At 57.3% G+C, this 57671-nt stretch carries 55 protein-coding genes, 3 tRNA genes and 1 riboswitch (2 of these 59 running past the window's edge); of the genes, 36 read left to right on the top strand and 22 right to left on the bottom strand.

The window, feature by feature from the left end; translation table 11 throughout:
* On the top strand, positions 1-201 hold the final stretch of the coding sequence (locus HDF12_RS22385) for a type II secretion system protein (protein ID WP_257025664.1). Its footprint begins 390 nt before the window's first position; the window shows 201 of its 591 coding nt (coding positions 391-591); its start codon lies beyond the left edge, outside the window; the stop codon is at positions 199-201.
* 82 nt (positions 202-283) lie between these two features.
* On the opposite strand, the gene HDF12_RS13810 is transcribed toward HDF12_RS22385, so the two are convergent.
* Positions 284-439: a hypothetical protein gene (locus HDF12_RS13810; protein WP_179584273.1), complete on the bottom strand. Its 156-nt coding sequence runs from the start codon at positions 437-439 to the stop codon at positions 284-286.
* A 78-nt stretch (positions 440-517) separates the two neighbouring features.
* On the opposite strand from HDF12_RS13810, the gene HDF12_RS13805 reads away from it, so the two are divergent.
* From HDF12_RS13805 to HDF12_RS13795, 3 genes are all read left to right on the top strand, one after another.
* Positions 518-1180 (top strand): leucine-rich repeat domain-containing protein, encoded by a 663-nt coding sequence (locus HDF12_RS13805; RefSeq protein ID WP_179584271.1) that lies wholly within the window; start codon positions 518-520, stop codon positions 1178-1180.
* A 95-nt stretch (positions 1181-1275) separates the two neighbouring features.
* On the top strand, positions 1276-2532 hold the full coding sequence (locus tag HDF12_RS13800) for a M48 family metallopeptidase (RefSeq protein ID WP_179584269.1): 1257 nt from the start codon (positions 1276-1278) through the stop codon (positions 2530-2532).
* Positions 2533-2750: 218 nt separating this feature from the next.
* Positions 2751-3311: a carbonic anhydrase gene (locus HDF12_RS13795; protein ID WP_179584267.1), complete on the top strand. Its 561-nt coding sequence runs from the start codon at positions 2751-2753 to the stop codon at positions 3309-3311.
* A 113-nt stretch (positions 3312-3424) separates the two neighbouring features.
* Here the strand turns inward: HDF12_RS13795 and HDF12_RS13790 are convergent, their stop codons facing one another.
* Positions 3425-4483: an SDR family NAD(P)-dependent oxidoreductase gene (locus tag HDF12_RS13790; RefSeq protein ID WP_218892460.1), complete on the bottom strand. Its 1059-nt coding sequence runs from the start codon at positions 4481-4483 to the stop codon at positions 3425-3427.
* Positions 4484-4701: 218 nt separating this feature from the next.
* Here HDF12_RS13790 and HDF12_RS13785 point away from each other — a divergent pair, with 218 nt between their 5' ends.
* Entirely contained in the window at positions 4702-5322 is a 621-nt protein-coding gene (locus tag HDF12_RS13785) for a hypothetical protein (RefSeq protein WP_179584265.1), read from the top strand.
* A 77-nt stretch (positions 5323-5399) separates the two neighbouring features.
* Here HDF12_RS13785 and HDF12_RS13780 read toward each other — a convergent pair whose 3' ends face one another.
* Genes HDF12_RS13780 through HDF12_RS13765 form a run of 4 tightly spaced genes read right to left on the bottom strand, consistent with a single transcriptional unit; the run spans position 5400 to position 8123 of the window.
* A complete protein-coding gene (locus tag HDF12_RS13780) occupies positions 5400-6656 on the bottom strand; it encodes a carboxypeptidase-like regulatory domain-containing protein (RefSeq protein ID WP_179584263.1) in 1257 nt (418 codons plus the stop codon).
* A gap of 18 nt (positions 6657-6674) precedes the next feature.
* A complete protein-coding gene (locus HDF12_RS13775) occupies positions 6675-7127 on the bottom strand; it encodes a vWA domain-containing protein (RefSeq protein WP_179584261.1) in 453 nt (150 codons plus the stop codon).
* A 52-nt stretch (positions 7128-7179) separates the two neighbouring features.
* On the bottom strand, positions 7180-7890 hold the full coding sequence (locus HDF12_RS13770; RefSeq protein WP_179584260.1) for a CbtA family protein: 711 nt from the start codon (positions 7888-7890) through the stop codon (positions 7180-7182).
* A 14-nt stretch (positions 7891-7904) separates the two neighbouring features.
* The gene (locus HDF12_RS13765) at positions 7905-8123 is read right to left on the bottom strand and encodes a CbtB domain-containing protein (protein WP_179584258.1); all 219 of its coding nucleotides are present in this window, start codon (positions 8121-8123) and stop codon (positions 7905-7907) included.
* 357 nt (positions 8124-8480) lie between these two features.
* Here HDF12_RS13765 and HDF12_RS13760 point away from each other — a divergent pair, with 357 nt between their 5' ends.
* From HDF12_RS13760 to HDF12_RS13735, 6 genes are all read left to right on the top strand, one after another.
* Entirely contained in the window at positions 8481-8723 is a 243-nt protein-coding gene (locus HDF12_RS13760) for a hypothetical protein (protein ID WP_179584256.1), read from the top strand.
* A gap of 59 nt (positions 8724-8782) precedes the next feature.
* Entirely contained in the window at positions 8783-9415 is a 633-nt protein-coding gene (locus HDF12_RS13755; RefSeq protein ID WP_179584254.1) for a histidine phosphatase family protein, read from the top strand.
* A gap of 9 nt (positions 9416-9424) precedes the next feature.
* Positions 9425-9859: a preQ(1) synthase gene (gene queF, locus HDF12_RS13750; protein WP_179584252.1), complete on the top strand. Its 435-nt coding sequence runs from the start codon at positions 9425-9427 to the stop codon at positions 9857-9859.
* 243 nt (positions 9860-10102) lie between these two features.
* A complete protein-coding gene (locus tag HDF12_RS13745) occupies positions 10103-11374 on the top strand; it encodes a spinster family MFS transporter (protein WP_179584250.1) in 1272 nt (423 codons plus the stop codon).
* A gap of 246 nt (positions 11375-11620) precedes the next feature.
* Positions 11621-12811, top strand: coding sequence for a glycosyltransferase family 2 protein (locus HDF12_RS13740; protein ID WP_179584249.1), 1191 nt, complete (start codon positions 11621-11623; stop codon positions 12809-12811).
* A gap of 130 nt (positions 12812-12941) precedes the next feature.
* Entirely contained in the window at positions 12942-13598 is a 657-nt protein-coding gene (locus HDF12_RS13735; protein WP_179584248.1) for a hypothetical protein, read from the top strand.
* A gap of 381 nt (positions 13599-13979) precedes the next feature.
* Here HDF12_RS13735 and ispG read toward each other — a convergent pair whose 3' ends face one another.
* Positions 13980-15212 carry a flavodoxin-dependent (E)-4-hydroxy-3-methylbut-2-enyl-diphosphate synthase gene (ispG, locus tag HDF12_RS13730; protein WP_179584247.1) on the bottom strand — a complete coding sequence of 411 codons (1233 nt, stop codon included), beginning with the start codon at positions 15210-15212 and terminating at the stop codon, positions 13980-13982.
* 65 nt (positions 15213-15277) lie between these two features.
* Here ispG and HDF12_RS13725 point away from each other — a divergent pair.
* The 9 genes from HDF12_RS13725 to cobF all read left to right on the top strand — a co-directional run bounded on the left by HDF12_RS13725 (position 15278) and on the right by cobF (position 23443).
* Positions 15278-15354, top strand: a tRNA-Arg gene (locus HDF12_RS13725).
* Positions 15355-15609: 255 nt separating this feature from the next.
* Positions 15610-15804, top strand: a riboswitch (cobalamin riboswitch).
* A 55-nt stretch (positions 15805-15859) separates the two neighbouring features.
* Positions 15860-17197, top strand: a complete 1338-nt coding sequence (gene cobG / locus HDF12_RS13720) for a precorrin-3B synthase (protein ID WP_306458024.1) — start codon at positions 15860-15862, stop codon at positions 17195-17197.
* Positions 17198-17199: 2 nt separating this feature from the next.
* Positions 17200-17823 (top strand): precorrin-8X methylmutase, encoded by a 624-nt coding sequence (locus tag HDF12_RS13715; RefSeq protein WP_179584245.1) that lies wholly within the window; start codon positions 17200-17202, stop codon positions 17821-17823.
* 11 nt (positions 17824-17834) lie between these two features.
* Entirely contained in the window at positions 17835-19331 is a 1497-nt protein-coding gene (locus tag HDF12_RS13710; RefSeq protein ID WP_257025663.1) for a precorrin-2 C(20)-methyltransferase, read from the top strand.
* 6 nt (positions 19332-19337) lie between these two features.
* Positions 19338-20588, top strand: a complete 1251-nt coding sequence (gene cbiE, locus HDF12_RS13705; protein WP_179584241.1) for a precorrin-6y C5,15-methyltransferase (decarboxylating) subunit CbiE — start codon at positions 19338-19340, stop codon at positions 20586-20588.
* A complete protein-coding gene (locus HDF12_RS13700; protein WP_179584239.1) occupies positions 20585-20950 on the top strand; it encodes a cobalamin biosynthesis protein in 366 nt (121 codons plus the stop codon). The genes cbiE and HDF12_RS13700 overlap by 4 nt, the downstream gene beginning before the upstream one ends.
* Positions 20947-21756, top strand: a complete 810-nt coding sequence (cobM, locus tag HDF12_RS13695) for a precorrin-4 C(11)-methyltransferase (protein ID WP_179584237.1) — start codon at positions 20947-20949, stop codon at positions 21754-21756. The genes HDF12_RS13700 and cobM overlap by 4 nt, the downstream gene beginning before the upstream one ends.
* 10 nt (positions 21757-21766) lie before the next feature.
* Positions 21767-22576, top strand: coding sequence for a cobalt-precorrin-6A reductase (locus HDF12_RS13690; protein ID WP_257025662.1), 810 nt, complete (start codon positions 21767-21769; stop codon positions 22574-22576).
* Between the two features lie 96 nt (positions 22577-22672).
* A complete protein-coding gene (cobF, locus tag HDF12_RS13685) occupies positions 22673-23443 on the top strand; it encodes a precorrin-6A synthase (deacetylating) (protein WP_179584233.1) in 771 nt (256 codons plus the stop codon).
* Between the two features lie 233 nt (positions 23444-23676).
* Here cobF and HDF12_RS13680 read toward each other — a convergent pair whose 3' ends face one another.
* Together HDF12_RS13680 and HDF12_RS13675 are read right to left on the bottom strand one after the other, a co-directional pair.
* On the bottom strand, positions 23677-24387 hold the full coding sequence (locus tag HDF12_RS13680) for a hypothetical protein (RefSeq protein WP_373563929.1): 711 nt from the start codon (positions 24385-24387) through the stop codon (positions 23677-23679).
* A gap of 121 nt (positions 24388-24508) precedes the next feature.
* Positions 24509-25855 (bottom strand): multicopper oxidase family protein, encoded by a 1347-nt coding sequence (locus HDF12_RS13675; protein ID WP_257025661.1) that lies wholly within the window; start codon positions 25853-25855, stop codon positions 24509-24511.
* A 367-nt stretch (positions 25856-26222) separates the two neighbouring features.
* Here HDF12_RS13675 and HDF12_RS22380 point away from each other — a divergent pair, with 367 nt between their 5' ends.
* The 3 genes from HDF12_RS22380 to HDF12_RS13665 all read left to right on the top strand — a co-directional run bounded on the left by HDF12_RS22380 (position 26223) and on the right by HDF12_RS13665 (position 28935).
* On the top strand, positions 26223-26345 hold the full coding sequence (locus tag HDF12_RS22380; RefSeq protein WP_257025660.1) for a hypothetical protein: 123 nt from the start codon (positions 26223-26225) through the stop codon (positions 26343-26345).
* A gap of 485 nt (positions 26346-26830) precedes the next feature.
* Positions 26831-27049 carry a hypothetical protein gene (locus tag HDF12_RS22020; RefSeq protein WP_218892459.1) on the top strand — a complete coding sequence of 73 codons (219 nt, stop codon included), beginning with the start codon at positions 26831-26833 and terminating at the stop codon, positions 27047-27049.
* A 719-nt stretch (positions 27050-27768) separates the two neighbouring features.
* Entirely contained in the window at positions 27769-28935 is a 1167-nt protein-coding gene (locus HDF12_RS13665; protein ID WP_179584228.1) for a Fic family protein, read from the top strand.
* Here HDF12_RS13665 and HDF12_RS13660 read toward each other — a convergent pair.
* The gene (locus HDF12_RS13660; RefSeq protein ID WP_179584226.1) at positions 28905-29609 is read right to left on the bottom strand and encodes a hypothetical protein; all 705 of its coding nucleotides are present in this window, start codon (positions 29607-29609) and stop codon (positions 28905-28907) included. The genes HDF12_RS13665 and HDF12_RS13660 overlap by 31 nt on opposite strands.
* 95 nt (positions 29610-29704) lie before the next feature.
* Between HDF12_RS13660 and HDF12_RS13655 the strand changes: the two genes are divergently transcribed.
* From HDF12_RS13655 to HDF12_RS13635, 5 genes are read left to right on the top strand one after another with little or no spacing between them, the layout of a single operon-like run.
* On the top strand, positions 29705-31408 hold the full coding sequence (locus HDF12_RS13655; RefSeq protein WP_179584224.1) for a type IV secretory system conjugative DNA transfer family protein: 1704 nt from the start codon (positions 29705-29707) through the stop codon (positions 31406-31408).
* An 8-nt stretch (positions 31409-31416) separates the two neighbouring features.
* A complete protein-coding gene (locus tag HDF12_RS13650; RefSeq protein ID WP_179584222.1) occupies positions 31417-32169 on the top strand; it encodes a hypothetical protein in 753 nt (250 codons plus the stop codon).
* Positions 32170-32196: 27 nt separating this feature from the next.
* Entirely contained in the window at positions 32197-32811 is a 615-nt protein-coding gene (locus HDF12_RS13645) for a hypothetical protein (protein WP_179584220.1), read from the top strand.
* Between the two features lie 36 nt (positions 32812-32847).
* On the top strand, positions 32848-33066 hold the full coding sequence (locus HDF12_RS13640) for a hypothetical protein (RefSeq protein WP_179584218.1): 219 nt from the start codon (positions 32848-32850) through the stop codon (positions 33064-33066).
* Positions 33067-33075: 9 nt separating this feature from the next.
* On the top strand, positions 33076-34251 hold the full coding sequence (locus HDF12_RS13635; protein ID WP_179584216.1) for a tyrosine-type recombinase/integrase: 1176 nt from the start codon (positions 33076-33078) through the stop codon (positions 34249-34251).
* Positions 34252-34315: 64 nt separating this feature from the next.
* On the opposite strand, the gene HDF12_RS13630 is transcribed toward HDF12_RS13635, so the two are convergent.
* From HDF12_RS13630 to HDF12_RS13615, 4 genes are all read right to left on the bottom strand, one after another.
* Positions 34316-34392 (bottom strand) — tRNA-Asp (locus HDF12_RS13630).
* Positions 34393-34576: 184 nt separating this feature from the next.
* The gene (locus tag HDF12_RS13625) at positions 34577-34945 is read right to left on the bottom strand and encodes a metal-sensitive transcriptional regulator (protein WP_179584214.1); all 369 of its coding nucleotides are present in this window, start codon (positions 34943-34945) and stop codon (positions 34577-34579) included.
* A 9-nt stretch (positions 34946-34954) separates the two neighbouring features.
* On the bottom strand, positions 34955-37390 hold the full coding sequence (locus tag HDF12_RS13620; protein WP_179584212.1) for a heavy metal translocating P-type ATPase: 2436 nt from the start codon (positions 37388-37390) through the stop codon (positions 34955-34957).
* Between the two features lie 14 nt (positions 37391-37404).
* Entirely contained in the window at positions 37405-37617 is a 213-nt protein-coding gene (locus HDF12_RS13615; RefSeq protein ID WP_179584210.1) for a heavy-metal-associated domain-containing protein, read from the bottom strand.
* 154 nt (positions 37618-37771) lie between these two features.
* Between HDF12_RS13615 and HDF12_RS13610 the strand changes: the two genes are divergently transcribed.
* Positions 37772-37848 (top strand) — tRNA-Val (locus tag HDF12_RS13610).
* A 474-nt stretch (positions 37849-38322) separates the two neighbouring features.
* On the opposite strand, the gene HDF12_RS13605 is transcribed toward HDF12_RS13610, so the two are convergent.
* From HDF12_RS13605 to HDF12_RS13595, 3 genes are all read right to left on the bottom strand, one after another.
* A complete protein-coding gene (locus tag HDF12_RS13605; RefSeq protein ID WP_179584208.1) occupies positions 38323-39069 on the bottom strand; it encodes a copper homeostasis protein CutC in 747 nt (248 codons plus the stop codon).
* Between the two features lie 202 nt (positions 39070-39271).
* Positions 39272-40207, bottom strand: a complete 936-nt coding sequence (locus HDF12_RS13600; protein WP_179584206.1) for an N-acetylglucosamine kinase — start codon at positions 40205-40207, stop codon at positions 39272-39274.
* Positions 40208-40449: 242 nt separating this feature from the next.
* Positions 40450-43902, bottom strand: a complete 3453-nt coding sequence (locus HDF12_RS13595; protein ID WP_179584204.1) for a TonB-dependent receptor — start codon at positions 43900-43902, stop codon at positions 40450-40452.
* Positions 43903-44156: 254 nt separating this feature from the next.
* On the opposite strand from HDF12_RS13595, the gene HDF12_RS13590 reads away from it, so the two are divergent.
* The 3 genes from HDF12_RS13590 to HDF12_RS13580 all read left to right on the top strand — a co-directional run bounded on the left by HDF12_RS13590 (position 44157) and on the right by HDF12_RS13580 (position 46442).
* Positions 44157-44942: a DeoR/GlpR family DNA-binding transcription regulator gene (locus HDF12_RS13590; RefSeq protein ID WP_179584202.1), complete on the top strand. Its 786-nt coding sequence runs from the start codon at positions 44157-44159 to the stop codon at positions 44940-44942.
* Between the two features lie 67 nt (positions 44943-45009).
* Positions 45010-45342 carry an energy transducer TonB gene (locus HDF12_RS13585; RefSeq protein WP_179584200.1) on the top strand — a complete coding sequence of 111 codons (333 nt, stop codon included), beginning with the start codon at positions 45010-45012 and terminating at the stop codon, positions 45340-45342.
* A 125-nt stretch (positions 45343-45467) separates the two neighbouring features.
* A complete protein-coding gene (locus HDF12_RS13580; protein WP_179584198.1) occupies positions 45468-46442 on the top strand; it encodes a glycosyltransferase family 2 protein in 975 nt (324 codons plus the stop codon).
* A gap of 20 nt (positions 46443-46462) precedes the next feature.
* Here the strand turns inward: HDF12_RS13580 and HDF12_RS13575 are convergent, their stop codons facing one another.
* From HDF12_RS13575 to HDF12_RS13555, 5 genes are all read right to left on the bottom strand, one after another.
* Positions 46463-46768 carry a hypothetical protein gene (locus HDF12_RS13575; protein ID WP_179584196.1) on the bottom strand — a complete coding sequence of 102 codons (306 nt, stop codon included), beginning with the start codon at positions 46766-46768 and terminating at the stop codon, positions 46463-46465.
* Between the two features lie 373 nt (positions 46769-47141).
* A complete protein-coding gene (bla, locus tag HDF12_RS13570) occupies positions 47142-47999 on the bottom strand; it encodes a subclass B3 metallo-beta-lactamase (RefSeq protein ID WP_179584194.1) in 858 nt (285 codons plus the stop codon).
* Positions 48000-48131: 132 nt separating this feature from the next.
* Complete coding sequence (locus HDF12_RS13565) at positions 48132-49169, bottom strand: LLM class flavin-dependent oxidoreductase (protein ID WP_179584192.1); 1038 nt, start codon at positions 49167-49169, stop codon at positions 48132-48134.
* Complete coding sequence (locus HDF12_RS13560) at positions 49169-50185, bottom strand: ATP-grasp domain-containing protein (protein ID WP_179584190.1); 1017 nt, start codon at positions 50183-50185, stop codon at positions 49169-49171. Before HDF12_RS13560 ends, HDF12_RS13565 begins: the two co-directional genes overlap by 1 nt.
* A gap of 184 nt (positions 50186-50369) precedes the next feature.
* Positions 50370-50672: a hypothetical protein gene (locus HDF12_RS13555; RefSeq protein ID WP_179584188.1), complete on the bottom strand. Its 303-nt coding sequence runs from the start codon at positions 50670-50672 to the stop codon at positions 50370-50372.
* Positions 50673-50873: 201 nt separating this feature from the next.
* Between HDF12_RS13555 and HDF12_RS13550 the strand changes: the two genes are divergently transcribed.
* The 4 genes from HDF12_RS13550 to HDF12_RS13535 form a co-directional block, all read left to right on the top strand.
* The gene (locus tag HDF12_RS13550) at positions 50874-51842 is read left to right on the top strand and encodes a quinone oxidoreductase family protein (RefSeq protein WP_179584186.1); all 969 of its coding nucleotides are present in this window, start codon (positions 50874-50876) and stop codon (positions 51840-51842) included.
* A gap of 123 nt (positions 51843-51965) precedes the next feature.
* The gene (locus HDF12_RS13545; protein ID WP_179584184.1) at positions 51966-54374 is read left to right on the top strand and encodes a TonB-dependent receptor; all 2409 of its coding nucleotides are present in this window, start codon (positions 51966-51968) and stop codon (positions 54372-54374) included.
* Positions 54375-54705: 331 nt separating this feature from the next.
* Entirely contained in the window at positions 54706-55668 is a 963-nt protein-coding gene (locus HDF12_RS13540) for a vWA domain-containing protein (protein WP_179584182.1), read from the top strand.
* Between the two features lie 192 nt (positions 55669-55860).
* Positions 55861-57671, top strand: the 5' portion of a protein-coding gene (locus HDF12_RS13535; protein WP_179584180.1) for a PAS domain-containing sensor histidine kinase. 169 nt of this gene lie beyond the right edge of the window; the window shows 1811 of its 1980 coding nt (coding positions 1-1811); it begins with the start codon at positions 55861-55863; its stop codon lies off the right edge, out of view.

Below are 57671 nucleotides of genomic sequence, written 5' to 3'. Positions count from 1 at the left end.
CCCCAATCCCTCGACGACCTCGTCCAGGCCGGCTACCTCAAGTCCATGCCCGTCGACCCCTTCACCCACCGCTCCGACACCTGGCTCCCCGTCCAGGAGGACACCAACATCAGTCTCGACCAGACCGAAACCGGCATCGACGACGTCCACAGCGGAGCCCAGCAGACCGCCTCCGACGGCACCTCCTACAACACCTGGTAACCGCGCCGGGCTCTCGAACCCGCTCAGAGATCAAAACGTCTTCCCGCGCGTCTGCTTACGCTCTGTCGTTTATCTTCCAGTGTCAGCCCGCACCGAAGCGAAGAACCCCATACTTCAGCTTGCTTCTGTCGTTGCCTGTCCTCTTGTTGTCCCATACTTCGCCTTTGCTTCTGTCGTTGTCTGTCCTCTTGTTGTCATTCCGCAGCGTAGCGGAGGAATCTGCTGTTGCACCGACCATTTTCGGTCTCTGAAATCCACCCAGCTTCTAGAAGAATCAGTCGTCGCGGCATGACGAAGCGCGAGCTATCATTCCCTCGTGCCAAACTCTTCCGCGCCAAGTCTTAATCTCTGGAAAAAACACCTCGGCTCCGTGCCCGAGCACGTCTGGGAACAAATCAACTTGGAAACCCTCATCCTCGCCGACAACGATCTTGCCGAAGTCTCCGACAAAATCGGCAACCTGAAGCACCTCCGCACCCTCGACCTCGGTCACAATCACCTGACCAGCCTGCCCGACACACTGGGAGACATCGACGGCCTCACCGGCTTCCTCTATCTTCACGACAACCGCCTGACCTCCTTGCCCGCCTCGCTCGCAACACTAACCAGACTCCGCTATCTCAATCTCAGCGCAAATCCCCTCGCCCACCTCCCAGACTGCGTCTCCCATCTCTCCGGCCTCATCGAGCTAAGAGCGACCGACAACGCCCTGTCCGAACTCCCCGACTCCATCGGCCATCTCTCCCGTCTCCGCGAACTCCATCTCCGGAACAACCGCCTCACCACGCTGCCGTCCTCGATCGGCCAGCTTCGCGAACTACGCCAGCTGGATCTTCGAGGCAATCCGCTCAAAAGCCTCCCCGAGTCCATAGCCCGGCTCCCTCGACTGGAAAAACTCGACCTCCGCTGGGTCACAACCCTCGACGCGCCCGCGTGGCTGGACGACCTGGAAGCCCGAGGCTGTCTGATCTACCTTTGACCCTCGCCTCCGCTCACCAAAAGGCGCATACTATGGTCTAAGACTCGTCGAGCTGCGTCCGGTCAGCAGGGAAGCGGCCCACCAGGAGACCCCACATGCGTTCCGTCACGCAAATTGGCCTAACCGCCTTCCTCACCCTCTCCGTTGCGGCGTACGCTCAGACTCAGACGACCACCCCCGCCAGCCAGGCTCCCTCCACTCCATCGCCCCAGACTGCACCCCAGACCACACCCGACACCACATCCACCCCTCCCGTCACCGCCACCATCCCCTCCGACGTCCCCGTCGAAAAGCCCATCCCCGGCCACCCCACCGCCACGCCGAAAGAGAGCAAGGACGCTGCAGCCGCCGTCAAAGCCGCAAACAAGACCGACCGCCTTCCATCCCCCGGCGAGGACATGAAGACCAACATCAAGCCCGGCAGCGAAGACGACGTCAACGCTGTAGGCACCCGCAACATCGGCGGCCGCGGCCTCGCCAACTGGTACTCCACCGACTGGGAGATCCGCACCGGCAAGCAGTACTCCATGGAGATCGAAAAATCCGCTCACATGGTCAACGACCCCGTCATCGTCGAGTACGTCAACCGCGTCGGCCAGAACATCGTCAAAAACTCCGACTGCAAAGTCCCCTTCACCATCAAGGTCATCGACTCCGACGAGATCAACGCCATGGCCCTTCCCGGCGGCTTCTTCTACGTCAACTCCGGCCTCATCCTCGCCGCCGATGAAGAGGCTGAGCTCGCCGGCGTCATGGCCCACGAGACCGCCCACGTCTGCGCCCATCACGCCGCTCGTCAGATGACCAAGATGAACTACGCGCAGATCGGTTCCATCCCGCTCATCATCTTCACCCAGGGCAGTTGGACCGGCTACGGCATCTACGAGGCCGTCCAGCTCGCCATCCCCCTCAGCTTCCTCCAGTTCTCCCGCATGGACGAGGCCGAAGCCGACTGGCTCGGCGTCCAGTACATGTACAAGTCCGGCTACGATCCCCAGGCCTTCGTCCAGTTCTTCGAGAAACTCGACGCCCTCGAGAAGCACAAACCCGGCACGCTCGCCAAGGTCTTCGCCGACCACCCCCAGACCCCCGATCGCATCGGCCACTCTGAAGAAGAGATCGCCACCATCCTCCCCGCGCGTCCCGACTACATGGTCACCACCTCCGAGTTCGATGACGTGAAAGCCCGTCTAGCCCGTCTCGAGAACAAGCGCAAGATCAACGACGGCAAAGGCGGCAACAAGCCCACGCTCCGCCGCACTGCCAGCGGCAACGGCAACAACGACCCCAACAACCCCAACAATCCAGCCAGCAGCACCGACGACCGCCCAACCCTGGGCCGCCGCAACTAGGCCATCACCCGACCAACGGGAGGACCACCGCACCTGGCCCCCCAAAGACCGGTACACAAGTCACGAAGTGACCGCTCCGCGCGTAGCGGGCCCGTCCGGCAGGACTCTCTTTCGCTTATGCAAAGAGCATGAATCCCCCGCGCTCGACAGCGACTCTAAGTTTCAACTCTGACCATTCGGAATCAACGATCGCTCAACCGCTCTCATGGAGAATGAACATGAGTAGTCTAGACAGCCTGTTAGAACGCAACCAAACTTTTGCTGCTCAACAGTCTGCTTCCGGCACACTGATGCCCTCACTTCTTGCCGCCACTGGAACCTTAAAAGCTACGATCATCGGTTGCGCCGATATGCGCGTCGACCCGGTTCATATCCTGGGAATCAAACTGGGTGAAGCCCTCGTGATCCGTAACATTGGTGGCCGAATCACCCCAGTCTTGCTCGAGGAACTGGGTCTACTTGGACGGATCGGTCAGGTCTTGGGAGGAGCTCCTGCCGGCGGCGGAGAGTTTCACCTCATCGTGCTTCACCACACCGACTGCGGCATCACTCGCCTCGCAGGCGACCCCGATAAGCTGGCGCATTATTTTCAAATACCCGAGAGTGAACTCAAAGCAAAAGCCGTCACCGACCCATACGCCGCGGTCGCCGCCGACGTCGCTCTGCTACGTGCAGTTCCCGCACTGCCCGCCAAATGGCTCCTCTCCGGCCTTGTCTATGACGTAGCGACCGGCCTGGTTAAGACCGTCGTACCACCAGCGCCGATTCGAACAATTTAATTCCATCCCCGCCAATATCCCTGGCGCGGAACATCTAGAATTGGCGAGGCGATCAGTGAACCGTTTCTGGGTGACTAAGCGCAGGAGGCCCGTCCGGCAGAACAAACCCGGCCTCAGCTCTGATTATTGGCGTTATCCCCACCCGTCACATCATAAGTAGCGCCCGTCACCATGGCCGCCAGGTCTGAAGCCAGAAACACCGCCGCAGGCGCCAGGTCCTCCGGCTTTAACCACCCCACCTTCAGCGGCACATGCGGAGCCCGCGTTTCATAAGCCTCCTTCTCCGTGGGATTCTTCGGCGGATTCTCATTCGCCGTCACCTCCCCTATCAGCGCACTCCACCGCGCCTCGTTATGCGTCAGCGGAGTATCCACCAGCCCCGGAATCAGCGCATTCACCGTAATCTTGTCCTTCCCCAGTTCCAGCGCCGCCGACTTCATCAGCCCGATAATCCCCCACTTCGAAGCCGAGTACGAAGCCATATTCTTCGACCCATGTTTCCCCTGCATCGACGACAGCACAATAATCCGCCCCCCGCCATTCTTCACCAGCATCGGCGCAAACGCCCGAATCGTATTTGCCGTCCCATTCAAATTATTGTTGATCACATCGTTCCACTCCCAGTCCTCCATCTCGATCAAAGGCTTGAAGCGCTGCGTCGCCGCATTCGCCACCACAATGTCGATGTGCCCAAACCTCTGCTGCACCTGATCCGCCGTCGCCCGCAGAAACGCAATCTCCCGCACATCCCCCACCACCTCCATAAACTGCCGCCCATGCTGCTTCACCAGCCTGCCCGTCTCCGCCAGATCCTCCCTCGTCGCGACCGCGTAGGCCTGCTCCGGCGTAATCTTCGCGCAGATATCCAGCCCCACAACATCCGCGCCGTTCGCCGCCATATCCACGGCAATCGACCGCCCAATCCCACGCGCAGCCCCCGTAATCACCGCTACCTTGCCCTTCAGCAATCCATCCCCAAACGTCCGTCCCGGCCACGTCTGCTTCTCCGCCAACGCATCGGCCGGCTGCTGCCCCAGCGCCTGTCCGCCCATCGCCATCCCGCCCACAATTGCTCCTCCCGAAGCCAGCAACTCTCTCCGCGACATCAGCGATCCCTGCCGCCCAACCATCTCCTCAGCCCTGCCCTCTGCACTCTGCCCGACGCTATTCAAGGTGATCTCCTCCGGCAATTCAGCCGTCCTCGTTAGGATGTGCCTTCTCTTCGAAAGTCTGCCTTTACGGTCCCCATCACGTTTCCCCTACCAAGCAGACCTTTTCACTGACACAAAACGGACACCTCGTAACTTGACCACGGCTGCGACTTGGCGCATAATGCCGGCAACTGGGCCTAGTACGAAGCTGCGATGAGTCCCTTCGAAAGGACCTACCCATGAAAATCTCCAGTCTCTCCTTGAGCGCTGCGATGCTGGCCATCGCGGTTGTCCTGTTCACCATTCCAGCGTCCGCCCACGCCGACACCTACACCGTCTACAATCTCGGCGACGCAAACTCAACCAACATCTACGGAATCACCACTTCAGGCGAAGTCGTCACTTACAACAGTGGTTGCGGGCTACCAGGATTCCCCTGTTACACCGACTACATCGACGGCGCGAAGGTAGGCACGTCCACAACCGCTCCTGTATTCACCTATGATGACGGAACGAGTTGCGCCGTGCCGTCAGGTTTTGCCTTCGCTGGCGCCGCCACGCCGGTATGCAATAACGGACGCATCGGATTTGGTTCCCGATTAAACCCAAACGGAGACGCAAGCGGAATCTATACGGGCCCCACCGGCGATCTAAGCCTCATACAACCCTTTGGTTCAACAGACAAGCTTGCACTCAACAGTTCCGGCGACTTCGCATGGACAGACGGTATCGACGAGTACATCTACGAAGCCGTCGACACCACAACAGCCATAACTCCTGAACCAACCAGCATTCTATTAGTCGGATCAGGAATGCTCTCGTTGATGGAATTGGCACGCAGAAGACTGCGGCAGATCTAAAAGGGAAGAGAAATATAATCTGCTCTCGAGGTCTCTTAGGACCAGACGATCTAAGAGGCCTCTCCCGGCCCAGAATGTCATTCGTCAGAAAACAGATTCTTCTTCACGGTCTTCGTGGGAACAAGTTCCAAACTCCGCCCCGTCACATCGCTATCGGTCACCACCACCGCCTGCTTCCCATCCTCATAGCTGCGCAAGACGGTCTCCGAGTTCATCTTGGTCGGGTCCGACGGCTTCTCATTCGCAGGCTCCGTATCCCCCGCGTATTGCACCACCAGACTGTAGGATCCTGGAGGAACGAACGTCACCGTAAAGTCTCCGTTGGCATCGACATTGGTCGAACGGAAAAACTCTTTGTCCTGTGCGTCCTCGATCCTCACAGTCGCTTCGTTGATGCCGTGATGATCCTCGCTCGAACTGACTCGCCCACTCACGGCATACAAGCCTTTAAGATTAATCGTCATCTCGACATCGTCGCGCTCCTCCGCTCTATGCACGGTAATAGCCTTCGCATCGGCCTGATGAAATGCAGCAGGCGCAAAGACCACCAGAGGCGAGTCTGATCTCCCATTAAAGCCGTTTGCCCCACCCTTCATGTCTGTTCGTGACTTCGTTGTAAGGTCACCTCTCACAAAGTAGTCACCGTGCGCCAGCCCACTAATCCGGAAGTGTCCCCGATCGTCGCTGAAGGACATCTGCTCCATTCCATCGGCCCCCGACAGCATCGAGAATTCGATCGGCACTTCTTTTTTGCCCTTTGCGGCGATCACTGTGACCATCAAACGCGCCGCCGGGCTGCCATCGTCCCACATCACCTTGCCTGCGATAGCTGCCCCGCGCTCCACCGTCAGATCCACCTGCGCACTCCGCTCCGATACCACATGTACCGCCGGAATCCCCGAAATCGGGTAGTGCAGATCCGACCCCGCCTCATATGCTGCAAGAACCATTTGGCTCGGACGCACATACCCCGACACCGAAGCAAAGGCATAGTAGTCACCCGGAGCCACTCCGTGTAGCGCGAAGCCTCCCTCCAGATCCGTCTGGGCGTCTATCATGTTCAGGGCGTCTATTGCCTTCTTGTAATAGACGACCACGCCGCCCTTCACCCCGGGCTTTGGCGGAGGCGTAATCTCCGCAGGCACCCCGAACAGAATCACCTTCGCGAACCGCGCAGGCCGCTGCGTATCCCCGCAGATCACATGCCCTGTCACCGTGCCCCCGGCCACCACCGGCGCGCTCTGCCACGCATAGGAGAACGACGAAAAACCAGCCAGCCCCAAAGCCGCAATCCGACCCAAACACCCAGCCCCGAAGATCCTCAGAGCATGCATGGCAACAGGATCAACTCCCTAGTGAAGTCCCACATAATATCCCTGGCCCGTAATAATCTTCAAACCCGGACGATCAACCTTGATCCCAACCTCGCGATACTCCTTCGCCCGCAAATCAATCGGTTCGTCAAACGTAATCTCATACCTCGGAAACAGCTTCAATAACTCATCGCGACCACCAGATCGCAAAGCAGCCTCACGAATCACTCCATATCCCTCATTCGTTCTCTTGCGTCCAGTGACCATCACGAACGCTCTGATCGGACGAATCAAGTTGTCGTCGAATACCGTGAAGTCCTGCTGTTGAAGATCGGTGACCGGCCGTCCCGACCCATCCGCCACCACAACAACGAAACGAACGCCACCATTCGGCAATCGCTCCACAAACGAACTCTGCTGAGCGTAAGTAGGGGAGCAGTTGCAAATCAGCACAGCCGAGAGAAGGGAGAGAAAACAGACTCGCTTGTCCATCGATCAATCTCCGCGACAAGTATATCTCCGCTCACTATCCTGCTCCAGCGCGTTACCCTCGCGGAAACTCCCGCTCGATCCACCACCCAAACCCCAGCCCCAGCGCCACCCACAACACCGCCTGAATCTCCAGCGTCGCCACGCGAAACTTCCACATAAGGTTCACAGGAAACCCCGCCGGAACCTCATCCACCTCCGGCAAAAAGTGCGCCACCAAACTCACAACCACCACAAACAAACCAGCCGCCAGCAGGGAACCGTTCCACTCCCCAAACCGTCGCGCCAATCGCCCTCTCATCTGCAAAGAAAACACCATCGCAGCTATCGAAACTGCGATCAACAAAAAGTAAGCCCCCGTCCGCACCCCAATCGTATCCGCACTCCCCACCGCCGGAGGATTCGCCGGATACTTTAGATTCGGCACCAGCACAATCGCCACAAACCCAAGCCCAGCCAGCACCGCCGACAGCGCCCGCGGCTTCAGCTCCCCAAGCCGACCATACGCAAACGCAAACACCAGCCCAAACAGCCCACCCACCGCCGCACCATAGACAACAGTTCCCGTCAGCAGACCAGCAGTCTTCTGCACGCGACGACTCACCATCTCCGGCTCAGGAGCCTCGCCCTTAGCCTGATCCGCAGCGGTCTCAAACGCAATCGCGCGCTCCACCTGCGGCTCGCCGATCCATCGAGCAAACGCAAACACGAGCAGGCCCGCAACAACGCCTACCAGCATCCCGCGAAGGAGCAGAGTTCGAGTCATCAAGAGTTATCTACTTAGTGGCAGGGGAAGCCGAGAAGATGGCGTCCATCGTGCAAAAACTCATGCACCGCCGTCCCACGGAACATCGAGGTCGCACCCTGCTCCGCGCCGACAAAGTAAATCGCTAGCAACAACACCAGCCCGCCAAACACGGCATACGGCAAAATCTCACGCAGCGGAACAACAGGAATTGAAACCGGCTGAGAGACGGAACCAAAAACGGATTGAGCCATTTGTAACCTCCAGGGATCGTGCGTCCCACGCACTGCTCATTCGACGAGAGAAGGAAGGTCTGGCTCTCAACCCGAGACTACAGGTCAATCACAGTGGCGCGACCGCACCGGACTCTCACCGGCTTCTTCCACCCTCTTCAAAATCTATCTCAACCCTATGTCCCTCAATCTTCTATGTCAAGCTCCCGGACGATTTGGTGACAGCTCGGCGTAGGAAGCGAAAACCTCATGGATCACACCGCCAACGGGCTGAAGAAAAAGTGCTGCGATGCCCGATCATCCACGACGCTTTGTAACCTGATAGACATTCAGGCCCCAGAAGCCTACGCTTGTGTCTCCCCGGAAAGAGGCCGCACGATGGCCACGCCGCTCCTGTTCTACCCGCATCGGCACAATGAAAACGGTACCTACGACTCCATCTGCCTCAAGTGCTTTGCCACAGTGGCGACCACGCTAACCGAACCCGAACTCGCGTTCCACGACCGCAGACACATCTGCGATCCTCTCCTCCTCACAGAGCGGTATCTCTTCAACCCGCCACACTCCCAATGGCCTGCCACTCGCCAACCCATCGAGCCTCCCCACCAATCGAGCGACTAAGATGACCGTGAGAGGGTCTTCTTAGGCAGACTCCGCCGACTCTCGGGGAATCAGCGAACGTGCCAGCCCGCCTCACCCTCATCAGCCACGCCCCCACCGCCGCCACGCGCCTCTCTGCCTTCCCCGCAGACGAACCCCTCGAAGACTCCACCCTCGCCAATCTGACCACCCTCAACTGGCAACCACCCCGCGCCCATCAAATCCTCACCGCCCCCGAACTCCGCACCCAACAAACCGCCAAAGCCCTCAACCTCGCCGCGACCTCGGTCCCCGAACTCCGTGACCTCCACTACCGCAACTGGCAAGGCTGCACCCTCGCCGACCTCCACGCCGAAGACCCGCAAGCCATCGCCCAATGGCTCACCGACCCCACCTCCAGCCCGCACCAGGGCGAATCCATCACCAGCCTCGTCACCCGCATCGCAGCCTGGCTCGACACCGTCGCAACCGAAGGCACCCTCCACACCATCGCCATCACCCACCCCGCCGTCATCCGCGCCGCCATCCTCCACACCCTCAACGCCCCACCCCAATCCTTCTGGCGCATCGACATCGCCCCCCTCACCCTCACCGACCTCCGCCACAACGGCCGCACCTGGACCCTCCGCGCCACCGCAATCCCGCTCGCCCCGCACGATCCACCCCAGCCCGACCATCCGCCACAAACCAAAAAACCGCGCCAGACAAGCTAAAATAGAAGCATGAGCACCGCGACCCTCCCGACCGCACCAACCCACACCACCGGCTACACCGACGACCACGCCAAATCCGGCCTCGACGCCATCTTCCCCCCCATCGAGACCTGGCAGAACCAGTTCAAGGCCTACGAGATCCTCGTTGACGACCCCGAGTTCACCTCCGTCTGCCCCAAGACCGGCCTCCCCGACTTCGGCCGTCTCACCATCCGCTACATGCCCCGCCAGAGCTGCCTCGAGCTCAAATCCCTCAAGGAATACCTCTTCACCTACCGCAACCTCGGTATCTTCCAGGAAAACATCGTCAACCAGGTCCTTGACGACGTCGTCAAAGCCTGCGACCCCGTCTGGGCCGTCATCGTCGGCGACTTCCGCCCTCGCGGTGGCATCTCCACCGTCGTGACGGCCACCTATCCGCGCGAAGAGTCACGCCCGAAGTAACTCCTCAAAAAATAAATCTAAAACCTGGCGTATTTTTCACCCCCGAAAAAGCGCCAGCCAAAACACCACATCAGCCACGCAAATCACCACATCCTCACCATCAAACCACCACCACAAAACACTCAAAAATCGCAATACCCCCAAACAAAACCACCCTCCACCACGCCACAAAAAAAACACCTGAAAACCCACCTGCTATCCTTCCCCCTGAGACAAATTCCCAGCGGACAAGCGGACACCCAGATGGCCTCCACCACCAAACCCACCCGCGCCCCCTCCGTCGCCGGAGCCACCACCGCCCTCGTCCTCCTCACCGCCCTCAACTTCGTCAACTACATCGACCGCTACATCCTCCCCGGCGTGCAAGAACAAGTCAAAGCCGAGTTTCACCTCTCCGACGAACACATCGGCACCCTCACCTTCTGGTTCATGATCGCGTACATGTTCACCTCGCCCATCACCGGATGGCTAGGCGACCGCTTCCCCCGCAAGCCTATGATCGTCATCGCCGCCCTCTTTTGGGCCACGATCAACTTCCTCACCGCCACCGTTCACTCCTACGACTCGCTCAACCTCCGTCACGCCGCCCTCGGCGTAGGCGAAGCCAGCTTCGGCATCTTCGCCCCCTCCCTCCTCGCCGACTACTACGCCCCCGACCAGCGCAACCGCGTCCTCACCATCTTCAACGTAGCCATCCCCGTAGGCGCAGCCCTCGGCTATCTCGTCGGAGGCACAGTAGGCGAACACTACGGCTGGCGCATGTCCTTCATCGTCTCCGCCATCCCCGCCGCCCTCCTCGCCATCCTCATCGCCATCTTCATGAAAGAGCCCGCCCGAGGAGCCAGCGGAGACTCATCCGCCAACGAACACGGCAAAGCAAAGCTCGAAAAGGGAACCATCTTCTCCCTCATCAAGAACCCTGCCTACCTCTGCTCCATCCTCGGCTACGCAGCCGTCACCTTCTCCCTCGGGGGCATCTCCTGGTGGATGCCCTCGTTCCTCCAGCGTATCGACGGCCGCAGCCAATCCTCCGCCGCCTACATCATGGGAGCGATCACCGTAGTCGCCGGTCTCGGCGGCACCATAACCGGCGGCACCATCGCACAACGCTGGTCCCGCACCAACTCCAAAGCCCTCTACCTCGTCCCCGCCATCAGCGCCGCCATCGCCGTCCCACCCGCTCTCCTCTGCTTCTTCGGCCCCCACTCCCTCACCCTCTACGGCCTCGGAGCCGCCATCTTCCTCATCTTCCTCGGTACCGGGCCCGTCAACGCCGCCACCCTCAACGCCGTCCGCCCGGAGATCCGCGCCACCGCCATGGCCGGCCAGCTCTTCATCATCCACGCCCTCGGCGACGCCATCTCCCCCCGCATCATCGGCGCCGTCAGCGACCGCTCCACCCTCAATCTCGGACTCGGTTCCACCCTCATCACCCTGCTCCTCGCCGCCGTCATCTTCTCCATCGGTTCCCGCTACGCCCCACCCCTCCATCACGAAATCCCAACCGCCGCCTGACAACCTCTGCACATCGAGAGAACTAGAGCCAAGTAGCAGTTGGCGTGGAATCGGCCGTGCCCTTTTGGTTTGTCATTCCCGAAGGGAATCTGCGGTCGCCTTCCTCCACACCAACAAATCCGCTCTAAAAGTAGCGCTCCTTCGCCCGCCTCGTGATCACCCTAACCACCAACGCACTTCCATCACACCACCATTTCCAAGGCTGCCTCTTTGCTCGAAGCCCGAGAGGTGAGACCCTGAACTTACGTGCTCCTATCGCTCCATTCCATACTCACAGCGCTCTCATGGCTCATCGCCCTCGCCTGGCTCTGGAAGGCCGTCACCTCGGCCATCGGTCTACCCCGCATCCCGGACCTCACCGCGCCCGAACACAATCGAACCCCAGCCAACAATCCATCCATCACCGTCATCGTTCCCGCCTGCAACGAAGAAAAGAATATCGACGCATGCCTCAACTCTCTTCTTCAGCAGGACTGCACCAATCTCCACATCATCGCCGTCGACGACCGCTCCACCGACAACACCGGCTCCACCATCAACGCCCTCGCCGGGCAACATCCCAACAAACTCACCGCCCTCCGTATCACCGAACTCCCCCCAGGCTGGCTAGGCAAAACCCACGCCATGGCCTTCGCCGCACGCCACGCCATCTCCCTCCATCAGCCCGGCTATCTCCTCTTCACCGACGCCGACATCCTCTTCCACCCCAACGCCATCCGCCTCGCCCTCGCTCACACCGTCGCCACGCAAGCCGACCACTTCGTCCTGCTTCCTACCGCCATCGTGAAATCCGCAGGCGAAGGCATGCTCCTCAGCTACCTTCAGGTCATGGGACTCTGGGCAGTTCGTCTCTGGCGCGTCTCGGACCCAAAAGCCCTCCGCGACGCAGTCGGCGTCGGAGCCTTCAATCTTCTCCGTACCCCCGTCTATCAACAATTCGGTGGCTACGAGGCCCTCCGCATGGAGATCGTCGAAGACGTAGCCCTTGGCACCCGAATCAAACGCCAGCGCTTCCGTCAGCGCATCGCCAGCGGCCCGGGACTGGTCAGCGTTCACTGGGCCAGAGGCGTCTCCGGCATCCTCAACGGCATGACGAAGAACTTCTTCGCCATCTTCCGCTATAACCCCACCGTCGTCATTCTCTCGTGCCTCTGGATCACAGTCTTCTGCATAGCTCCCGTCTTCTTTCTCGCCCTCCCAAATACCCGCACCGCGGCGATCCTTACTCTCGCCTCCGTAGCACTTCTCTACGTTCTATCCAGTCGCAAGAGCAGAGTGTCCCCTTGGTACGCCGTCCTCTTTCCAGTCAGCGCCGCGCTCATCGTATCCACCATCCTCCGTTCCATGCTCACCACTCTCAAGCAAGGCGGCGTCACCTGGCGAGGCACCTTCTACCCCCTCTCCGAACTTCGCAAAAACACCAGTTCGCTCCGATGACTTGTCTCAGAGCGATTGAAAACGAGCTCGTTGTCGAGCTGCCGCCATCGTTGATCGAATCCAGCAGGTCGATGATTTGTCATGGATTGCGCTGAAAGATCAATGAAACTCTGGTGTATGCTGGCCTGCCATGGACACAAATGTCTTTGTGAGTGTAGGTTCCACCGGCACTGAAGCCCAGGAAAGCTTTGTTCGTGCCATTGAGGAACGAATTCGGGCCGAAGGAATGACGCCCCACACCGTCAATAGAAATACCTTTACCGCAGGGGCTCCCCTCGACGCCGTCGCTGAGCTGATGAAGACCTGTACAGGAGCGGTTGTCATTGCGCTTGAACGCACCTATTTCCCATCCGGAATCGAGAAGCGAGGAGGGACGCAGGAGCATCCGCTCTCCGAAACCAAACTCCCAACGCCATGGAATCAGATTGAAGCGGCGATGGCCTATGCCAAAGGACTGCCCCTCATGGTGATCGTCGAGAAGGGAATAAAGGAAGAAGGTCTGCTCGACCGTGGTTACAACTGGTATGTCCAGAGCGTTGTCCCGGCACCAGCGTCACTCAGTTCAAGTGAGTTCAATGGAGTGTTTTCGAGCTGGAGGACGAAGGTAAATCAGTATGCGCCGGTTCAGCCACTACTGCCAGGCGGGCACACCGGCGACGTAGCGGACTGGACGCTCGGCCAGCTCTTGACCAACCTGAAACCATCGCAACTATGGAGCATGCTGGCCGCTCTATTTGCGCTTATCGCAGCCGCCTTTACGCTCGGTACAAAGTTACACGGTCACTGAGCCAGTTGCAGTCAGCGCCAATCAGGACGCGTCGAGTTTCCCTGGAAGCAAGAACACAAGTGAACCTGTCAAGCCCATATCGAGGCTAACTGTATATAAATAAATAGCTTAGGCGTGGCGTATTAGTTATCCGCGATTCGTTATTCTTAATAAGAAGCACAAGAAAGCAGGCAGTCATCGAGCCTTTTAGCGTTGACTTCGACGAAGTGATCTAAGTGGTTTGGAGAGACAAATTTAGCTGCAACCCATTTGGAATGAGTGATTTGCAGTCTGTGGAAAACGCAAATTACTCAAAATGAGGGGTTTATACGAAGATACCCCCCAGGGGGTGGGCCCCTTCAAGCACCCCATAGAGACCAGCAGACCGGATGAGTGGGGAGTCTAAACCTCGACCAGCACCCGCCCATACCGTTTCTCGACATACTCATCAAGGATCACCTGAAACTCCTCAACGATCTGATCACCCTTCAACGTGGTGAACAGCTTGCCGTCCACATAAACCGGAGCCTTAGGCTCCTCAAACGTCCCTGGCAGTGAGATCCCGATGTTGGCATGCTTCGACTCACCCGGTCCGTTCACGATGCAGCCCATCACCGCCAGCTTCAACTCCTCGACCCCCGGATATTGCTTCTTCCACTCCGGCATGGAGGCCACAAGATAGCTCTGAATCCGCTCCGCCAGCTCCTGGAAGTAGGTCGAAGTAGTCCGGCCGCAACCTGGGCAACTCGTCACCTGCGGCATAAAGCTCCGAATCCCGAGCGACTGCAGAATCTGCTGTCCACAACGAACCTCCTCCGACCGGTCCCCGCCGGGGGTAGGAGTCAAACTCACACGGATCGTATCCCCGATCCCCGAAAGCAGCAAAGGAGCCAGACCCGCAGCCGAAGCCACCACGCCCTTCATCCCCATGCCCGCCTCCGTCAGCCCAAGATGCAGAGCATAGTCGCAACGCTTCGCCAACTCGGTATAAACGTCAATCAGATCTCGAACCCCCGACACCTTCGCCGACAAAATAATCTGATCCCGTCGCAATCCATACCGCTCCGCAGCCGCAGCATTATCGAGAGCCGACACCACCATCGCCTCCATCATCACGTCGCGAGCGGGCAGGGGATTGGTCGACTTCGAATTTTCGTCCATCATCTTCGTCAACAGCGCCTGATCGAGCGAACCCCAGTTCACACCAATCCGAACCGGCTTCTGATGCTCAACCGCAACCTCAACCATCGTCCGGAAGTTGTCATCGTCCTTCCGCCCGATCGACACATTGCCCGGATTGATCCTGTACTTCGCCAGCGCCTTCGCCGTCTCGGGATACTTCCGCAGCAGCAGGTGACCGTTGTAGTGAAAGTCGCCAATGATTGGAGTCGACCAGCCCTTCTTGGCCAACTCCTCGACGATCGCCGGCACAGCCTTCGCCGCCTCGTCGTTGTTGACCGTCACGCGCACCATCTCCGAGCCGGCGCGAGCCAGCGCCGCAATCTGCTGCACCGAACTCTCGACATCAGCCGTGTCTGTATTGGTCATCGACTGCACTACAACCGGAGAATCCGACCCAACTCGAACTCCACCAATGTTCACCGTTACCGCACGCCGACGCTGTATCTCAGGCATAAACTCTCCACCCTCAAGTTTACCACTGCAGCACCAACAACCTACGCGATACACTACCGAAACGTGGCCCGGTAGCTCAGTTGCATAGAGCAGCGCACTCCTAACGCGAAGGTCGCAGGTTGGACTCCTGCCCGGGCCACCACCAGCAAAAATATCTGAAGCTCGGTACCCGTCAGGACTCCTGCCCGGGCCACCACGCCACAAATGTCCGAATCGCGCTTCGCGTCAGGACTCCTGCCCGGGCCACCACCAGCAAAAAATATCTGAAGCTCGGTACCCGTCAGGACTCCTGCCCAAGCCACGACCGCCAAACGAACCTCAAACGCAAGCCTGACAAAGCGTTGACATCTGTTGCTTTACACGAATTCACGAGGTTGTTCGGAATATTTATCTGATCTATACTCGAACTGTTTCCGGTGGTTGCTTCCAAGGAGCAAACCAAAAGGGAATCCCGGTGAGAACCCGGAACTGCCCCGCAGCGGTAATCAGGAACGAAAGCTCCAAACAAAGCACTGGTCTGGTTGCGGACTGGGAAGCTGGAGCCATTAGGTAGCCTGTGAGTCCGAAAACCTGCCGAAAACAGTGCCTAAATTGGGCACAATGACACACGCTTCCGAGGGGAAGGTCGGGTGGCCGCAGCCTAATTCATGAGCTGCGTTTCCCGACGATTCTTGCGGCGGCGAGTCAAGAAAGAAAGTCGCATGATGAGAGTTGGAGAGAGTTTCTGCCCTGGAATTCTTCACGCCGTCCAGGCGAAAGACGGTCTGCTCACTCGGATAAGAGTGCCGGGAGGGATGATTACTCCAAGCCAACTCACCGCTGTCGCAGAACTTTCCGCTTCATTCGCGGATGGGAACGTCGACATCACTTCACGATCAAATATCCAACTGCGGGGGATTCAAACTAAGGATCTTAGCTCCTTAGTTCACGGTCTCGAACTCGCCGGCTTTATTCCATCGCCCCTACATGATCGAGTCCGAAATATAGTGGCAAGCCCCTTCGCCGGATTAGGCTTCGGCGAGATCTTGGATACTCAGGCGTTCGTTCGAGAATTAGATCGTCGTCTCGTCGCAGATCAGGTGATGGCCGGTCTACCTCCCAAGTTCAGTTTTGCCATAGATGGGGGAGGACCATGGTTTGGTCGCGACCGCGACGATCTCGCCATACGAGCGGTGAACGTCGACAACACGCCCCTGTTTCACCTCGCTATCGGAGGTACCCTGTCCGGCTTCGGCGTGAGAGTCGATAGGGCTGTGGATTGCATCCTCGAGTCTGCAAGGATGTGCGTCGAGATCTCAAAAGAACTTGAGATGCCTGCAAGGGGAAAGAGAATCGCGTCAGTACCAAGAGCGGTGAATCGATTGCTCGACGCGTTATCTGGTTTTCTCGTGACATGTCCCTTTCCCGACGGTTCAAGCGACGTTGGCGATATGCCGGTAGGAATCTCCCCATGCGAGCGAGTTGGTTTCGTAAACTTGGTTCCTTCGGTTCCTCTTGGACGACTAACGGCAGAACAGACGCTGTCTATAGCCTCAATCGCAAAGAGATGGGATGGGGATATTAGGTTGGCTCCATGGCGAGGTGTCGTTTTTGGATCTGTTCCTGAAAGTTCTATCAGTCAGATTACTGCGACGCTTGCGGCCGTTGGTCTATCGTCTGATGGTAAAGATGGATATCGGGGGGTCGCTGCTTGTGCGGGCAGTACCGGCTGTGATGCTTCTCTGGCTGATGTGAGACGCGATGCATCTTTGTTGGCGCGTCGACTAGCCGGCCGCTGCGCCCAACCAGGCTGGACGGTCAATATTTCAGGATGTGAAAAACAATGCGCGATGCGAAGTGGTGCGACCGCCGAACTGATAGCAAGTTCCTCAGGCTACAGTTTGCGGATCAATGGGCAATTTATTGCTTCAAACTGTTCGCTTGAATCTGCCATCGACAACGTGGCCGCATGTCAGGCAGAAATACCCATTGAGGTTTTTTCGTGAGGATGATTTATAAGAAAGACGCCCAGGATATCTATCGAGAATCCTTTGAGATTATCAGGGCTGAGTCCGACCTGTCCGCCTTTACACCAGACCTCGCTCGGGTGGTGGTAAGGATGATTCACGCATGCGGGATGACGGATCTGCCGCAATACGTCTCTGCCTCACCGACTGCGATTGAAGTTGGTGAGCAGGCGCTCCTCGCAGGAAAGCCCATATTTTGTGATGCAAATATGGTGGCAAATGGGATTACCCGATCCAGGCTTCCAAAAGACAATGAAGTGATCTGCACCCTGAGCGATCCAAAAACTGGTGAGATAGCGAGGAGATTTGACACGACTCGCAGTGCGGCAGCTGTGGAACTTTGGCGCGACAAGCTTGACGGTTCTATTGTCGTGATCGGAAATGCACCCACGGCTTTGTTCCACCTGCTCGAAATGCTCGAAGCAGGTGCACCGACTCCCGCTCTCATCATCGGCGTTCCTGTTGGCTTCGTCGGCGCTGCGGAGTCCAAGATGGCGCTAGAGGCTAACCCCCTGAATCTTCCTTATTTGACTATTCGAGGACGTCGCGGTGGAAGCGCCATCGCCGCGGCAGCTGTCAACGCTCTGGCAAGTGAGGAAGAATGATCGAGAGCACGATGCCAGGACAACTATTCGGTGTTGGACTAGGACCTGGCGATCCAGAGCTTATTACTCTCAAGGCTCTGCGCATCATCAGGCAAGCTCACGTTGTTGCTTATCCAACGGCCAAGCACGGCCAGAGTAACGCGCGTTGTATCGTGAGCTCAGAGTTGACGCACGAGCAGATTGAGTTGCCGATGATCTACCCGATCACAACGCAGACGACCGATCACCCAGGCGGGTATGAAGCAATCATCGCTCAGTTCTATGACGACATGGCTGAGCAAATTGCCGCTCATCTTCATGATGGTCGTGACGTGGCGGTTCTCTGTGAGGGCGATCCATTTTTCTATGGCTCTTTCATGTATCTTCACGACAGGCTAGCTCACCGTTTTTCTACCGAGGTGATTCCTGGAATCCCATCTGTGATGGCGGCTGCGGCAAGGCTCTCGACTCCTCTCGTTAGAAGGGATTCAGAGCTGACTATACTGCCTGCAACTCTTTCAGAAGATGCATTGGTCGCCCGGCTAAATCCTTGGAGCGCATTCGCGATAATGAAGTTAGGCCGCAACTTCACGAAGGTGAAAAACGCTTTGTCCAGAGCTGGGGTCCTAAGTAAGGCCCTCTATATTGAACGCGCAACGATGAGCCGGGAGCAGATAGTTCACCTCAGTGATGTAGATTCTGCTAATGTTCCCTACTTTTCGCTTATCCTCGTTCCTGATTCGCGGCCGGATCAAATCGACAAGTCTACGGCTCGTCCAGGTCAGATAACGGTGGTTGGGGTCGGACCTGGCTCAGCCGAGTGGATTACGCCGGAGGCGCAGCAGGTATTGGCTGAGGCAACCGATCTGGTAGGGTACCAACGATATCTGGACCGCGTTCCACTTCGATCCGGTCAACGTCGCTTCGGATCTGACAACAAGGTGGAGGCGGAGCGCGCGCAGCATGCTCTTTCCCTCGCCGCATCTGGCAGGCGCGTATGCGTCGTTTCGTCCGGCGATCCAGGAATCTTTGCAATGGCCACTGCCGTATTGGAGTCGGTCGATCAGGGGCCGGAGGCTTGGCGTTCTCTAGACATCCGCATCGTTCCTGGGATATCGGCTATGCAGGCGGCAGCAGCCAGAATTGGTGCTCCCCTCGGCCACGACTTTTGCGTTCTTTCGCTGTCCGATCGTTTGAAACCTTGGGAAGTTATTGTGAAGAGGCTGCACGCGGTGGCTTCCGCTGATTTCGCATTGGCGATTTACAACCCAATCTCTTCCGAGCGAAAGTGGCAGTTGGCAGAAGCACAAGCAATTCTCTCAGGATACAGAGCTCCCGAGACGCCGGTGGTATTCGCCCGCGCTGTCGGCAGGCCTGATGAGAAAATTGTGATTACAGACCTCGCGCGATTCGACCCGGACCTGGCTGATATGCAGACGCTCATCCTCGTAGGCTCCTCTACCACTCGCAACCTTGCGCTGTCGAATCACCGGGAGATGATCTACACTCCGCGAACCTATGGAGTTTGACCAATCATGCTGCTAACTCAACTTGGAACTGCGAGATCTGATGTTAGGGAGAACTGGTTATCGATCGTCGGGATCGGCGAAGATGGTTGGGATGGCCTCAGCCCAGCAGCGAAACAAGCTGTAGAGTCTGCGGAGTTTCTTTATGGCGGAGTTCGCCATCTTGCCCGTGTTACGTCGGTTCGTGCGATGCAGGTGGCGTGGCCATCTCCTATGGCCTCTGCGGTGCACGAGATCCTGACACACCATCGAAGGCGGAGTAAAGTAGCGGTTTTAGCCAGTGGCGATCCTATGCTGTTTGGGGTTGGTGTGACGCTCACGCGCGAGTTGGATCCCGCCGAGTTTCTCGTTATACCGCACGTCTCTGCGTTCTCCCTTGCCTGCGCCCGCCTCGGCTGGCCAATTTCTGAGACGGTTCTGGTATCGTTGGTCAATCGCCCGATCGAGCAAATACACAGGTACCTCCATCCAGGTCAGCGGTTGATACTTTTCTCTGAAGATGGCAATACTCCCGCGGCTGTCGCGCAACTTCTAACCAACGGTGGGTACGGATCAAGTCAGTTTACCGTCTTCGAATATCTGGGCGGCTCTGCAGAGAGACGTCGGGACGACCGAGCAGACGCGTGGTCCGTAGAACAGTGCGGTGATTTGAATCTGATTGCGGTCGTTTGTGTTGCGGATCCTGACACGAGAGCTTTGCCGATTGTTCCGGGACTCTCCGACGATTTCTATGTGACAGATGGGCAACTGACAAAGCGTGAAGTTCGTGCCGCTACGCTTGCACGTCTCGCTCCATTGCCAGGGGAACAGTTATGGGATGTGGGTGCCGGCACCGGAACGGTTGGTATCGAATGGATGCGCTCTCACCCTTCATGCTCGTGCATTGCCTTTGAAGAACGCGAAGATAGGGCCGCTACAATCTTGACCAATGCGAAGAGGCTTGGTGTGCCAGCCCTAAAAGTAATTAGGGGAAGTGCGCCGGCAACTTTCGGCGATTTACAATCACCAGACGCGATCTTTATCGGAGGCGGCCTCCGCGGGGACGGATTATTCCAGGCTTGCTGGGACAAACTCTCCAAGGGCGGTCGAATCGTTGCGAACGCGGTAACCGTCGAAAGCGAGACGGCGGTAGGGGTCTGGCAAAGACGGTTCGGCGGAGACCTTGTGCGAATCCTCGTAGCTCGAGCTGAGCCAGTCGGCGGCGTGCTTGGATGGCGACATCTGATGCCGATTACGCAATGGTCGGTGGTGAAATCATGAATAAGACTTGTTCGATTGGGATTGGCTGCTCCTCTCATGCGACGGCCTCAGATGTGATTCAGCTTATTCAAGAGTGTGTAAGTGAGATCGCTCCCTACAGCATCCTAGCAACGTTGGATCGTTGCTCAAGTATCGGGGAGGATGTCGCCGCCACTCTCAAACTGCGGCTCATGCTGTTTCCAGCGGCTGTTCTGGCGCAGGTTCGCGGAATAAAAAGCCAATCGCCACTGGCTGCATCAAAAGTTGGGACCGCCAGTGTCGCGGAGGCCTCGGCGTTGGCTTCTCTGGGACCCATGGGTCGTCTTATTTTGCCGCGCCAAACGGGACGTTTCTGCACGTGCGCGGTGGCGATTCTGCCATGACAGTTCATTTCATTGGAGCAGGACCTGGCGCGCCCGACCTACTTACGTTGCGGGGAAGAGACCTGATTCGTCGTTCCCCGGTGTGTCTGTATGCGGGCTCTCTAGTGCCGAAAGAGATACTCGCACATGCCCCACCTGACGCTCTTATCGTCGACTCGGCAGAGATGAATCTAGATGAGATCATCGCGGAGATATCCTCAGCTCATGAGAAGGGACTCGACGTCGCTCGAATTCACTCAGGCGATCTTTCAATCTGGAGCACGATGGCGGAACAGATCCGTCGTCTCACTGCTCTCGGAATTCCTTACGACGTCACTCCCGGCGTTCCGTCATTCGCCGCCGCTGCCGCTGCGCTCAATCAAGAACTGACGCTTCCTGCGGTAGCCCAAACCTTGATTCTGACAAGGACCTCAACTCGGTCTACTGCAATGCCAAACGGTGAAGATCTCGTAACTCTTGGTCGATCAGGCGCAACAATGGCGATTCACCTCTCCATCATGAACCTTGATATAGTGACGTCTCAGCTGTCACCGCTCTACGGTGCAGACTGCCCGGTAGTTGTCGTGTTCCGTGCAAGCTGGCCGGACGAGATGATTTTGCGAGGGACGCTAGGCACTATCCAGAAAATTGTTGCCAAATCGGGAGTAGATAAAAACGCTCTGATCTTGGTTGGACGATCTCTTAGCCACCCCGATTTTTGTGAGAGCTATCTCTACTCTGTTTCCAGAGAACGTGATGCGAAGACCCAGGACGGGACTGGATCTGTGCCCGCGGACGCAGATTATCATTTGCGGTCCGAAAGGTAGGATGTGGAACTTGGCCGACCTTAATCCAACATCGGGCGAAATAGAAAGCGCGCTCGATAGATCTCAAAGCCTGTTGCCGCGGATACTTATCCTTGGTGGAACCGGAGAGGGAATTGAGCTTGCTACGCGTCTCGCAAATAGAAAGGACCTGAGGGCTATCTCGTCCCTGGCCGGACGCGTGAGGGAGCCTAAGCGTCCTGAAGGCGTCGTCAGAGTTGGAGGATTTGGCGGTGTTGATGGTCTCGCCTCTTACCTGGCGAAAGAGAACATCAGGATGGTCGTTGATGCTACCCATCCTTTTGCCGTCCAGATCAGCCGCAACGCAGAGCTTGCGTGTGCAAGGTTAGGATTGCCACTAATCGGTTTCATCCGACCGCCGTGGGTACAGACTAAAGCAGATCTTTGGCATGAAGTAGCCGATTTTAGGGAAGCGGCCACTCTTGTGGATCTTCAGAAAGGACGCGTCTTTCTGTCGATCGGAAGACAAGAGCTAGGTTCGTTCACTGTTTGTCATAGCACTTGGTTTCTAATTCGCGCTATCGAAGAACCGACCGGACCACTGCCCGATCTTCATGAAATTCTTTTGCGACGCGGGCCATTCAATCTTGATGACGAGTTGCAGTTATTGCGGGACCATTCAATCGATCGCGTAATTTCCAAAAATAGTGGCGGCTCGGCAACATATACCAAAATTGAAGCTGCACAACTTCTTGGAATTCCGGTAGTCATGGTGAAGCGGCCTGTCAAACATGCCATTGTAACTGTCGAGACACTTGAAGAAGTAATCTTGGAAATTAATCGCTTGGTTCGGTCGAATTGACACATCATGACGTCTTCCGAGCTTAAGCGCTGTTGTCGATGGCTGGTCGAACTGTTTCTTCGATCACACCTTGCCGATCAATAAAGGAATGTCAATATGAGGAAGCTATACATCATCGGAATCGGCGCGGGTAATCCGGAACACGTTACAATCCAGGCGATCAAGGCAATGAACCAGGTTGATGTGTTCTTTGTTACCAGCAAGGGGGAAGCGAAGAACGATCTCATGCAGTTTCGAAAAGACATATGCGAACGATACATCGACGAACCATCTTATAGGACCATCGAAATCGTCGATTTGGAACGCGATCCGTCCATAACTTCTTACACCTCACGAGTCGAAGCATGGCACAAGCAGCGGGCGCTAACATACGAAGCGCTGCTCAAAAATGAGTTGCAAGAGGATGAGTGCGGCGCTTTTCTCATATGGGGAGATCCGTCACTTTACGACAGCACACTTCGAGTAGTTGATCAGATTATTAGCCGAGGTCAAGTTCATTTCGATTACGAGGTAATCCCTGGGATTACAAGTATTCAAGCTCTGGCAGCACGCCACAAGATAAGTCTGAATGGTATAGGGGAGTCGATTTGTATTACGACGGGTCGTCAGCTATCAGCTGGTTTGGTCTCCGACACTGAGAACGTTGTTGTGATGCTGGACGGAGAGTGCTCGTTCAAGAACGTGCTCAACCAGGAGGTGGAGATCTACTGGGGAGCGTACATCGGTAGCGATAAGGAGATCCTCTTATCTGGAAGAGTTACCGAGAAGGCGGAGAGTATCGAGATGGCTCGAAGCGCGGCACGAGAGAAGAATGGGTGGGTGATGGACACCTATCTACTTCGGAACCCTTCGGCACGACGACCTTGAGTGCACAGCCTTTACGATGGGTATGGATTCCGGTCTTCGAACTTCAGTAAGGTAATTCTAAGAACAAGGTGATTTATTTTCAAAATCAAGGTCGTCCCGCTGAAGCGCGGCGATCACGCGCACGCGCAACCGAGATGACCATAGTGCGATAGTGGTAGGAGACTCGGGTGACAGCCCACATTACGACTTCTCTGGAAGCGCTGCTTGCTGCCCGAGTTCCGCACGTGGCTGTCTTACTCAACCGTTGACTTTTTTCCCCAGTCGAAACGTCTCCCCAGAATTCCCTTTACGATTAGGTGGTCGGTTCCGGCAGTAGAGCCTACGCCGACGCCGAAGTTGATCTCCCACTTGGGAGAGACGTTCAGGTCGGTCACGGCAAAGATTTGCTGCTGTTGATAATGCAGGGCATCGAAGGCTCCAATGCGTCCGTAATCGGCATAATATTCGAGGCCGCCACTGATCTGACGAGTGAAGTCGTAACCGACTTTGACGGCGGGCGAGAAGGCGAGTCCCTGCCTTACGTCAGGTCCGTGCCATGTACGCTCAAGCGCCGGGTTGAAGGCAAGATACCAGCGCCCTAAGGTTTTATCAATGATAGGGCGGATCTCCCAGGTCCAGGTGTCCGGCGAATAGACGGCTCTCTGATAGCCAACCTCGGTCGAAAGACTGAGTCCTACCGGGAGATGCCAGCTATCCGGCGCCCTCACTCGCGGCCGGATATGATCTCCTACCCATTGGACTCCGTGTCCATCCTGCTCGCTAGTGAAGACATAGAAACCGATCTCCGACCAGTTGGTAATTCCTTCTGTCAACTCAAGCGTCTCGTGTTCCTGGTGGTTGGTTGGGTACACACCGTCGATCGTCTTGGTTTGGCCTGACGCGGTGTAGTTCGAATGCAACTCCACCATCAGGTTCTTCGAGGGGACCGTGTCCGCACCGTACACTTGAATCTCGTAGTTCCCCTGAGCGTGTGCAACCCTTTCACTTGAGAACAAGAAAACAGCTAGGATTAACAGAACGCCGCAAGAGTAAAAAGTTGTCTGAACGACTTGCAAAGACAAAGAGCTACGCATACCGAAATACCATCATGAAACCTCGGTCCATATGATCCTGTTGGTGACAATGAAAAAGTGTCCTTCCCGGATTGTCCGCGACAAACTCGACCTCAGCTGTGCTCCTCGCTGGGACAAGCAAAACATCCTTCCTCAAGCCGTTCATCTCGGAGGCTCCGCCGAGCTTGCGCACCTCGAAGGTGTGGCGGTGCAGATGCATTGGATGATCATCTGCACTCAAATTCCTCAGCACAAGTCGATAGCGTTGCCCCGTTTTAAGGATTGGCTCGTCGGTATTCGGAAATGACTTCCCATTGATCCTCCAAAGTTCCTCGTTACCGTGTCCCTGGAACTTTGAGTCAAAGTCCAGAGCGATGCGAACGACCTCGTCTCCGCTCTGGTTGGTATTTCCCAAAGCTGAGAATTGGCGATAGTCCCAGATGAGAGCGTCCGGCTGTTTCCAGACTGGCTCACCAGCAGCCGTCGCGTACTCGATCACAATTCCCATGCCGGCTTCCTGAACATGTTTTCGTACTTCTCCAAGCACCCAAACGCCTGGCGCATTCATCTCGACCACAGCGCTTACCCTTTCGGCGGGCGCGAGACGCAACATTGAGACGTTCTGCGGCCTTGGTACGGAATTGCCATCGAGCGAAATCACATGGAAGCTATGCCCCGGCAGCGCAATCCAGTGAACCTCCGTTGGACTCGAGTTGAGAACGTGTATCAGAACACGTTCGCCCTGCTTGACACGCACCGGATCGCCGGCTCCCAGCATCTTCCCATTGATGGTTGAGACATCGTAGACCGGATTCATGTAGCCGTCATCGCCTCCAGCAAAATGGCCGCCCCAATCATGGAGTCCGATAAAGACCTCACGGTCGTAGTTTCCCGCATGCTCGCGCGACTCGATCATGAGAAAGCCGTGCTGACCTCCATACTGCGCTTTGCCTAGGTTCTTACCTGCGAAGGTATGAGTGTGGAACCAACGAAATCCGGGCGGATCGGGCTTGAAGGCGTATCGGACCGTGGCTCCTGGAGCGATCATCGGAGTACCTTCTTCCATCGCTCCATCAATCTGCGACGGAAGAAACAGACCGTGCCAGTGGAGCACTTCGGGATCGGCAGTGAGGTTGCGCACCTCCACTGTTTGTTCCTGCCCTTGGCGCATGCGTAGAAGCGGGCCGGGAACCTGACCGTTGTAAGCGATCGTGCGGAAGTGGTGTTTAGGCGAGGCCTCGAGCATGTACGGAGCGATCTCAATCGTTATGTCCGGAGCGGCCGCTGCCGCGGCAGCGCCCAGAAGCATGGACCCCGCGGCCATGCCTGAAAGCTGTGTGAAGCGTCTGCGAGTCAGCATCGTTGAATATCCTTGTTGGGTCATGACGTCAGTCTCTAGGAGAAGGCGGCGCAAGTAGACGCGGTCTGAACAGGGGGCAAGCCTGTGTGGTCGTTAGATAGGATGTTCAATCCAAGAGTTCGTATTCTTAGCGTAGCCTGTTTCCAGTTTGAAAGTTGTTCGACAAGCGTCAGATTGACGTCAACTTCTTTGGCAACCTTGAGGATGAAGAGGTTGGAGTCCTTTAATCCCCATTTGACGTAAGACGATGAAGTGAGTTTTGGCAGTGCCCCTGGCCTTCTTGATGCCATGCTGCCAAACGACGGACAACGACTCCATCGGAAATTGTTTACCGCCTATCTCCGTCGTATTGGAGACAGACCATTGGGTGGGATACTGGGTCGGATTCGTCCACGCGGCATCGCAACAGAACTCTGCTCAGGTGTTCAGTGATGCAGCCACCATCTACAAGGTGGATGCAGACGCGATTAATCTCAAGGTGAAAGAGTAATTCGGGGTGAGACAGAAATCATTAGCCCGTCAAGAAGCCTATTGCGAAAGTCGGAAAGAAAGTGCAAGCCGCCCGGACAATCAGTCCTCTTCGAGACTTCTGCCAACGAGCGGTTCCTCTCTTTGCTCCGACACGGGCTGTCGCGGAGTAGTCACTGTCGAAACCGGATACAACACGGAACCACTTCAAGATGACCTTGGGCTATTGTGTGTACAGGTTTCCGATACGCTCAGTAATATGGGAGTCGAACCGCCGGAAGTCTTTCCGCCAGAGCTAGACCGCTATTTCAACGGTGTTGACGATGAATCCGACGCTCCTGACCCGCTTTGGGAGTTGCTTGAGACGAACCCGTATTCAGCCGCCATTCACGACATCTTCGAATCGCTGAATGACGTGTGGGGTTCTACGTCGCGTACGTCGCACACGCGATCGATGATGACGATTCATTTCTATTCGATACAACAAGTAATATTGAAGCGTGCTTGATGGATCTTGCCGCCTGCAAGATCCAGGTCGATGAAAAATTTGCACCCAAGTTCAGAACGTTCAAATACCGGGTAATGAAGGACTACCAGAAATGGTTAACCGCCGTCAAAGATGCAGCTTTCCGCACCGGAACTCCGCTCAGAGCCGAGTTGCTGGACATGGTAAGTGACACGCATGGGGAACTTGGGCACACGGCAGAAGCCGAGTTTAGGGTTTAATGCGAGTCGACTACATCCTGATATATACATGAATGAACTTCTCGTTGGCATGAGAATCATTCATCAGGTCCTGCCAGCCATCATAAAAAAACTCGACATTAACGACTTTGAACTGGACGAATAGAGCTTACACATCAACATGAACCCATACCTAGCCTATGCGGATACGGCGGACGACGAGACCACATCTACCGCGGATGAGTAACGCGGCCTCGCCAATTTGCGTCAACCACAATACTGGCAAAAAGCGAACGAGGATGCCATTGCTGCGAGCCGACGTGGAGCGCGATGTAGGGGGTCTCGTTTCTCCACTAAGGCCGACCAACTTTGTGCCTATCTATTAGACAGTTTTTAATAAGCACAGTAAAAAGTTCGAGCTGCACTGACACCCAATGGTTGCGAGTATCGATCTGAACTTGCAATGCAAGTATTTGATTATATTGGCACGTACTGCAACCTCAGCACTTGCGATCTCGTAACTTATTGATTCTAAAATGGAAGGTTGGTTGCGCGGGCAATGCCCGAACTTGCTGATACTCCCATTCTCTGTGGGCCTAGCGAGGAGCGTAGCATAATCAATCCTTGCGACGATGACGATGTAGGTATCTGTGTCAAAGAGACTTCTGAGTCTTTGGCTCCCGCTGCTTTTCCTTGAATCGCTGGCGTCGCTATGAAAGGAATATGCGCTATGTTTTAATAGCGAGTGAGCTAATTAAGACATGCCCAAAGACGAAAAACCCGCCAACCGCAGCCACTATGTGACTTCCACCCTCTCTGGTGAGAGGGTCCGGGCCTTTGTTCCTCCACCTCTACCACCCAGTCCGAAGGCGCTCGATGTCGCCTCGCTTCAGACCATCCTCTCCGAAGCGAACCAGGCCGTCGGTCGGCTGGACGGCATGACCTCCGCTCTCCCTGACCTCAAGCTCTTTCTTTACTCCTACGTTCGCAAGGAGGCTGTGCTCTCCTCTCAGATCGAAGGGACGCAATCCTCTCTTTCAGACCTTTTGCTCTATGAGAACGCGGAGACGCCCGGCGTCCCACTGGACGACGTGCAGGAAGTTTCGAACTATGTGGCGGCCCTGAATCACGGCATCAAGCGGATGCGAGATGGCTTTCCTCTCTCCCTCCGCCTCATACGGGAAATCCACGAAGTCCTCCTGTCTAAGGGGCGTGGCAGCCAGGCCCAGCCGGGACAGTTCAGGAAAAGCCAGAACTGGATCGGGGGCAGCCGGCCCGGTAATGCAGCGTATGTACCGCCGCCGCCAGAATATGTGCTGGACTGTATGGGGCAGCTCGAAACCTTCATCCATCAAGAGGGTTCATCCCTTCCTCTGCTGATAAGGGCCGGCCTTGTCCATGCACAGTTCGAATCCATCCATCCTTTTCTCGACGGCAACGGCAGGGTTGGAAGGTTGCTCATCACCTTTATGCTCTGCGCTGAAGAGGTATTGCGAGAGCCTGTCCTTTACCTCAGCCTTTTCTTTAAGAAGCATCGCCGCCTGTACTACGACCGCCTCAACGGAACCCGAGGAAGTGAAGGGTGGACGGAATGGCTCGACTTTTTCCTGCAGGGAGTGCGGGATACGGCGAACCAAGCGGTGCGGACGGCTGACAGCATCGACAAACTCTTCCGTAAGGACAAGGAAAAGATCGAGTTGTTTGGGCGGGGCGCTGCTTCTGCTCTCTTGATCTATAGATATGCTCAGGCTAACCCGCTTTTCTCGATCAAGAACGCTGCCGGCCAGATGAACGTTAGCTTTCCGACCGCTTCCTCCGCGGTGGCCCGTATGGTCCAAGCTGGCATCCTGCGGGAGTCCAGCGGCAAACGAAGAGATCGTCTCTTTCTTTATGAGAGCTATCTGGACATCCTCAATCGAGAATTCTGATACATCGAGGATCTCGTAACCGGGTACTTCAGAACGAATTTCCAGTTTCCAAATTGGAAATCTATTAGCGCAATATGCGACATAATGTACGCGATATGCGAAGGTTTCCGCTCTCGCGGCCTTCTCAGCCCGACCCGGCAATCCACATCATAGGCAAGGGCATCTGTCGCTGTCGCGACATAGGTGCTCGCCAATCCCCCCCATGCTTCCGCGTTGGCGAGCTGCAATTCAATTGCTCGTTCAAAATGATTGAGCGCGCGATACAAATGGGGCATGGTTTCCGCAGCAAGCTGCCGGAAACCCAGCCTGATTTCTTTCTGGATTGGCGACGACGGATTTTCGGCGAAGACTGCTCGATACTGCCCTTTGGGTATCGTGATCACGACGGAATCATCAGCACCGGCACCAGCATTGTAATTGTCGAGTTTCTTGCGCAGACGCAGCACACCGATGCGCGCGTCATCCCGGCTTGCATCGAGCTGGCTGGGAGCAAACCCGTAAAAGTCCATCAGCAGCGCGTTTTGGGTCAAGGGTTTTTCATCAAGTGTGGCCTCCACGATATGTCTTAAGAGTTGGCCCGTCTTCTCGGCGGCAGGATATTTACCGCCCGCGAAAAACTCACTCTTCAGAATACGGTTGAGTTCCAGTTCCACTTGGGCACGCGATATGGCCACATGAGTCTCCGCCCGTTGATGTAACCCTCTGTAACCCCTCTAGCATAACCTTCCGCAACGTCACGGCCCCCGTTTCGCGAGGCTACCTTGCGGATATGACGACTCAGCTCATCACCCTCGCCGCACTCGCCTACATGCTGGCAGTCCCAGGACAGGCCCAGCAAGCCTCCACCACACCGTCAACCCAAATGCAGCAACAACCCTGCAGCACCGCTTCAACTCCGGGCAAGCCTGCCACCAAGACCCCCGGTGCGTTGACTGGCCCGAATAGCAAGGTCGGGAAAATCTTTGGCAAATACAGTCCGGTAGATCCCGGCTCCATTTTCAACTCCAAACCGAAACCTGCAGCACCCTGCCCGCCTGCTGCACCAATCACTCAGGTTGCTCCGGCCACGCATCTTCCCGCTGGGGTGATGACGACGTGGCTGTGCAATCCCATTGTCACTTCGACTGACGCCACCCATAAGAGCAGCACCGTTGGCAAGCAGTTCTTCTGTGCTTTTGCCCGCGCCGGGTGCGGCGGCTTATGCCACGCTGTCAAGTCCACCGACGCAGAAACCTTCATCGCATGGGCACGTGAATCCGGGCGTGGGCAGGACGTGATCGTGTTCAACGAAGCCTCCGGCCTGCGGTTCGATCCGCTGGCCTACGAGTGGACGCGTTCCGGCTCACGAGGCGGCGGTGATGTCGAGTCGATCATTTCTTATTTTTCGACACTGCTTACGCTGAGCCACCCGCAGTCGGGCGGCAGCGGCGAGCGTTTCTGGGAGCTGGCAGCGGAACAGGCAATGCGTCACGCGATCAAGCTCATCCAGCTTGCGGGCGAGCCCCTCTCCATCGTCAATGTCCACCGGGCTATCAGCTCGTTTCCCGATCATCTCGGCCAGCAGGACGAGCAAGGCTGGGAGACGAACTCCTATACGGCCACGCTCATCAACGGCATTCGCGCACGTAAAGACTCTTTAACTGAAACCCAGTGGCAGGATCTCGAAACCGCGTCGGAGTTCGTTTTTTACCGTTGGGCTGACTTGGACCCTCGCCCCAGATCGTCGATCTCCATGACTGTCGCTGGCATGGCGGATAAGTTCCTGTTCCATCCGCTGCGCCACATCTTCGCATCAGGCGCGTACGACTTCACACCCGAACAGATTACACACGAACGCAAAATCGTGATCATCGACTATCCGGTTCTGGAGTACGGCAAGGAAACGGCACGGCTGATTAACGTGATGATTCAGCTCACCTGCCAAAGGGCGTGGCTCCGGCACCAGTACAAGCCCAGTTGCTGCAACGGAGCCTTCCTTTACATGGATGAGTTCCAGCTCCTGATGCACCGCTTCCAGAACCATTTCGTGCAGGTATCGAGATCAAGTGGTGTCTGTGTCATCGCACTAACGCAGACCCTACTCAATCTCGCGGAAGAACTTGGCGAATCGCATCTAGGCGCGAAGACCAAGGCGTTTCTCGCGAATCTTGGCATCAAGATCGCGCTGCGCAGCACCTGCCCCGACACCTGTAACTACTACAGCGACGTGATCGGCAAAACCTACAAGTACATGGACAACTACAGCGCCGGTGCGAGCGGCGACAGCGGCCAGGGCCACACCAATTTTGGTGGTTCACGCCAGCTTGTCTATCAGGTCGAGCCCTACGAATTTAGCTCACTGAGCCGTCCGGACGGCCAGAATCCCTTCGCCGAAGCGATTGTGTTTTGCGGCGGCGACCACTTCAACGCAACACGAACCGAGAAGAGCCCGCAGGGCCGCAATCATCTGCGGGTCCACTTCTCACGCGACTAGGAGGCGTCATGTTTGGAGCATCGGAAGAAATGCGCATCGAGCACCTTCAGAACAACGCAATGGAACTGGTCCATACGCTGTGCAGCATTATTGCGCAGCCGGTAGAGGTGGCCCTTCGCCCTGCTTATGGCACGAGATATTACGCGGTGCCCGTCACGTTTTTCAGCGCGGCCATGATGTTGATCCTTCCCGGCATCATCATGCTGTTCAGCAACTTCATGCACATGATCCCGCTTCTGAATATCCCTCCCACACCGGGGATGTTCGGACTTGGAGATTATGCGAAAGTCTACTTCCTGATCATGGCCGTGCATGGCGTGCGCTTATGGCGGCGGATGATCCACATGGAGAACGAAATTCATTCGGAATATGAAGGGCCTGCACTGCCTTTCTTCCAGATATTGCCGAAAGGAAAATCGTTCGGTTTCGTCCGAATCGTTTTGGAGCCGCTGCTGGTCCTGATTGTGAGTATCGTCCTCAAGGACCTGTTCATCGCGCAGCCTGACCTCGCCTTGTATCTCAAGCTGGCAGCTTTGGCACTCGCGGTAAAGGGGTTCATCGCGTGGTTTAGATCTTGGGAATTTATGCGGATCACCATCGACACCCGCAATGCGGCCCCCGTCCTTGCAAAGCTGATGGACGACCAGGCGACCGAAGCGGAGCTGGAGCCTCTCCACCTCGCCTCTCTCCCGAAGAATATCGACCCCGAGATTCGCAAAGCCACGATTGCGCATATCGCGCGCAATTACATGCAGGAATAACAACCACCACCTGACAGGAGGATACCCATGCACCAGCTGACCGAAAAACAGAAGAAGATCGCTTTGATCGTAGGCGCGGTACTGCTCGCCATCCACTTCGCTCCAGGCTTCATCAACAACCTGCGTCACGCTGCCCCCGCCCCCGCCGTGGTTCAAAAGCAATCAGCGGCGCATGTTGCGCCAGCTCCGCCCCCTCCCCCTCCATCACCGGAGATCGTGGCGGCGGCCAAGTACGGCGGTATATGGGCAGGCAGCGAATTGATGCCTGACCAGAACCGTTGCAGCATCCGCATTGAAATTCGCCTCAGCGACGATACTAAGAGGCTGAAGGGCTATGAGTCGAAGACCTGCATCCCGACGCAGCCATTTGCCGGAGGCAAAGGCATTCACGGCCAGAGCGTCGCCGATGTTATGCGGGAGACCGCTCCCGTGTCCGCCGTCATGACCGGAGCGCCCGTTGAGGGAGGTATTAGGTTCACCGTCGATTCACTCATCGGGACGCCGTATGACGGCTACAGCCTTATCGGCATGACGATCACTGACTTTGGCCAGGGACAAGTGCAGGCGCAGTGGCAAAGCCAGCGTTCGCCCCAGGCCCCCTGCCCGGATAACCGGATGCTGCTCAAGAAAGCACGGGGGTGACCTATGGACGAGAGACAGAGAACACCTGAAGGCTTCGTGTCCGCCGCTATTGCGGCGGACTTCCTCGGCATCAACCGCCGGATGCTCTTGGACCTCGCCCGTCGAGGCATCGGCGGTGCTTACGCCATCACCGGCGAACGCCGGAAGCGATGGATCTTCCGTCTTTCAGAACTAGGCATAGCGATTGATCACCGGCATCCCCGCCCCTTTTCGAGTAGTTCGAGGTATGATCCCGATCAGGGTAGCCCTCGCTGAAAGGCTGATATGGCTTATCAAGAGGGCAGTATTCGCAAAGTGAAGCGGCTTGCCGGAGATACCTGGATGCTACGGTTTCGGACTGATGCGCCTGACGGGACACGCAAGGAGCGCACGCTCCCCATAGGGCTTGTGTCCCTCTTCCCAAAGCAGCGGGATGCCAGGCGCGAAGCGCAAAGACTCGGACTTCTCACGAAGATCAACACCGAGGCCGAGATCGGACGCATCCGGTTTGATTCTCTCGCCAGCTTCTATCTGGAGGTGGACTTCAGCGCCGACGCCGTGCGCCCCAAGTCCGCCAACACCATCCCCATCGTGAAGCATTACGTGATGGATTACCTCGTGCCCCGCTGGGGGAACGATATTGCGGAAGACATCAAGCCCTTCGATATCCAGAAGTGGCTTCTGTCCCTGCACAAGGACAACGGGCTTGCCTGGACGACCGTCTCGAAGATCCGGGGCATTATGCACCGGACGTATAAAGTCGGCATCCTGCACGAACGCGTTTCGAAGAATCCGCTGTTGCCGGTCGAGACCCGCTCAAAGTCCAATTACCGGGCTATCGTCATCACCCCGGCGCAGACGCTCGCCATTCTGGAGAAGCTGATCAACCCCCTGCACTACGCACTGACGCTCACCTGTGCCGCTACGGCCCTGCGAGCTTCTGAAATCCTCGCACTTCGCTGGGATGACGTGCTGTGGATTGAGGGACGGATACGCATTTCCAAACGGTGGGCCAAAGGCGCGGACGGTGAAACGAAGACCGAGGCATCAGACGGCTATGTTCCGATGCACCCCCTGCTCTCTCAGCACCTGCACGACTGGCACCGGCTGTCGCCTCACGCCAAGGGGAAAGATTTTGTGTTTCCGTCCCTGACCGCCGAGGGCAAGGTGCCGCTCAATGCCTGTTCGTTTGTGAAGGACCACCTGAGAGTTGCCGCAAAGGCGTCAGGGGTCCAGATCGCGGACGGGCAGCGTTTCGGCCTCCATAACCTGCGTCATAGTCTCAGCAACTGGCTGGTGAACAAGGGCAAGGTGGAACCGAAGACGGTGCAGGGCCTGCTGCGTCACTCAAAGATACAGACGACGCTCGATCTGTACACGCAGGAGGACAGCGATGAGACACGGGCGGCGCAAGGCGCGTTTCTGAATGCAGTGGGATTGCAGGATCGGGCGATCCAATGACGTGTGGATCGGATTGTGGATTGTCACTTTAGGTCCCATACGAAGCTAAGTTCTTTGCTTTGTATGGCGGGGACGACGGGGCTCGAACCCGCGACCTCTGCCGTGACAGGGCAGCGCTCTAACCAACTGAGCTACGTCCCCAAAATTTCGTCTTCGCTAGCGATTATATCTCACTCAGAACAGGCTGATTCAAACTACACCAAAATCCTGATTCGCTGTCTCTTGAGCTCGGTTACGATCCCTTACGGAGACCCGCCTGTCCAACCCGACGACAGATGTAAGTCTATCAGATCAAGGGACACTTGGGTGTCCTCCCGTCCTTCCGTTAGCGGGCATTTTTATAGATGAGCTCGAGCAACTCATCGTACATGGTCTGCCTCTCCTCTACCGACCCGCTGCGAATTGCCTGAGTCGCGCAGTGAGAGAGGTGATTCCGCATCAAGGCCCGAGCCACGGAACGAAGTGCCTCCTGCACGGAAGAGACCTGAGTAAGAATGTCGACGCAGTAGCGATCGTCCTCGACCATGCGCTGGAGGCCCCGGATCTGCCCTTCGAGACGCCGCAACCGACGCAGGTTGGAGGCCTTGATCTCGGGATCGACCCCAGTTGCCTTGCGTTCCGATTCGCGTACCTCGCAAGCGCAGGAATCCACCATCAAGTTCTTGTCTTGAGTAGTCGCTTTTTTTGTAGCCATATTTTTTCCTTATTCAAGCTTCAGCCTGCGCAATCGGAGGCTGTTTGTAACGACACTGAAAGAACTGAGCGCCATCGCGGCGCTGGCTATCACCGGGCTCAGCAGTAAACCAAACGCTGGATAAAGTACACCAGCCGCGACTGGAATTCCAATCACGTTATAGACGAAGGCCCAAAACAGATTCTGACGAATCACTCGCATCGTGCCACGCGAGAGGATGACAGCTGCGGCGACGCCGGTAAGGTCGCTTCGCATCAACGTTACATCTCCAGCTTCCATCGCGATGTCTGCCCCGCTGGCCATCGTGAGTCCGACATCAGCCTGTGCGAGCGCAGGAGCATCGTTGACTCCGTCTCCCACCATCGCGACCACGCGGTGTTCCGCCTGGAGGCGTTTGACGGCGTCCACCTTGCCAGCAGGGAGCACACCCGCAATCACTTTATCGACGCCGACCCGTCGTGCAATGGCATGAGCCGTGCGTTCGTTGTCGCCGGTTAGCATCACCACGCGTAGCCCATCGGCGCGCATTCTGCGCACAGCCTCGATGGAGCTCGGTTTGATCGTGTCTGCGACAGCGAGAACGGCAGCCAGTTTATTCTCGATCGCAATCCATAGCGGAGTCTTACCTTCCTCCGACATGCGCTCTGCGATTTCGTTCATCGCTTCAACGGTGACACCGTGTTTCTTCATCAAGGCAGGGTTGCCAATCAATACAGTCCCGCCATCGACGACTCCAACGACGCCAAGTCCGGGAAACGATTCAAACTCCTGCGCCCGAGGCAGATTCAAACCTCGCCCAGTGGCGTATTGAACGACAGCTTCAGCAAGAGGATGTTCACTAGCACGTTCCAGTGCGGCTGTAACACGCAGAACATGATCCTCGGCAAGACCCGTGCTCTGTATTCGCGCTGCATCGCTATCTCTTGTGGCGAGTACGAAATCAGTAACCACTGGACGGCCCGCTGTAATGGTTCCCGTCTTATCCAGCACGATAGTATCGATCTTCTCTAATCGCTGAAGAGCCTCTCCACCCTTGATGAGAATTCCGTAGTTGGCTCCGCGTCCCGTCGCAACCATCACGGCCGTCGGAACAGCCAGACCCATCGCGCAGGGGCAGGCAATCACCAGCACTGTGACGGCGGCCGCAAACGCCTGCATCACGCCGACGTACGGAGCGAACACCCGCCACGCTGCGAGAGTAACGATTGCAATCGCCAGCACCGTTGGAACAAACACGGCGCTGATGCGATCCGCGATGCGTTGAATCGGAGCACGAGATCCCTGAGCCTCACGCAGGAGCCGCACTATCTGCGCCAATGTACTGCCTGCTCCCACAGCGGTTGCCCGGTACTGGAGCGATCCACGCTGATTCAGCGTTCCCCCCATTACCCTGTCCCGAGACGTCTTCTCGATGGGCAACGACTCGCCGGTTAGCATCGACTCGTCCACGCTGCTCTTGCCCGAAATCACTTCGCCATCAGTAGGTATTCGCTCACCGGGCCGTACCAGAACGATATCGCCGTGCTGAATCAACTCTAGCGGCACGCTGCTCTCAGTACCACTTCGCAGAACAGTCGCAGTCTTCGGTTGAAGTTGCACAAGCTTTCGCAGAGCGCTGGCCGTCTGCCCCTTCGCCCTGCTCTCCAGCGCATTCCCAACCAGCACCAATCCGATGATCAGAGTTACGGCTTCAAAATAAACGTCGGGAGCGATGCCGCGTGATACAAAAAATCCAGGCGCGATGGTGCCGGCAGCCGAATAGAGATAGGCCGCTCCGGTGCCAAGTGCTACCAGCGTGTTCATGTCCGCTGTCTTGTGTAAAAGAGCAGACCAGGCCTTGGTGTAAAACCGTCGTCCTGCCCAGCACAGAATGAGCGTTGCAAGCGCAAAAAGGAACCACCGAATCGCGTCTGCATTGACCTCATACATCCAGGGAAGTGCGCTGCGCAACAGCGGATCAAGCACCCGCATGTTCCAGCTCATCAGCGGATCTTTCATTCGCTCCATTCCGGCCGCGCTGTTGATCGTCATCAGCGGCATGGACAAAACCATGGCTACTCCGCCGGCGATCAGGCTGACCACGGCCTTCTGTCGCAGCTGCCGATACTCTCTCAACTGCGCCTCGTCGTGATCCTCCTGTTCCTCAAGGGCGGACTGGTGTTCCAAAGGGAGCTCCGCGCCGTAGCCTGTGCTTCGAATCGCATCTACCAGCGCGGGGGTCGAAGTAGCACCTGGGTCGAACGTCACCGTGGCGTTGTGCAGCATCAGGTTGACCGTCGCATCCTGCACCCCAGCCTGACTGGCAAGCTCCCGCTGAAGAAAGGACTGACACGCCGCGCAGGTCATCCCCGAGACGGGAATCGTGACACGCTCCACCGAGGCTGAGGCTAAAGCTGCGGCGGCGTTGGCGTCAGTTCCGTCTTTAATCTTCAAACTACCGGACATGGTTTCTCCCAGAGTTACTTTTCACTGCGTACCGTGAAGCCGATCTCGTTGACCGCATCGGCGATCTTCTCCAACGTTGCCCGTTCCGGATCGAACGTCATCCTGGCCGATCCCACCTCTACCAAATTCACCTCAACCCCGTCGACCTTTCCGAGGGCATCGGTAACCCTGCGAACACAAGCTCCGCAGTGCATTCCTTCAATCGACAATCCAAGCGCCTCCTTCATGACACTCCTCCTCTCTGTGAGTAGATGCATATACCCCCAGGGGGTATTCACAAATATAGTTTATGCTCGAAGTGAAAATCGGAGTGCAGGCAGCTACACATTGCATCCTGCACGTCGCTCCCATACACTGTGTTAGGTTCTAAAGAACTTCAACGGGCGGTTAGCTCAGTTGGTTAGAGCGCCTGCCTTACAAGCAGGATGTCGGGGGTTCGAGTCCCTCACTGCCCACCATGATTCCAAATAACTTAGTAGATCTCCTAAAACACTTAGGTTCTACACGAGTTCAATAAAAGAAACGAAGAAAGCCTCCCGAACAGTCTGGGAGGCTTTTGAATTCGCGGAGAGGCGTCTGTTATAGTCCGACACAGAGCCAGTCAAAGTGATCTCTGTGCTCATATTAGACAGCCTGGTGAACGCGTTGCTGCCATGTCAAACCCGGAATGCTACAGAATCGAACGCCAGTATGAAGAAGCCACGAGAACACGTTTAGCGGCGGAGAATGATTTAGAGAGTTCATCTCCAAACGCATCCCCGTTTATCGTGCGCAGAGCAAGACTTCAGACCGCGGAGCGTGAACAAGATGTAGCGGCAGAGATTCTTAGAGAGCATCGTCGCAGTTGCCCAGTCTGCAAAGCCAAGGGCATGCCGGACTAAGCCTGGAGCGACTTGTAACCCGCTTTGATACATGTTGAAAGTTTTGGGACGTCAGGAACTTCGCAGGTTCTCGATCATGGCGAGCACATCTGCTGCGTCCACCACGAAGCGTGAGGTGCCGTCAAGTGAGTCTGCATCCTCTAGCACCCAGCGACGCTCATGTTGCATCTTGCTGGCTTCGCTCCGCCGCAGAGAACCATGAAAATGGCTTGCACCGGTCGCGCGAGCCAGAGCCCTTGCGTCCTTGATGCGCAGACCCCCGCCGACAGCGACATCAATTCTTCCGTCAGCGAGTTTTACCAGTCGTGCCAGTTTGTCCGCTCCCGACAGTACATCAGGTTCGCCACCGGAGGTAAGAACACGTCCGCAACCAGTGGCAATCACATCTTCGAGAGCCTGCTCCAGCGAGGTGGTGTAATCGAAGGCGCGATGAAAGGTGATCTCAAGCGGAGCCGCCAATTCCACTAGCTCGCGGGTGCGTTCGGAGTCTACTGTGCCGTCGGCGCGGAGTATGCCGAGCACAAAGCCGCTGGCTCCGAGTCCGCGCGCGTGAAGCAGGTCCTCCCGCATGACGGCGAACTCATCGTCCGTGTAGTGGAAGTCGCCACTTCGAGGCCGCAACAGGACATGAACAGGGATACCACTGCGAAGAACCGCTGCGTGCGTTAGAGCGTGACTCGGCGTTAGACCGCCTTCGCTGAGGGCGGTGCAAAGTTCAATGCGATCGGCGCCCCCTTCGCGCGCGGCGAGGCAGGCCTGAAGAGTCTCTGCACAGAGTTCGAACGTAATCTTGCGCATCAAATCACACGAACCACAAGAGCTTTCCAATGCTTGAAAATAGTCAACGTGCCAAGCCCCGCAGTGATGGATTCCACGAGTGGCCCTTACCTATATACAGTAAAAATTCAATTAATGAAAACAATGGCTTCAAATAATCATTATTCTGAGAATATCAGAGGCGAAACTTCGGTATTCGGTGCCGGCCGATATTCTTTTCAGTTCAACCTGCGATTGGGAGCTGTCCGCTCCGCGCCCGCCAGAGCGCGCCAAGTATGGGATCGACGGTGCCGGGCAGCACCTTCAGGGAAGCGTGCTCGCGTCGCAGAGCCTGAACAATTCCGTCGCGGATCGGTGCGACATGTTCGAGAATGCTGCCCGTGAACGCAAGGTCTGGGACCCAGTCCGGACGGCTGTCGGATGCGTCGCGTCGCAGCCGCTCGATGACGAGATGCGCAAGGTGGGCCAGCTCTTCTGCTTCACGCTGAAGAACGTTCTGCGCCACAGCGTCTCCCTCCGCCGCGCACTTCACTACCAGAGGAGCGAGGCGTGTAAAGTCGGGGGCAGGGATCTGGTTGGCGTAGCCGATAAGCGAGTCGAGATCGGAGAGCTGCCACAACTCAAGAATCGCTGGCAGCAGAGTGGTTCTACGATCTTCGTCGATAGCAAAAAAGGTATCACGCAGCGCCTGATGTCCGATTCTGCTTCCTGAGCCCTGATCGGCCAGGGCAGGCCCCCACCCTCCGGCGGTAGTCAGATCACCACCAACGGTGCGTCCAGCGACGTTCGACCCGGTCCCGGCCATCACCAGCACGCCGGGTCCACCGAAGAAAGCAGCATCGAGCGCGATCTCCACATCCCCAACAAGGATAAGCGAGCCGCCGACGCGTTCGCCAAAGGTTTCGCGTATCCAGTCGGTGACCAGCGCAACAGTGATGCCCGCCGCACCGACACAGCTTCGGGTGATGGACGTCATCGACACACCGGTTAACGCGGTCAGCTCGGCAAGTGCCTTATCGAGATTCTGCGTCGCAGTGCTCGCGTCGGTGCGCATACGTTTGATGGTGCCCCCGCGGACTCTCGCGAGTTCGTGGGTGTCATCCGCCAATACATACTCAGTCTTTGTGCCGCCTACATCTAGTGCGAGATAAAACGCCAAGCGTGTTCCTCTTTTTTCTGTAACTTCGAAAATAGCAGCAACGAAGACAGGATTTATATTTCTGATCGAAACGGTGTTGCCATAGTATGTGCGGCAACCCTCTGTTCGCTTTAGCGTGCCGATGGAACACGATTATCAAGACATCGCCGGTATTTTGGAACACTATTTACATGTGGAAGGGCAGAGCCGAAGCCCTGCCCCTGTGATGCTGATGCTAAGGTTGGTCGATGATCGAGGGCTGTCTAAAACCGATAGTTCGCGGAGAACTGCAGCCGGCGCTCCGTGGAACGAATGGCCTGCTGGATTCCATTAGCGGTTCCCTGGTTTGATATATTCCCGAAGTTGTTGTCGCCGATATTGGTGTCAGGGTTGCCATAGCTGGCGATGTTGAAGGCGTTGAAGGCATCGAACCGGAAGCCCAGAGTCTGCTCCCGCACGATGGCGAAGTCCTTGAAAGCCGACATATCGACGTTCAGATAACGTGGACTGCGCGTGTTTCCATTTCTCGCATTGCCAAAGGTGTTGGAAGCAGGTACTCCGAACGCGCACAGACCGTTGTCAACGCCGGGAATGGTACAGGGACTAGCCGAAGGATCGGTGCCGTACCAGTGATCGATATTGCGGTTTACGATCTTCAGAGCACGATACTGATTGGGCCGCGAATTGCCGAAGCTGTTGGAGTTGTTCCCGGGGCCAAGGATCGTCTCGGGAAATCCGCTGTAGACAACGGCGGCGGTCGAAACCTTCCAGCCGCCAATGGCCTCATCCACCACCCGGTTGACCCCCGAAAGATACTGCTTGCCGTGGCCAAACGGCAGGGAATAGACGCCCGTGCCACTGAAGTTGTGACGCACATCGTAAGCCGCCGGACCCCAATCCGCAGCGCTGTCGTAGTAGTTCTGGAAAGCACCTTGGCCCCCAGCGGTGGCGCCGGAGGTATTGACTGAATAGTTGCCCGCGCTATTGGTCAAGGCCTTCCCATAGGTATAGTTCACGGTGAACTCCAACCCATGATTGGTGCGCTGACGGAGAATAGTCTGAAGGGCCTGGTAGTTCGACGCTGCACGCGACTCTGTGATCAGCAGGCTACCGGAGCCGATGCTGACCGTCGGATCGATCGCGTTAATGCCGATGAACTGGTTATTGAAGTAAGGCGCAGAGGTGGGATCTCCGTTCACCCGCCACTGGTTGAGGTTGCCGTAGTCTTCGATATGCTGTCCTATTTCGCCGACATAACCAACCTGCAGCGATAAGGAGCGTGTCACCGCATACTCTGTGGTGAGGTTGAACTCCTGCACATAAGCCGGCTGAATATTCTGCGGATACACGTTGAAGGTTCCACCGCCGGTGATTGTGCTGCCGCTGAAGCCCTGCTCCGCAGTACGCGGGGCTCCCGGATTGCCAGGCGTCGGCGTCACGACGTTGACATTGACAGCCTGAATGAAGGGAGTGATCGAGGTCAGACGCTGATTGGACGAGTTGCCCTCAAAGAAGCTCGTAGCACCATAACCACCACGAATCACGAAGCGATCCGTTGCCTGATAAGCAAAGCCGAGACGTGGCGTGAACTGGCGGTAGTTGGCGTCATAGCACGCACGATTGCTGCACAGGCCAGAGCCAACAGGCGCACCGACGGGAATCTTGCTGGCATAGATCACCTGACCCGTAGCGATATCGATGTTGCCTGTCTTGTTGTTGGATTCAATCCAGGGCTGGTCGTATTCGTAGCGCACGCCAGCGTTCAAAGTCAGACGTGACGTCGCCTTGTAGTCATCGCCGAAGAATCCAGCTACGCGCCATTGCCGCTGTCCGACATTGACGCTCGACAGCGTGGCAGCTGCTGAACTCACCCGGTCAAGCACGAAGTCCGCACCACCGTATCCAACCGCGTTCGACAAGGAGGGATTGCTCGAAAAAGCGCCAGTGTAATTCAGCGATCCAAGGAAGCCGTTGTTATTGCTGGTGGGATAGTTGTTCTGGTAGCGAAGCGCCTGGACACCCATGCTGAACGTACTCTTGCCGTGCTGCCATGTCAGGTTATCGATATAGCTGTAGGTGTTGTCCGTCAGGCTGCCGTTGTTCTGTGCGCTGTTACCGATACTGCTCAAGCCACCGCTGATGCCCTGAGACGTAAAACCCTGATAGGCCTGATTGGGAAAGGTGATGCCGACGATTGTATTGCCATTGGTCCCGAACACTCCCGTCTGATCGACCGGCAGTCCTTGATTCCAATTGATGCGCGTATATCCGATGCGCGCAGAGTTCACAATCGACGGCGAAAAGATGTGGGTCCAGGTAAGTCCGCCAAGCTGCGATGGGAAGGTGCTTCCGTTTGGAAACGAGACGGGCAGAACCGAGGTTGCGCCATCGTAAGCATCCGACTTCGCATAAAACCCGCTGATTTTATCCGCCGCATTCGGCGTGTACTCGATCTTGATATCTCCCTGGTTGTTGGCTCTGTACGTTCGCTGCGGGCCTTGCAGGTCGTTGGCCGCGATTCCGTCTGTTGGTGTCGCATTCGGCAACGGGTACAGTTCTGGATGAGCGAAGAGATACTTCGCAACTGGGTTGTTGATCGGAACGCCTTTATTCCCGGCATACGGTGCAAAGCCGTTCAGCGGATCGTACAGTTGAATCGGATTGGAGCCGTTGAGGAGCGCCGAAAAGTCTCCATTGCGCATCGCCTGAGTAAAGACGTTCGCCGTGGCGGTTCCTCCATGGTGGAAACGCGAACCCAGATAGTCGACGAAGAAGAACAGTTTGTCGCGCTTGATTGGACCGCCAAACGTGCCCCCGAACTGAGACTGAGAGAAGGGATTGATCGGGACAATGGGAGTTGAGTGCTTATTGGTCCAGGAGTTCGCATTGAGCTTATAGTCCTGCAGATAGCCATATACCGACCCGTGGAATTGATTGGTCCCGCTCTTGAGAACGCTGACAACGCCGGCACCATTGACATTCCCATAGTCTGCCGGAGAGTTCGCCGTCAGCACCTTAATCTCCTGCAGAGCTTCAGGGGCCGGGCTGTACGCGATCAGGTTGTTAAACGTCTCGTTCAGATCGATTCCGTCGAGCGTGTAGTTGTTCGCCTGGGCGCGGTTGCCATTCAGGTTGATCGAGTCGGTATATTGTGTGCTCCGCTCGATACTCGTCGTGCCCGATGTCCCTACCGTGCTCACCGAGCCCGGAATGTAAAGCGTCAAAGCAGAGAAGTCCAGACCATTCAAAGGAAAATTCTGAATCGTATTGGTCGTAAATGTGCCGCTCAAAGTGGCGTCACTGGTATTCAAAATCGGCGCCGCCTCGGACACGTTCACAACCTCCGCAGAGGATCCGATCGAAAGTTTCACATTGAATGTGGTGGTCTGCAGTACCTCGAGTTGAAATGCGGGGATCGTCTCTTTGTCGAACCCTTTCGCATCCACAGTCACCTCGTACTGGCCGATGGGCAGAAACTGAATTCGATACAGTCCAGCCGAGTTCGTTGTCACACTCGAGTCCACACCCGTGTCTGTGTTGTGCGCGAGTACGCTCGCACCGGCGACGACTGCGCCACTCGGGTCCGTAACTATTCCGGTGATGGTGCCGGTGACGGTCTGCGCGAGCAGAGCCTGTGTACAGAACAGTGCTGCTATCGCAATCACGATCCCGGAGATACGTTTGAGAAACTTCATCTTCTGCGCTGCCTTGATCATTTGAACGACTCCAGGGTGCCGGTGGGACATGGGAAGATCCGCGTCGCGTACAACGGCTGAACATGCCGAATACCCGCTGGTTGCGGTTATGAAAAAATCAAATTGTTGGTAGAGCATAGAAATCTATGTAAACATTTGTCAACATAACTTTTCATAATTCTGAAGAAAACGAGCCCATATACTCAAAAAAGAACCGCCGGTCTGACCAAAAGTTAGCGGTTCGCACATTTAAGCGTGGTTAGAATGGACGAGACATGGCCCAGAAGACTCAGGATCGCGCGAACCAAATACTCCATCTCCTGCTACAGAAAGGCCAGAGCTGCGTTGAGGATCTGGCAGTTACGATCGACGCCTCGCCGGCCAGCGTCCGGCGGGACCTCATCAAACTCGCCCAGCGCGGTCTCGTAAACCGCACCCACGGCAGCGTCGAACTGGCCGGAAAGATGACCTACGAGCCCTTCCGGTTCGATGCCGCCTTTCCATTGCGCGAAGAGCGTTTCTCCAACGAGAAGCGTCGCATCGCCATCGCCGCGGCCGAGATGGTCAACGAGGGCGACACCATCGCGCTCTCGCCCGGCACCACCACCACCCAGGTAGCCCGCAGCCTCCGGCATCGCGAGGGCATCCACATCGTCACCAACGCGGTCAATATCGGGATGGAGTTCTCCAGTCTCCCGAACGCTCGTGTCACCCTCACCGGCGGCTCCATTCGCTGGCCCGGAGCATTCTCGATGGTCGGCGCAACCGCCTTCGACTCGCTGCAGCGGCTCTTCTTCGACAAGGTCTTCATGGGAGCCTGCGGAATTCACCCCGACCACGGCCTTACTGTCATCGAATCCGACGAAGCGCTGGTTCTCGGAGAGATGGTCAAGCACGCCCGGCAGGTCATTGCTGTCGCGGATGCAAGCAAACTCGGCATCTTCACCTCGGTCAAAGTCTGCGCCACCAGCGATCTCCATACCATCATCACCGACGATAGCGTCGACCCCGAGCTGGTCGAGGCCTTTCAGCGGAAGCAGGTCCGGGTGATCATCGTCTAGCGCGAACCCAGTCAGATGCCACAAAAATTGCGGTTGCGCCTCGGCCAACTCGTGAGAGTATGAGGCTATGCGTACAGTCTGGGCCCTCTTGCCGTTTTTTCTCGCACCAGTGTCTGTGACGCTGGAGGCTCAGAGCATGCCCTCGGTCGTCCCTCCCCGGCTGATCAGCATGCCAGCTCCGGATTGCAGGGCAGGGAAGGCCTGCCACCACACTCACGGCCAGGTGCGGTTGATCGTCGATGTCCTCGAGGACGGCAAAGTGGGCGACATCAGGGTAGAACTCGGCGACTCCACTTTGGCCGAGGCCGCCACCGCGGCTGTTCAACAGGCGGAATTCGCAGCAGGGTACTACCTCGGCAAGCCTCAAAGTATGGATGTCGTCCTGAACTTCAAGTTCTAGCACCGACCGAGGGCTGTTTGATTGCGAGGCCGACACTCTTCTGCCGGGAAAAAAACTGGCAGATTCAGATCTTTTGTTCACCGGTCAACATCCAAAGAATGCAACCCCGGGAGTATCATAGTAAAGTGCCGAAATATTCAATCGTCGTCCCCTTCCATAACGAGGAAGAGAATGTCACAACACTCTACGACCGCCTGAAGGCTGTCATGGAGCACGTCAACGACACCTTCGAGCTGGTCTTCGTCGACGATGGCTCACGCGACCGCACCTACCGGCTGCTGGAGGAGATCGCTGCCGTAGACAGCCGTGTCCTGGTTATCAAGCTCCGCCGCAACTTCGGTCAGACCTCCGCTCTCGCAGCCGGCTTCGATCACGCCCAGGGAGACTTCATCCTCGCCATGGACGGCGACCTTCAGCACGATCCCGAAGAGATTCCCGGCTTTCTGGCCAAGCTCGAAGAAGGTTACGACGTCGTGAGTGGCTGGCGCTCCCAGCGCGGCGACAACTTCATCCTGCGTCGTATCCCCTCTCGTGCCGCGAACTGGCTCATGGCCGCACTCAGCGGCGTGGACATCCACGACTTCGGCACCACCTTCAAGGCCTACCGCCGCGAGGTCATCCAGAACATCCCACTCTACGGCGAGATGCATCGCTTCATCCCTGCCCTCGCCTCCTGGTATGGGGCAAGCATCTGCGAGATTCCCATCTCTAACCCGGCCCGCGAGTTTGGCGAGAGCCACTACGGCATCTCGCGCACCTTCCGCGTCTTCTTCGACCTCCTCACCATCCGCTTCCTGCTCCGCTACATGACGCGTCCGCTTCACTTCTTCGGCACCATCGGAGCATTCGGGATGGTGGCCGGCTTCGGCATGGCCGCCTGGCTTCTCATTCTCAAGATCGTTACCGGCCAGCACATCATGAGCCTCCACGGCCCGCTCTTCGTCATCGCCGGCGTGCTCATCCTCGCCGGAATCCAGATGATGGGCATTGGTCTGCTCGGAGAGCTTCAGGTAAGGCACTTTCATACCGCCGCTCACCGCGCACCCTATGCGGTAGACCGCATCCTCCGCCTGCGCTCCGAGGAAAGCCTCATTCAGTAGCCCAATAGGTTGGTCCCGGGCTAGTTCTTCGGGGCCAGCGCCTCGTTATCCTTCTCTCTTCTCATCTCTTCCTGCGCCTCCCTGGTCGAGTCCTTGAACGCCGTAGCATCCAGCTCCTTCGCGAGTTTGTCCTGCTCAACCATTGGATCGGTTAGCGTCTCCAGATATCCCTCAAACTCCTGAACACACTTCCATTGTTCGGTCGGCTGTTGGTTTCCTTTAAACTCTTTCCTCAGCACATCCTCAAGGAACAGCGCATCGTCCAGGTCGAAGGCGATCGAGGCGTACGACGTTCCACTCCTGAGCGCAAAGACGTCTTCATGCAATCCCGTCTGGCTCACGATCAAGCCATTGCGTGCATTTTCATAGGATTGCTTCCCACATGTGGCCTTAATTGTTGCCGAACCCTCAGCCGCTAAATGATTAGGCCCTAATGAGGTTTTCGGCTGAGTCACACTGGCGAGACCTGCCAGAACGACACCGCTCTGACGCCCCGAGTGACAACCAGCAACCAGTATCGGTATCCCGGCGAGGAACACTCCACGCCATATCCCAGCCCCTCTTCGACCCTGCATCCATTCAATCACTTCTGGCCCTCAACCTCTCCCGTGACTCTGCTCTTCGATCAAACTAAGAAATCATCGTTAATTCTATGCTCACACCCGTACCCGGTACATCACCCGTCGGATGCATATCACCTCAGTACCCAGCTCCCAACTGCTTTGCCAATTCCTTGCGAAATGCCTGTTCCCGCTCCATCACATAGGCCTTGTACCCCTCCGGATCCACAAATGGGTTGAGGTCGCCAGCCCTCTGTCTCGCGAACTTTTCCTCCATCCCAAAATAGCTCCCGTGCGCCCCCAGAAACACATCGCAAGGCAGCGACTTCAAGGTCCGAAACGTCAACTCATAGTCTTGCGCCATCGTCGGATAGACAGCGCTCTTCACCAGCCTGTATCCCGGATTTACATTCGGGCTGCCAACGATCACAACGTGATAAACCCTGCCGCCCTCACTCATCTTCATCGTCCAGGTCGTCCACCCCTTTGTGTGGCCCGGGGTTAGATGCGCAACCAGCACGACATCCCCCAGTCGAACCTCATCGCCGTCATGCAGCACACGATCAACCTTCGCCGCTGGATACCAGTTACTCGACCCCTTGCCATATTGAAAATCGGCCTTCCCGCCCGACTCCACCACCGGTACATCCCGATCCATCACCATGTACTTCGCGCCGGTCAACTCCTTCAACAGCTTGCTGCCCGCGCAGTGATCGCGATGAGCATGGCTGATCAGCAAAATCTTCACATCGCTGAACTTGAAACCAAGCGCTTCGACACTCTTCTTTATCTGTGCAACGCTGCTCTCCAAATTGCTGTTGATCAAGATATGTCCCTGCGACGTCGTGATCAGATAGGACGCCAGGTCCTTGCTTCCCACGTAATAAACGTTGCCGGCCACACGAAAAGGCGCATGGGGAGTGGTCCAATCAGGGTCATCCTGCGCAAACAGACCGCAGACAAATACGAAAGTCAACAAGAGGGAACGAAGTAGCATGGCAAAGCATAACCCTCCACACAACGGGCCGCCACCCATCGCACTTGCGGAGAATTAACCTTCCCGGTACATCGTCTTTCCACAAAAAAGCGTCCGTCGCAAGATGAACGCTCCACCCAAGTCACAAAAAAACTAAACCGCCGCCTCTGCCTTGCCGCGGATCACCTGAGCCCCAAACCGCTCCATCTCCTCCGCCTGCGGACTCGACTGCAGCAGCACCAGATCCACCCCCACCGCCGCAAACTCCTCCATCCGCTCCGACACCTGCTCCGGCGTTCCCACAAACCCGCATCGCAGCCCGCGATTCGAGACTGAGTAGTCCTTCAACGAGATCTCCGTCTGCAGATTCGACCCCGTTACCCACTGCTCATAGTTCGCATACCCGCGCGCCGACTGCTTCACATCCGTAATCCGCTCCACCTCGCGCAGGGCCTCAGCCTCCGAGTCCCGCACCACCGCATACCCCGCCACGCCAAACGTCATCGGCCCCAGCCCAAGCTTCTCCCGCCGCTCCCGCATATCGGCAATCTTCTTACCCACAGCCTCAGGCGCATCGCCATGCATCAGGTACGCATCGCACTTCGCCGCAATCAGGTTCTTCGCCGTCTCCGACTCGCCCCCCGCATACAGCGTAGGCCGAGGCTTGCTCACCGGCTTCGGCGAAAGCACATTCTCCCGCACATCGTAATAGTTGCCTTTGTAAGAAAACCCCTGCGTCTTCCAGCATCCATCCACCACATCGAGCCACTCCGACGTACGCGCATAGCGGTCATCATGCTCGTCGAAGTGAACTCCATACTTAGTCGCCTCATCCTTCCACCAGCTCGAAACCACATTCAGCGTCAACCGCCCATGCGACATCTGATCGATCGAAGCCGCCTGCTTCGCCAGCAGCGCAGGATTGTGAAACGTAGGCCGCACCGCCACCATCAGCTCCAGCCTCTCCGTTACCGCAGCCAGCGCCGCCGTCGTCGACCACGCATCGAGCGAAGGAGCATCCACACCCTTGATGTCATTCAAATTCAACTCTGCGATCAGCGTCAGATCATAGCCAATCGTCTCCGCCCTCTTCGCCAGGTCCCGCACGTACTCCCAGCTCGCAACCATCTTCTCGTCCTCGACGTTGCGCAGCCATCCCCCAAACACCGGCAACCAGAAGCCGTATCGCATCAGCGTGTCCCCGCCAGCTCTGTCACACCCGCTCGTCGCTCATTCACAAGCCGAGCCTCATCCTCCAGCCAAGCCGCCAGCTTCACAAACGGATCGAAGCCCACAACCTTCTGCCCATCGGCCACGAAGTTCGAAAGCGCATTGATGTCGTAGTACATCCTCAAGCCGTCGCGATCATCCACCATAAATTCCACGCCACCCAGCTCGATCCCCGCAGCAGCCATCAGCCGCTCCACCTCTTCAATTACCTCAGGCGGCGTATCGAAGGCCTCAACCGTCAACCCATTCTTTGGTGCATCTACCGGACAAGCCGCGCGATCCAACTCCACTCCCAGCGGTGTCTTACAGATATCCGCCGGACAAAGATCAAACGTCTCGCCGGTAATATGTATCTTGATCGCGTACAAATACTTCCCGTCCAACACCTCGACCCGAACGATGAACGACCCACGCGCCGGCACAAACTCCTGCACCAGCCCCGTCGCATCCATCCCCAGCGCCACGCCGCCCTCCATCGCGGAGGCCTCCGCGAGATGCTCCTTCGTATGAAACTTCACCACACCGCTTCCACTGCCGCCTATGTTCGGCTTCACCACAACAGGGAAACGCAACCCCTCCGCCGCAGCGCTCGCCTGCGAAGCCCGATGAATCACACGCGCCTTCGGATACCCAAGCCCCAGCGCCTCCAGCATCGAAAGCTGCGCCGCCTTCGACAACTCGCTCCGATAAGCCTTCACGCCATTCACCACCCGAACGCCGCGGCTCTCAAGATGCTCGAGAAATCCCAGCGTGTAAAAGATCTGATCCCCGTGCCCACGATTCCACGCCGAAGGGCTCATCTTATTCAGCACCACGGCATACTTCTCCTCCGGCCGATCCTCCGGCCCATAGCTATGCTCCACCGCATCCAGTTTCACGTAGTTCGCACCGCGACGATCCAGCTCCGCAAACAACGGCTTGAACCAGTTCGGCTGCTCATAATAAATCGCAATAGGCAAAGGCTGGCGGCTGGACATAATCTTCTTCAATCCCCTTCAAAGGTTCGACTCAAAACTCGCCCCACAGTTACAACCAGGGGACAGAAGGCGAAGCAACGCCTCGAATCTGATATCTCAAGTTTAGATGAAATCATCTGCTGGATCGCTTCGTAACTCTCTTCTTCTAATTGTTTTGTGGAATTATTGCTTTCTGCTTTTGAAGTTACGGGGTAGCTTCGACTTTGCTCGCGGTGACGATGGAACGTTTATCTCTCATAACCATTTCTTTCCCGTCGTTTCTGAACTCAACTGTAAAGTCTTGATAGGTCGAACCATCCGTCTTCTTCATAATTAGCTCAGTGTCATGTACTTCATAGCTGCCATTGAGTTTTGTGTGGGTAGCGTCACCTGCTTCCATTTCCCAAGCGCCGCCTTCGTGATAGGTAAACAACATAGTGCGTGGCTTGAACTGCACAGCGCCAGAGGTCTGCCTCTCTGGAGAATGGTGTATGACGTATAGTCCCATTGGCCTATCAACGTTGCCTTGTCTAATTGAGCCGCAGATACGACGTTTGCAATTGCAAATAAGAATGCGAAAGTGAAAAGGTTCCTCATTGTAAGTAATTCCATATCTCATTCCTCGATTCGACACCGTCTCTGGGGCCTCAGATTAGCCTACTTCAATCGCGCCCCGCGACTTTCAGATGTTGTACCCTGACAACCAGCCATGCAAGCCATCCAGATCCTCACCACCGGCTCCGCCGACGTCCTCACCCTCACCGACCTCCCCACGCCAACCCCCGGCCCCGGCGAAGCCCTCATCCGCATCGAAGCCTCCGGCGTCAACTTCATCGACACCTACTTCCGCGAGGGCCGCTACCCCGCCAAACTCCCCTACACCCTCGGCCAGGAGGCCGCCGGCACCATCGTCTCCGTTGCCCCCGACGTCACCGCCTTCAAAGCCGGCGACCGCGTAGCCTGGTGCCTCATCCCCGGCACCTACGCCCAGTTCGCCGTCGCTCCCGCCGCCCGCCTCGTTGCCATCCCGGAAGGCGTCACCACCCAGCAAGCCGCCGCTGCCATCCTCCAGGGCATGACCGCCCACTACCTCCTCCACTCCGCCTACCCCGTCCAGTCCGGCGACGAGATCCTCATCCATGCCGGAGCAGGCGGCACCGGCCTCCTCTTCATCCAGATGGCCAAAGCCCTCGGCGCCCGCGTCTTCACCACCGTCTCCAGCGAAGAAAAAGCCACCCTCGCCCGCGCCGCCGGAGCCGACGAGATCATCTTCTACACCAAAGAGGACTTCGCCGCGAAGGTTAAGCAACTCACCTCTGGCCGAGGCCTCCCCGTGGTCTACGACTCCGTCGGCAAATCCACCTTCGAGCAGTCTCTCCAGTGCCTTCGCCCCCGCGGCCTCGTCGTTCTCTTCGGTGGCGCCAGCGGAGCCGTCCCGCCCTTCGACCTCATCCGTCTCTCCACCATGGGCTCCCTCTACGTCACCCGCCCCACCCTCAAGGACTACATCGCCACCCGCGCCGAACTCGAACACCGCGCCAAAGAGGTCTTCGATGCAGTCGCCAACAACACCCTCAGGCTTCGCATCGAGCACGTCTACCCACTCGCCGACGCCGCGCAGGCCCATCGCGATCTCGAGTCCCGCAGAACCACCGGCAAGCTCCTCCTAATCCCATAAACTTCCGACCAAAGGGAGGACCACCAAGCTTTACTCGCCATAACAAGGTATACAAGTCACGAAGTGACCGCGCCACGCGCAGCGGGCCCGTCCGGCAGGACCTCGCCCACTTACAATCAACCTATGTTCCTTACGGCGCCCCGTAGCGCGATCAGCCTCCTTCTCGCCCTCGCCGCCGCTCTCTTCACCGTCCCGCTTGCCAGAGCCGTCATCGTTCGAGGCACCGTAACCACGCCCCTCGGGGTCCCCCTCGGCAACGCCCGCATCCAGCTCATCCAGGGCCGCAGCGTCGCCGCCTTCACCTTCACCCTCATGGACGGCACCTACGAAATCCGCAGCGGACTCCCCGGCCGCTTCGTCCTTCTCACCTCCGCCTCGCCCTTCACTCCCAGCATCGGCGACGCCTTCTACGGCGGCCGCACCGCAATCATCACCCGCAACGTCGTCCTCGAATACTCCACCGTCACCCCACAACTCGCCGTCACCGCCACCGGCATCCCCACGCCAATCCAACAGATCCCCGCCGCCATCACGCTCATCCCGAAGCAAGACCTCGAGACCCAGATCAACATACTCAACGACCTCCGCCAGGACCCCGGCACCAACGCGATCCAGACCGGCCAGGCGGGCGGCCCCATCGGCCTCTACGTCCGCGGCGGCAGTCCCGACGCCAACAAGATCCTCATCGACGGCGTCCCCGCAGCCAACATCGGCGGCGACTTCGACTTCAGCACCATCGCCACCACCACCCTCGCCGGCCCCGAGATCTATCGCGGAGCCAACAGCGCCCTCTATGGCACCGGTGCCGAAGCCTCCGTCGTCCGCCTCGCCACCACTCGCAGCAACTTCCTCCGTCCCACTCTCGACTACACCGGCGACGCAGGAAACTTCCACACCTACCGCAACGAAGCCATCCTCTCCGGCACCTTCAAAAGGCTCGACTACCAAGCCGCCTTCAGCCGCTTCAACACCTCCAACGCACTCCCACGCGACGAGTACCACCTCACCACCAGCACCGCCAACATCGGCTACAGCATCTTCTCGAACACCACCGCCCGCTTCACCCTCCGCAATGCCGACTCCGCCGTAGGCCTGCCGCAAGCGCACGACATCTACGGCTTCTCCGCCTCCGGCAAGCAAGCCGATCAGAATCTCGTCTCCGGCCTCACCATCGAAAACACCTTGGCAGGGAACTGGCACAACCTCGCCCGCTACGGCATCAGCCGCCATCGCGAACAAGAGCAGCAGTTCGATCAACTCCCCAACGACGCCATCCAATACGGCAACATCGTCACCCTCCGCGGAGCCAACGGCTACACCGCCATCGGACAAGCCGCCTTCCTCTCACCCACCCTCGACAACGTCCACAACCGCGACGAACTCTACTACCAGACCGACTACACCTTCCCCTACCGCATCGCCGCCCTCTTCAGCTTCCACTACGAAGACGAGCGCGGCCGCCTCTACAATCCCACCACCGGCTTCAACCAACAGGCCCAGCGCACCAACTTCCAATACACGCTCCAGGTTCAGGGCGACATCCGCCACCGCCTCTTCTACTCCCTCGGCGCGACCATCGAGCGCAACCACCTCTACGGCACCGCAGGAACACCGCGCATCGGCCTCACCTACGTGCCCGTCCGCCCAGGCCATCGCGCCTTTCACGGCACCAGCCTCCGCGCCAGCGCCGCCACCGGCGTGCAGGAGCCAACCCTCGAAAACCAGTTCACCAGCCTCGATACCCTCCTCGACGAGACCGGCAATCAATCCGCAATCGTCACCTACAACATCCGCCCAGTCGCCGCCGAACGCTCCCGCACCTTCGACCTCGGCGTCGACCAGAACATCCTCAACCAGAAGCTCATCCTCAAAGCCGGCTACTTCCACGACCAGTTCAGCCACCAGCTCGAGCACCTCGCGCCCAACGGCCTCGAGCAGTACTTCGCCATCCCCGCCAACATAGCCCTGCAAGTCCCCGACGCCTCGCTGAACTCTCTCGCCTACCGCACCCAGGGTCTCGAACTCGAGCTTCAATACCAGCCCCTCACGCATCTCTTCCTCCGGGGCGGCTACACCTACCTCGCCTCACTCGTCGAGCAGTCCTTCACCTCCGACAACGTCGCTCCCGCCTTCAACCCCGAACTTCCCGGCATCCCCATCGGAGCGCTTTCACCCATCGTCGGCAATCGCCCCTTCAATCGCCCGCCCAGCACCGGCTTCTTCGCCGTTCAATACTCTGCCAGCAGATTCTCCGCCGCCATCAAAGGTGCTCTCGCCTCCCGCAGCGATGACTCCACCTTCCAGCTCCACAACGACCGCAACGGCGGCAACACGCTCCTGCTCCCCAACCAGGACCTCGACTTCGGCTACGCCAAGCTCGATCTCAACGTCCTCTTCAACGCCACCCGCCACATCACCGTCTTCACCCAGCTCGACAATCTTCTCGGCCAGCAGCACATCGGCCCCATCGGCTACCCCGGCCTGCCCTTCACCATCCGCGCCGGAATGAAGATCCGCATCGGCGGCAACTAAAGCGAAAGATAGGTCCTGCCGGACGGGCCTCCTGCGCGGAGGGCGGTTACTTCGTGACGCGTATACCGGTCTCGGCAAGTCATCAACATAGCTCCTCCCGCTGGCCGGAACCATCATCGCCGACCAACGGGAGGCCCAGCGCCCTTCACTCACCCAGAAAAGGTACACAAGTCACGAAGTGACCGCTGCCCGCGCAGGGCGCCCGTCCGGCAGGACCCCGCACCGGAAAACGCAACGAACATGTCTCTCTCGTGTTTCTATCTTGTATGTTCTTGCCCTCCCCGCATCGCAGAGCCTCTCTGCACCGTCTAAACAATTGAAGGGAACAAAAATGAACCGATATCTTCTTGCACTTACTCTCCTCGCAGCAACTACGACGACCGCAGCCTACGCTCAGGAAGGCCCCGCCTCCACGCAGGCCCTCATCGCCTTCGATTCCAAGACCCCCGTCAGCCCCACCGCAAAAGATCTCACCATCAAAATCGACAACCACGCCACCCCACTCGCCAATCTCGCCCCCATACCGCCCGGCGGAGCCCAGGTCGCTCTTCTCATCGACGACGGCTTACGCACCAGCGTCGGCCGTGAACTGAACAACCTCCGCGCCTTCATCACCGGCCTTCCCGCAGGCACTGAAGTCTTCGTCGGCTACATGCAGAACGGCACGGTCCGCCCCGGCTCCGGCTCCGCAGGCTTTACCTCCAACCTCGCCGCCGCAGCCCAAGGCCTCCACATCCCCAGCGGCATCCCCGGCTCCAGCGCCAGCCCCTACTTCTGCCTCTCCGAGTTCGTCAAGAACTGGCCCGGTCAGGCTGAGAATCAGATCAACCCCGTCCAGCGCAGAGAAGGCCCCGTTCACAAGCCCCGCTTCGTCCTCATGATCACCAACGGCGTAGACCCCTACAACGGCAGCACCAGCCCGCTCAACCAAAACAGCCCCTACGTCGACGCCTCCGTCACCGATGCCCAGCGCGCTGGCGTCCCCGTCTACTCCATCTACTTCAGCGACGCCGGCTTCGCTCGTGGCCGCGGCAGCTTCAGCGGCCAGAACTATCTCTCTCAACTGGCCGAGGGAACAGGCGGCCTCTCCCTCTACCAAAGCACCGGCCAAAACCCCGTCTCCATGGCCCCCTACCTCCAGCAGTTCCAGGAGGCCATCGCTCGAACCTACATCGCCACCTTTCCCGTAGACGCGAACAAAAAACTCGTCAGCCTCAGAACCTCGACGGATCTGCCCAGGACCAAACTCCGCGCTCCCTCTCAGGTCCGTCCCGGGACCGTCGTCTCCAACTAATCCCCGAGCGAATACTCAACAGACACACAACAGTGGCTCAACCCCGGAAGCTGAACGCGGGGGTTGGGCCGCTTATATTCTTACGTGATTATGCGTCGGGTAGATGACTATACTAATCTTCTGAAATTGAGCGAATACGAAAGGTAGTCATTAGTGGATACTGGAACGCATAATGTTCGAGCCGGTGATCCAATGACTGTAAGTGCACCCGCTCCGACAGCACGAGCGAAGACCCTGATTACCGGAAACAGCGAGATGGCCGATCGCATTCGAGCCCACGAATGGAGCTCGACACCCCTGGGGCCCATCGAAGACTGGTCCGAGACCCTCGTCACCACCGTAAATCTCATGTTGCATTCGCCATTTCCAACCATCCTCTCCTGGGGGCCGGAGATGGTGTTTCTGTACAACGATGCGGCCATCCCCACCCTGATGGGAAAGCACCCCAGCGCGCTCGGCGGTCTATACCGCGATGTCTTCCCGGAGGCCTGGGATCTGGTCAGTGCCGATCTGAATGCCTGTCTCTACCAGGGCCTGACAGCGGTACGAGACAACATGTTCATCCCGATCTTCCTGGATGGAGTTCTGGAGGACCATTATTGGAGCTATTCACTCATCCCGGTCTATGAAAACGCCAGGATCGTAGGCATCTACGATGCTTACCGCAACACGACCGACATCGTGATGGGAGCTCGCAAACTTCGCGAAAGCGAGACAAAGCTGAAGCTGGCAACAGAGGTTGCGAAGCTTGGAGTGTTCATGTGGGACACCCTTGAAGATCGTGGAATCTGGGAAAATGACCAGATGTACGAGATCTTCGGGCGGACGCGCGAAGAAGGCCCCATCAACGGCTCCGCGTTCATCAACGAGGTCGTGCATCCCGACTTCCGCCAATCCTTTCGAGAGGCTACCGAATCAACCCTGCAAAATGGCACACCGTTCCAGTTCGAAGGAATGATCTATCGTCCCGATAAGACTCTGCGTTGGATCGAGGTCTGTGGGCAACTTCAGCCAAAGATGCATGGTTCTGCCGGACAGATCCTCGGCACTGTTCGGGACATCACGGAAGTCAGAAGCGGCCAGGAAGCGGTACGGAATAGTTCCAAGCGCCTTTCTGAACTCGCGGCCATCGTTGAATCCTCCGACGACGTCATCGTGAGCAAAGATCTCAATGGCATCATCACCAGCTGGAACGCGGCGGCCACCCGCGTCTTCGGCTACTCGGCAGACGAGATAGTCGGCTCGTCGATTCTCAGGCTCATTCCGGAGCACCTCCACTCCGACGAAAAGACCATCATCGCAAGCATTCGCTCCGGAAAGCGGGTCGAACACTTCGAGACTGTGCGCCTTACCAAGGGCGGTCGACTGGTCGAGGTCTCGCTTACGGTGTCTCCCATCAGGGACGAGCACGGACGAGTCATTGGGGCCTCCAAGATTCTCCGCGATATCTCAGGACGCAAACGCATCGAAGAGTCCCTATTGCAGGCAGAGAAAATCGCTGCGACAGGCCGCATGGCCGCGACGATCGCCCACGAGATTAATAATCCCCTTGAATCGGTGATGAATCTGCTCTACCTTCTCCGCCCCATGATCACCGACCCCTCGGGCATCAACTACCTCAGCTCTGCGGAAGATGAGCTAGGCCGCGTCGCCCACATCGCCAAGCAGACGTTAGGCTACTACCGGGAACACGCTTCGGCCAGCAATGCCTCGCTCAAAGAGATTGCCCTCCACGCGATTACGATCTACGAGCCACGATGTAAAGCTTCCGGCATTGAGATCAGGACCGCGCTCGATTCGTCGGCCAAAATTGTGTTGCGCCGCGGCGAAATGATGCAGGTGATCTCGAACCTGATCGCCAACTCGATCTACGCTATGCCGGCAGGCGGCGTTCTCTCCGTCTCCGTCGAGGACGCGAAGCGTTCCACGGATGGGATTATCCTGACCGTCCAGGATGATGGCTTGGGGATCGCACCCGAGCATCTGCCCAGGGTGTTCGACGC

Source organism: Tunturiibacter gelidiferens (assembly GCF_013410115.1).
Taxonomy (GTDB): domain Bacteria; phylum Acidobacteriota; class Terriglobia; order Terriglobales; family Acidobacteriaceae; genus Edaphobacter; species Edaphobacter gelidiferens.
The sequence above is the reverse complement of the archived record's forward strand: the minus strand, read 5'-3'. Positions and strand labels throughout refer to the sequence as shown.

What these genes read in the sequence shown, in the direction of transcription:
- HDF12_RS13810 (WP_179584273.1), bottom strand. Translation starts at nt 439, where the DNA reads ATGGTCGGTGCAACAGCAGATTCCTCCGCTACGCTGCGGAATGACAAC.
- HDF12_RS13800 (WP_179584269.1), top strand. Translation starts at nt 1,276, where the DNA reads ATGCGTTCCGTCACGCAAATTGGCCTAACCGCCTTCCTCACCCTCTCC.
- HDF12_RS13795 (WP_179584267.1), top strand. Translation starts at nt 2,751, where the DNA reads ATGAGTAGTCTAGACAGCCTGTTAGAACGCAACCAAACTTTTGCTGCT.
- HDF12_RS13785 (WP_179584265.1), top strand. Translation starts at nt 4,702, where the DNA reads ATGAAAATCTCCAGTCTCTCCTTGAGCGCTGCGATGCTGGCCATCGCG.
- HDF12_RS13780 (WP_179584263.1), bottom strand. Translation starts at nt 6,656, where the DNA reads ATGCATGCTCTGAGGATCTTCGGGGCTGGGTGTTTGGGTCGGATTGCG.
- HDF12_RS13775 (WP_179584261.1), bottom strand. Translation starts at nt 7,127, where the DNA reads ATGGACAAGCGAGTCTGTTTTCTCTCCCTTCTCTCGGCTGTGCTGATT.
- HDF12_RS13770 (WP_179584260.1), bottom strand. Translation starts at nt 7,890, where the DNA reads ATGACTCGAACTCTGCTCCTTCGCGGGATGCTGGTAGGCGTTGTTGCG.
- HDF12_RS13765 (WP_179584258.1), bottom strand. Translation starts at nt 8,123, where the DNA reads ATGGCTCAATCCGTTTTTGGTTCCGTCTCTCAGCCGGTTTCAATTCCT.
- HDF12_RS13760 (WP_179584256.1), top strand. Translation starts at nt 8,481, where the DNA reads ATGGCCACGCCGCTCCTGTTCTACCCGCATCGGCACAATGAAAACGGT.
- queF (WP_179584252.1), top strand. Translation starts at nt 9,425, where the DNA reads ATGAGCACCGCGACCCTCCCGACCGCACCAACCCACACCACCGGCTAC.
- HDF12_RS13745 (WP_179584250.1), top strand. Translation starts at nt 10,103, where the DNA reads ATGGCCTCCACCACCAAACCCACCCGCGCCCCCTCCGTCGCCGGAGCC.
- HDF12_RS13735 (WP_179584248.1), top strand. Translation starts at nt 12,942, where the DNA reads ATGGACACAAATGTCTTTGTGAGTGTAGGTTCCACCGGCACTGAAGCC.
- ispG (WP_179584247.1), bottom strand. Translation starts at nt 15,212, where the DNA reads ATGCCTGAGATACAGCGTCGGCGTGCGGTAACGGTGAACATTGGTGGA.
- cobG (WP_306458024.1), top strand. Translation starts at nt 15,860, where the DNA reads ATGAGCTGCGTTTCCCGACGATTCTTGCGGCGGCGAGTCAAGAAAGAA.
- HDF12_RS13715 (WP_179584245.1), top strand. Translation starts at nt 17,200, where the DNA reads ATGATTTATAAGAAAGACGCCCAGGATATCTATCGAGAATCCTTTGAG.
- HDF12_RS13710 (WP_257025663.1), top strand. Translation starts at nt 17,835, where the DNA reads ATGCCAGGACAACTATTCGGTGTTGGACTAGGACCTGGCGATCCAGAG.
- cbiE (WP_179584241.1), top strand. Translation starts at nt 19,338, where the DNA reads ATGCTGCTAACTCAACTTGGAACTGCGAGATCTGATGTTAGGGAGAAC.
- HDF12_RS13700 (WP_179584239.1), top strand. Translation starts at nt 20,585, where the DNA reads ATGAATAAGACTTGTTCGATTGGGATTGGCTGCTCCTCTCATGCGACG.
- cobM (WP_179584237.1), top strand. Translation starts at nt 20,947, where the DNA reads ATGACAGTTCATTTCATTGGAGCAGGACCTGGCGCGCCCGACCTACTT.
- cobF (WP_179584233.1), top strand. Translation starts at nt 22,673, where the DNA reads ATGAGGAAGCTATACATCATCGGAATCGGCGCGGGTAATCCGGAACAC.
- HDF12_RS13675 (WP_257025661.1), bottom strand. Translation starts at nt 25,855, where the DNA reads ATGCTGACTCGCAGACGCTTCACACAGCTTTCAGGCATGGCCGCGGGG.
- HDF12_RS22020 (WP_218892459.1), top strand. Translation starts at nt 26,831, where the DNA reads ATGGATCTTGCCGCCTGCAAGATCCAGGTCGATGAAAAATTTGCACCC.
- HDF12_RS13665 (WP_179584228.1), top strand. Translation starts at nt 27,769, where the DNA reads ATGCCCAAAGACGAAAAACCCGCCAACCGCAGCCACTATGTGACTTCC.
- HDF12_RS13655 (WP_179584224.1), top strand. Translation starts at nt 29,705, where the DNA reads ATGACGACTCAGCTCATCACCCTCGCCGCACTCGCCTACATGCTGGCA.
- HDF12_RS13650 (WP_179584222.1), top strand. Translation starts at nt 31,417, where the DNA reads ATGTTTGGAGCATCGGAAGAAATGCGCATCGAGCACCTTCAGAACAAC.
- HDF12_RS13645 (WP_179584220.1), top strand. Translation starts at nt 32,197, where the DNA reads ATGCACCAGCTGACCGAAAAACAGAAGAAGATCGCTTTGATCGTAGGC.
- HDF12_RS13635 (WP_179584216.1), top strand. Translation starts at nt 33,076, where the DNA reads ATGGCTTATCAAGAGGGCAGTATTCGCAAAGTGAAGCGGCTTGCCGGA.
- HDF12_RS13625 (WP_179584214.1), bottom strand. Translation starts at nt 34,945, where the DNA reads ATGGCTACAAAAAAAGCGACTACTCAAGACAAGAACTTGATGGTGGAT.
- HDF12_RS13620 (WP_179584212.1), bottom strand. Translation starts at nt 37,390, where the DNA reads ATGTCCGGTAGTTTGAAGATTAAAGACGGAACTGACGCCAACGCCGCC.
- HDF12_RS13615 (WP_179584210.1), bottom strand. Translation starts at nt 37,617, where the DNA reads ATGAAGGAGGCGCTTGGATTGTCGATTGAAGGAATGCACTGCGGAGCT.
- HDF12_RS13605 (WP_179584208.1), bottom strand. Translation starts at nt 39,069, where the DNA reads ATGCGCAAGATTACGTTCGAACTCTGTGCAGAGACTCTTCAGGCCTGC.
- HDF12_RS13595 (WP_179584204.1), bottom strand. Translation starts at nt 43,902, where the DNA reads ATGATCAAGGCAGCGCAGAAGATGAAGTTTCTCAAACGTATCTCCGGG.
- HDF12_RS13590 (WP_179584202.1), top strand. Translation starts at nt 44,157, where the DNA reads ATGGCCCAGAAGACTCAGGATCGCGCGAACCAAATACTCCATCTCCTG.
- HDF12_RS13585 (WP_179584200.1), top strand. Translation starts at nt 45,010, where the DNA reads ATGCGTACAGTCTGGGCCCTCTTGCCGTTTTTTCTCGCACCAGTGTCT.
- bla (WP_179584194.1), bottom strand. Translation starts at nt 47,999, where the DNA reads ATGCTACTTCGTTCCCTCTTGTTGACTTTCGTATTTGTCTGCGGTCTG.
- HDF12_RS13565 (WP_179584192.1), bottom strand. Translation starts at nt 49,169, where the DNA reads ATGCGATACGGCTTCTGGTTGCCGGTGTTTGGGGGATGGCTGCGCAAC.
- HDF12_RS13560 (WP_179584190.1), bottom strand. Translation starts at nt 50,185, where the DNA reads ATGTCCAGCCGCCAGCCTTTGCCTATTGCGATTTATTATGAGCAGCCG.
- HDF12_RS13555 (WP_179584188.1), bottom strand. Translation starts at nt 50,672, where the DNA reads ATGGGACTATACGTCATACACCATTCTCCAGAGAGGCAGACCTCTGGC.
- HDF12_RS13550 (WP_179584186.1), top strand. Translation starts at nt 50,874, where the DNA reads ATGCAAGCCATCCAGATCCTCACCACCGGCTCCGCCGACGTCCTCACC.
- HDF12_RS13545 (WP_179584184.1), top strand. Translation starts at nt 51,966, where the DNA reads ATGTTCCTTACGGCGCCCCGTAGCGCGATCAGCCTCCTTCTCGCCCTC.
- HDF12_RS13540 (WP_179584182.1), top strand. Translation starts at nt 54,706, where the DNA reads ATGAACCGATATCTTCTTGCACTTACTCTCCTCGCAGCAACTACGACG.